Raw genomic sequence first — 55,180 nt, forward strand, 5'->3', positions numbered from 1 at the left:
ATGGCCGCCGTCGACGCCGCCGCCGTCGGGTCGGTCGGGGCCGCGGGGTCCGCCGAGTCGGGTGGCGGTGCCGGGCTGCCGCGGTTCGACGTGGTGCTGCTCGGCGTCGGCGAGGACGGCCACGTGGCGTCGGTGTTCCCCGGCCACCCGGTCGCCGACGAGACCGGCACGACCGCCTCGGTGCACGACAGCCCGAAGCCGCCACCGGTACGCGTGACGCTGACCCTCCCGGCCATCAACACCGCCGCCGAGGTCTGGCTGATCGCCGCCGGCGACGGCAAGGCCGACGCGGTCCGCGAGGCCCACACGGCCACGCCGGCCGCCCTCCCGGCCGCCCGCGTCCGCGGCGAGCACCGGACCCTCTGGCTCCTGGACCGCGCCGCCGCCGCTTCCCTCCCCGTCTGACGCCCAGCCCTCCCTCATGATCCGGAGGACTTCGGGTCGCTTCGGCAGCACAACCTCTTCCGGATCACGGCACACATCACCGCGACTGGGGTGTCCTGCTCATGATCCGGAAGGATTCTTGTCGCCATAGGCACAACAAGTCTTCCGGATCATGGCGTACGCCATCGGCACGGCGGCAGCGTGGCTCGGGGTGGGGCTGAGGTCTGTCAGGCGCGGCGCTGGCGGAGGCGGGCCAGGGCCTCGGCCAGGATGGCCTCGCCGTCCTCGTCGGAGCGACGCTCCTTCACGTAGGCCAGGTGGGTCTTGTACGGCTCGGCGCGGGGTCGCTCCGGCGGCGCCTGCTCGTCCTGGCCGGCGGGGAGCCCGCACCGGGGGCAGTCCCAGGTGACGGGGGGCGTGATCTCGGCGGCGAAGGCGGGCTCGGTCATGTGACCGTTGGCGCACCAATAGGTCACGCTGCGACGGGCCGCCTGCTCACCGCGCTCGGCCCAACGCATGGGGCCGGAACCGACTCGGGTCCCGCGGATGGCGTTACCAGCTGCCACGGCTGCTCGCTCCTGTTCGTCGGGGGGGTGCGACGTCGTGCGGAGGCAGGAGTGTGGGCGAAAAACACCTGCGCGCGGCCCGTCAAACGGACCGCGCGCATGAGTCTAGAACGCGGAGCGTGCTCAGGCACCACCGTTTTGAACAATTTTCAGCCAGAGGCCAAGACCAACGATGCAGGCGAACCAGATGATGCCGACCAGCAGCGTGTAGCGGTCGAGGTTCTTCTCGGCGACCGACGAGCCGGCGAGGCTGGACGAGACGCCGCCGCCGAACATGCTCGACAGGCCACCGCCCTTGCCGCGGTGCAGCAGCACGAGCATGGTGAGCAGCACGCTCGTGATGATGAGCAGCACGATCAGGGTGTAGGCGAACGCCGTCATGGCGCGGTCGTCCTCTCGGTGGGCGGACAAGCGGTGCAGAGCAGAAGCCAGCTTACTGGACTATGCGAGTCCGAGGGCACACAGGTCCGGCTGCCCGAACTGCGGGTGGATGAAGCCGCCCCGGACGTTCGTGCCGGACATGCGCAGCGCCTTCATGTAGATGATCGGGATCGCGGCGGCCCTGCTCGCGATCTTCTCGTCGAGCTCGCCCCAGAGGAGGTACTGGCGCTCCGGCACCGACTCCTCCAGCGCCGCCGTGATGTCGTTGTTGATCTCGGCGTCGTTGAGCAGGGCGTAGTTCTGGTTGTTGGTCGCGTTGGCCTTGGTGGGGATGAGGCGGCCGTCGAACAGGGGCGGGATGACCGCGGAGCCGTTGGCCCAGTCGGGGATCCAGCCGGCCCAGAGCAGGTCGTTGGTGTTGGCCGGGTTGCCGATGACGTCGAAGTACGTCTCCGGGTCGATGCCGTTGACCTTGAGCTGGATGCCGATCTGCTGGTACGTCTCGACCATCGTCGTGGCCAGCCGACGGATGTCCTTCTGCTCCGGGATCGCCAGGGTGAGCGTCGTGGCGCACGGCTTGCCCTTGTTGCGCTGGTCGTCCATCAGCTTCATCGCCACGTCCGGCTTGCCCTCGACGTTGGCGGTGCTGTCGTACAGGTCGAAGTCCTTGTGGGCCTTCAGCTGCGGGGCGATCATCGTGTTGGCGTAGTCGCCGAAGACGGAGCCGCCCATCGCGGCGCGAAACTTCCGCTTGTTGAAGGCGAAGACCAGCGCCCGCCGGCAGTCCAGCTCGGGGATGCGCTTGGTGTTGACCGACAGGTACCGGATGCCGCCGTAGCTGCCCTGCACGGCCCGTGCGGACAGGCCGGAGTCGTTGACGACCTGCTGGACGAAGTTCGGCGCGACGTTCTTGTCCAGGTCGATCGTCTCGGCCCAGTCGCCCTCGCTCTGGATCAGGTTCGACGTGACGGTCGGCAGGTCACCGTTCGCCTGGATGATGATCTTGTCTGGGTACGCCTTGCGCACGCTGTCGGTCTTGCGGTCCCAGTACTGGTTGCGGACGTACACGAGCTGCTGGTCGGTGTTCTCCTGCAGCTTGTACGGGCCGTTGGAGAACGGCTTCTTGTCGTACTCGCCCTTGGTGTCCTGCTTGGCCTGGACCGGCGCGAACACGGACATCGCGGCGGTGTAGCCGAAGTCGCCGACCGGCTGGGACAGCGTGAACTTGATGTTGCGGTTGTCGACGCACTGCACGGACTGCAGGCCCTTGCCGTTGTTGTTGCCGCCGACGAACGGGCCCGCGTAGTTCTCGGTGCCGGCGAGGTACGTCTTCGGGTACGGCTGGGCGACCGAGAACAGGCTCGAGAAGCTGCGCTCCACGCCGTACTTCACGTCGGCGCAGGTGATCGGGGTGCCGTCCTCCCAGCGGAGCTCGTCCCTGAGCTGGAAGTCCCACACGCGGTTGCCCTCACTGGGGCGGCCGGCGTCGGTGGCGAGGTCACCGACGATCTCGCTGGCGGCCTCGCCGGGCTCGGAGCGGAACGTGGTGAGGGTCCGGGTGGTGAGGCGGCTGACGTTGGCCTCGGTCGCGGTCGCGATGCGCTGCGGGTCCAGGTGGGCCGGCATGGCGCTGACGACGACGCGGAGCGTCCCGCCGGTCTTCGGCGGCTGTGGGCGGTTCTCGGCGCCGGCGTCGCTGCAGGCCGCCGTCGCGAGCAGCGACAGGCCGGCCAACGACGCGACGAAACGCTTAGCGAGCATGCTCGGTCCCCACTCGTCATGGTCGGCCCGTTCGTGGCGGGCGGCCCTGGCTGTCTGCTCCCGCGTCCGGCGCGGGGCTGTCCGCGCTGTGCGCGAGCGTGTCCGACAACCCGGTGTATGGGCTGCGGACCAGGCCACTTTAGGCGGCGTTCATGCCGGACGGAACCGGGGGTGGGATACAAAACAGCGTCGCGCGGCCCGGGTCCGGACCGCGCGACGCTGCGTTCTGAGCTGGTTACTTGCCGAGGCGGCAGATGCGGACAAAACCCTCCGCATCGATGCTGGCCCCACCGACGAGCGCGCCGTCGATGTCGGGCTGCTCGATGATCGACGCCACGTTGTCGTGCTTGACCGAGCCGCCGTAGAGGATGCGCACCCGGTCGGCGGTGCCGCCGGTGTACTTCTCCGCGAGGCGGGTCCGGATCGCGCCGATGACCTCCTGCGCGTCCTGCGGCGTCGCGACCTTGCCGGTCCCGATCGCCCACACCGGCTCGTACGCCACGACGGTCTTCTCGACCTCGTCGGTCTTGATCTTCTCGAGGCCGGCGTCGAGCTGGGCGAGCGTGTAGCCGACGTGCTCGCCGGCCTCACGGACCGCCAGGCCCTCGCCGACGCACAGGATCGGGGCGATGCCGTTCGCGAGGGCGGCCTTCACCTTGGCGTTGACGAGCGCGTCGTCCTCGCCGTGGTACTGGCGGCGCTCCGAGTGCCCGACGACGACGTACTGGCAGCCGAGCTTCGCCAGCATCGCGCCGGAGATCTCGCCCGTGTACGCACCCGACGAGTGCTGCGACAGGTCCTGAGCGCCGTAGCCGATGAGCAGCTTGTCGCCGTCGACCAGCGTCTGCACGCTGCGGATGTCGACGAACGGCGGCAGCACGACCACCTCGACGTCGTTGAGCTGCTGCTCGTTGAGGCTGAACGCCAGCTTCTGCACCAGGGCGATGGCCTCGAGGTGGTTGAGGTTCATCTTCCAGTTGCCGGCCATGAGCGGCCGGCGGCCGGTTGCTTCTGCCATCGCTCAGGCCTCCAGTGCCGTGATGCCGGGCAGCGCCTTGCCCTCGAGGTACTCCAGGGACGCGCCACCACCGGTCGAGATGTGGCTGAACCCGTCTTCCGGGATGCCGAGCGCGCGCACGGCCGCGGCCGAGTCACCGCCGCCGACGACGCTGAAGCCGTCGATCTTGGTGATCGCCTCGGCGACGCCCCGCGTGCCGGCCGCGAACGGCGCCAGCTCGAAGACGCCCATCGGCCCGTTCCAGAACACGGTCTTCGCGGACTCGACGGCCTGCGCGAACAGCGTCACCGACTCCGGTCCGATGTCCAGGCCGAGCTCCTCGGCCGGGATCGCGTCCGCGGCGACGATCTGGGTCTTCGCGTCGGCCGCGAACTTGTCCGCCGTCACCACGTCGACCGGCAGCACGATCTTGCCGGCGCCGCGGGCGAGCAGGTCGGCGCAGGTGGCGACCATCTCGTCCTGCAGCAGGCTCTTGCCGACCTCGTGGCCCTGGGCCTTGAGGAAGGTGAAGCACATGCCGCCGCCGATGAGCAGCTTGTCGACCTTCGGCAGCAGCGCCTCGATCACGGCGAGCTTGTCGGAGACCTTCGAGCCGCCGAGGATGACCACATACGGCCGCTCGGGGTCGCCGGTGAGCTTCGACAGCACGTCCAGCTCACGCTGCACGAGGCCGCCCGTGTACCGCGGAAGCAGCGCCGCCACGTCGAACACGCTCGCGTGCTTGCGGTGGACCGCACCGAAGGCGTCGTCGACGTACACGTCGGCGAACTCGGCGAGCTGCGCGGCGAAACCGCCCCGCTCCGCCTCGTCCTTGCTGGTCTCACCCTTGTTGAACCGCAGGTTCTCCAGCAGCGCCACGTCACCGTCGCCGAGCCCGCCGACCGCGGCCCGCGCCGAATCCCCCACCGTGTCGGTGGCGAACGCGACCGGCTTGCCCAGCAGCTCGCCGAGCCGGTTCGCGACCGGCTGCAGCGTGTACTTCGGGTCAGGCTCGCCCTTCGGACGGCCCAGGTGCGACACCACGGTGACCCGCGCGCCGGCCTCACGCAGCGCGTTGAGCGTCGGCAGGACCGCCCGGATGCGCCCGTCGTCGGTGATCTTGTCTCCGTCGAGCGGAACGTTCAGGTCGGCGCGCAGAAGCACGCGCCGACCCTTGACGCCCTCGCTCAGGAGGTCGTCGAGCGTCTTCACAGGCCGGTGCCCACCAGCGTGACGAGGTCGACGAGGCGGTTGCTGTAGCCCCACTCGTTGTCGTACCAGCCGACGACCTTGACCTGGTTGCCGATGACCTTGGTCAGGCCCGCGTCGAAGATGCACGACGCCGGGTCGGTCACGATGTCGCTGGAGACGATCGGGTCCTCGGTGTAGGTCAGGATGCCCTTGAGCGGACCGTCGGCGGCGGCCTTCATGGCGGCGTTGACCTCGTCGACCGTGGTCTCGCGACCCACGGTGACGGTCAGGTCGGTGGCCGAGCCGGTCGGGATCGGCACACGCAGCGCGTAGCCGTCCAGCTTGCCCTTGAGCTCGGGCAGGACCAGCGAGACCGCCTTGGCGGCACCGGTCGAGGTCGGCACGATGTTCAGGGCGGCGGCGCGGGCGCGACGCAGGTCCTTGTGCGGGGCGTCCTGCAGGTTCTGGTCCTGCGTGTACGCGTGGATCGTGGTCATGAGGCCACGCTCGATGCCGAACGTGTCGTTGATGACCTTGGCCATCGGCGCGAGGCAGTTCGTGGTGCACGACGCGTTGGAGATGATCGTGTGGTTCGCGGCGTCGTACTTGTCCTCGTTGACGCCCAGGACGACCGTGACGTCCTCGCCCTTGGCCGGCGCCGAGATGATGACCTTCTTCGCGCCCGCGGCGACGTGGACCTTGGCCTTCTCGGCGTCGGTGAAGATGCCGGTCGACTCGATCACGACGTCGGCGCCCAGGTCGGCCCACGGCAGCTTCGACGGGTCGCGCTCGGCGAGCGCCTTGAACGTCTTGCCGTTGACGGTGATCTCGTCGGAGGTCGCCTTCACCTCGTAGGGCAGGCGGCCCAGGATGCTGTCGTACTTGAGCAGGTGCGCCAGCGTCGCGTTGTCAGTGAGGTCATTGACGCCCACAATTTCGATGTCAGCGCCCTTGGCCAGCGCCGCACGGAAGAAGTTGCGGCCGATGCGGCCGAAGCCGTTGATGCCAACCCGGATGGTCACTTCGACACATCTCCTCGCCTCGTCGCGGCCGGCCGTTGCCGATGCCGGTCGCCCGTGAGTGATCATGGCTCGCCCGGTCGTGGTCCTAATCGGTGAGGCCCATGAGCGGGGAGCGGCCGCGTGGAGCGGCATACGGACGGCTTCGTCGCCGAACAGGAAAACCCTATCGCCTGCACGGCATCGAACTCCCGCGGGGGTGTCTGAGCACACAGCCCGATCACGGTTTTCACCCTCCCTCGGCGGGGTGCGGGATTCGCCCGTGCCCCCGTGCTTCGACGTTGGGGACATTGTCTCGCCGGGGTACGACAAAAATGGGCGCGATCGAGGCGGCCTACAGCCGGTCGTCCACGCGGCGCGCCCCTCGCTCATGATCCGGAAGACTTTGAGTAGCCCCCGGTGCACAACCACTTCCGGATCACGGGAACCACCCGCCCCTCGTGATCCGGAAGGGTTACCCGCGGCCCCGGCCGCACAATGTCTTCCGGATCACGGGAACCGCTCACATTCCGACCGGTCGGCCCGCTTTACATGATCCGGAAGAGTTCGTGTGGCGCTGGGGCACACGGGACTCCGGACAATGTGCACCGCTCAGCCCGCGACACGTCCCGCCCCCCGAGGCGGTCGCGGCCGTCCGCGACGGACCGGAGTCCGCCTGGATGAGCTAACTGACCAGCATTTCCGGAGTGACAGCGGACTCGGTGTCGGGGATTCCGAGGTCGCGGGCGCGCTTGTCGGCGAGGGCGAGCAGACGCCTTATGCGCCCGGCGATCGCGTCCTTCGTGAGCGGCGGGTCAGCGAGCGCGCCGAGCTCCTCCAGGGACGCCTGCCGGTGCTCGAGGCGCAGGGTGCCGGCGCTGAAGAGGTGCTCGGGGGCGTTGTCGGCGAGGATCTCCATCGCGCGCGCGACCCGGGCGGCGGCGGCCACGGCGGCGCGGGCGGAGCGGCGCAGGTTGGCGTCGTCGAAGTTGGCGAGGCGGTTGGCGGTGGCCCTGACCTCGCGGCGGACCCGGCGCTCCTCCCAGGTGAGGACGCTCTGGTGCGCGCCGATGCGGGTGAGCAGCGCGGCGATCGCGTCGCCGTCCTTGACCACGACGCGGTCGACGCCGCGGACCTCACGGGCCTTGGCGGTGATCCCGATCCGCCGGGCGGCGCCGACGAGCGCGAGCGCGGCCTCCGGGCCGGGGCAGGTGATCTCCAGGGCGCAGCTGCGGCCCGGCTCGGTCAGCGAGCCGTGCGCCAGGAACGCGCCCCGCCACGCCGCGACGGCGCAGCACATGTTGGCCGACACGACGTGCGGCGGCAGGCCACGGACCGGCCGCCCACGGACGTCGAGCAGGCCCGTCTGCCGCGCGAGCGCCTCGCCGTCCTTGACCACGCGCACGATGAAGTGGCTGGCCTTGCGCAGGCCACCGGACGCGAGGACGTGAATCTCGCTCTGGTACCCGTACACCTCCGAAACCTCCCGCCGGAGCCGGCGGGCGGCGGCGTTGGTGTCGAGCTCGGCCTCGACGACCACCCGGCCGGAGACGATGTGCAACCCGCCCGCGAAGCGGAGCAGCGCGGCCATCTCGGCGCGCCGGCAGCAGGGTTTCGCTACATCCACCCTGCTCAGCTCGTCCTTGACCGCAGCGGTCATCGCCATTCTGTCGTCACCTCGCGGGGCTCAATCGAACTGTCGGTGGTGCTGCTCAGCAGTGGTTTCAAGGCTGTGGCCAGCGCGTGCGGGTCGTGCAGCGGTGCTCCGTCAGCGACAGCCATCGGTGCGAGCACCAGACGTGCACCCAGCGATTCTGCCGCACGATGGACCGGTTCGGGGTCGCCTACGGCTTTCCCGTCGGCAAGAACTACATCGACATGTAACCCAGGTAGGTAACGACGCAGGGCGGCAAGGTGTTCCGGCAAGGTCAGGCCGGCCGTCTCGCTGTCGGGCGCCAGATTGAGTGTGACCAGGCGCTTCGCGGGACTCATGGAGATCGCTGCCGCCAGTTCAGGCACCAGCAGATGGGGAATCACGCTGGTGAACCACGATCCTGGTCCGAACAGCAACCAGTCCGCGTTCTTCGTCGCATGTACGGCCTCCGAGCAGGCCTCGGGTGCCACCGGCACGAGCCGGACCCGGTCGATCCGCTTCGGGGTGACCGCGACGGCATGCTGACCGCGCACCGTCACCACTTCACCACACTCGGACAGGTCGGCCTCGATGTGCAGCGGCTGCCGCGACATGGGCAGCACCCGCCCGTCGCAGCGCAGCATCTGCGCCGCCTGGTCCAGCGCGACGACGGGGTCGCCGGCGAGCTCCATCAGGGCGCACAGGACGAGGTTGCCGACCGGGTGTCCGGCGAGGTCGTCGTTGCCGGCGAACCTGTGCTGGAACACCTCCGCCATCGCCTCCTCGTCGGCGAGCGCGGCAAGCGCCTGGCGCAGGTCCCCGGGCGGCAGGATGTCGCGGGTCGCGCGCAGCCGCCCGCTGGACCCTCCGTCGTCGGCGACCGTGACCACGGCGGTGATATCCAGCGGCGTGTCCAGATGGATCCGCCGCAGCGCCCGCAGGGACGCGGACAGCCCGTGCCCACCACCGAACGCGACGACCCGAACACCGCTCACGCCATCACCTCCGCTGCGCTCATTCGCGCCCCAGGTCTCGGTGCTGCGGTGCGGCGGCGAGACGCATCTCCCGAAGCCGCCGGGCGAGCTCCTCGGCGATCGCGACGCTGCGGTGCTTGCCACCCGTGCACCCGACGGCGATCGTGAGGTACCGCTTGCCCTCCCGCTCGAAGCCGGGAGCGGTCGCGTTGATCAGCCGGGCGTACGTCTCCACGAACGTGACCGCGCCGCGCTGCCCGAGCACGTACCGGCTCACGTCGGTCTCGCGTCCCGTGTGCTCGCGCAGCTCCGGCACCCAGTACGGGTTCGGCAGGAACCTCGCGTCGAGGACGAAGTCGGCGTCGGGCGGCAGGCCGTACTTGAAGCCGAACGACAGCACCGTGACCCTGATCTGGGTCGTGTCCTCCTCGCCGAACATCTCCTCGATGCGCCCGCGGAGCTGGTTGACGTTGAGGTGGCTGGTGTCGATCAGCACGTCCGCCTGCTCGCGGGCCTCCTGGAGCAGCTTCCGCTCAGCGGCGATGCCGTCCGACAACCGCCCGCCGCCCTGCAACGGATGCGACCGGCGCACGCTCTCGAACCGCCGGATCAGCACCTCGTCGTCAGCGTCGACGAACACCATCCGCGGGTTGAACCCCCGCTCCCGCAACGACTTCACCGCGCCCGGCAGATCGGTGGAGAACGCGTGACTGCGCACGTCGAGCACCATCGCCGTGCGCCGCGCCGCCCCCCGCGCCGCGAACGCCAGCTCCGCCATGTCGAGCAGCAGCGCCTGCGGCAGGTTGTCCACGACGTAATACCCGACGTTCTCCAGCGCCCGGGCGACCGTGCTCCGCCCTCCGCCAGACACCCCCGTCACGATGACCAGGTCGGTCGCCGTGCGGTCAGGCACCCCCGACGCTTCTTCGCTCACCACGCCGACGAGTTTATGCCGTGCCGTCCGCCCACCCGGCGGCTCGGTCGGTTTGTACCTTTTCAGGGTCCCTCAGCCCAACCCTTCCCCACCGAACTCCCCCATTCCCACAACGATCGGCAAACCGGAACGCCGACAACCGGCCACCACCATGATCGAAGGACGCCCCTGACCGTCCAGCCGACCACCACGCGACTTCGATCACTCCGCGTACAAGCGAACGACGGCACGGAAGCACCGATTGATGCCATCGACGGCACCGGACCCTTCGAGAACGACACCCGACCCGCACGCGGATCCCTCAGCCGACAACCCAGCCACCACCATGATCGAAGGACGACCCTGGCCACTCGGACAGCCACCACGCGACTTCGATCACGACGCCCACAACCACGCCCACCCGCGAGCAACAAGAACTCCCGCGCGAGTGCGGCGAGAGGGCAGCCCTGGTTGCGAACCCACGGCGGCGGCGAGGGCAGCGTCGGCGGTCGGCGCCATATGCACTGGTCGTGAAAGCCAACGACCGCGAGGAAGCACCAAGCAACGCCGTCAACGGTGCTGGACCATGTGAGGACGACGGCCGGGGAACATCACCGCGACCACGCCACCTGGCGCCCGACCCCCAGCCGGGCGGGAAGAACCCCACCTCCGTGCTGGCCTGACCTGTGACCAGATGGATCGGTGAACCCGCACGCGGGCAGCAACACAACGTCAGCCGACCCGCACGCGAATCCCTCAACCGACGACCCAGCCACCACCATCATCGAAGAACGACTTCGGTCATGACGACTATGACCACGATCGATCCGTCGGGAGGAGGCCGGGAGCCGTGGGCGATGTCGGCGGGTCGGCTAGGAGTCGGACGACGAAGAGGTCGGGTCGATCACCGGTGGTAAGGAGGCAGGAGCCGGCGTCAACGACGCGGCCGGCAAAGAGGGCGCAGCTGGCGCGGGCGGGGGTGGGCCGTTCAGAGCGACCAAAATCGCCTCCGCCGTCCGCCGGCCGATGCCCGGCACCTCGGCGATCTCCTCGATGCTGGCCGCCTTGAGACGCTTCAATGAGCCGAAATGGCGAAGCAGCGCTTTGCGGCGGATCTCGCCCAGGCCGGGGACGTTGTCGAGGGTCGATTCGGTCATGCGCTTGGAGCGCTTCTGGCGGTGGTACGTGATGGCGAAGCGGTGGGCCTCGTCGCGGGCGCGCTGCAGGAGGTAGAGGCCCTCGGAGGCGCGGGGCAGGATGACGGGGAACTCGTCGTCGGGGAGCCAGACCTCTTCGAGCCGCTTGGCCAGGCCGCAGATGGTGATGTCGTCGATGCCGAGATCGAGCAGGACCTGGGCGGCGGCGTTGACCTGGGGCTGGCCGCCGTCCACGACGACGAGCTGGGGCGGGTAGGCGAACTTGCGGGGGCGGCCGGTCGTCGGGTCGATGCCGGGGCGGGACGGGTCGACGTCCTCCTCGGCCAGCGAGTCGAGCTCGACCTTGGCGTCCAGGTAGCGGGCGAAGCGCCGCCGCAGGACCTCGGAGATGGCGGAGACGTCGTCGGTGGCGCCGTTGATGGCGAAGCGCCGGTATTCGCTCTTGCGGGACAGGCCGTCCTCGAAGACGACCATGCTGGCGACGACGTCGGTGCCCTGGATCTGGGAGATGTCGTAGCACTCGATGCGCAGCGGGGCGGTCTGCATGCCGAGCGCCTCGGCGATCTCCTCCAGGGCCTTGCTGCGGGTGCTCAGGTCGCCGGCGCGGCGCAGCTTGTGCTGCTGGAGGGCCTGCTCCGCGTTGCGCGCGACGGTCTCGGCGAGGGCCTTCTTGTCGCCGCGCTGCGGCACGCGGATCGCGACCCGGCTGCCGCGCAGCTTGCTCAGCCAGTCGGCGAGCGCGTCGACGTCGGCGGGCAGCTCGGGGACGAGCAGCTCCTTGGGCAGGTCGGCGGGGTCGGTGCCGGCCTCGGCGCCGTAGATCTGGCTGCAGAAGTGGTGGACGAGGTCGCCGGCGCTGAGGTCCTCGGTCTTCTCCACGACCCAGCCGCGCTGGCCGCGGACCCGGCCGCCGCGCACGTGGAACACCTGGACGGCCGCTTCCAGGGGGTCGTCGGCGAACGCGACCACGTCGGCGTCGGTGCCGTCGCCGAGCACGACCGCCTGCTTCTCCACGGCCCGGCGCAGCGCGCCCAGGTCGTCGCGGATGCGGGCGGCGCGCTCGAAGTCGAGCTCGTCGGAGGCGGCGAACATCTCCCGCTCGAGCCGCTTGACCATCGTGTCGGTCTTGCCGGCCATGAAGTCGCAGAAGTCGTCGACGATGTGGCGGTGCTCCTCCTCGCTGACCCGGTCGACGCACGGCGCGGAGCACTTGCCGATATAGCCCAGCAGGCAGGGGCGGCCGATCTGGCCGGCGCGCTTGAACACGCCGGACGAGCAGGTCCGCGCCGGGAACACGCGCAGCAGCAGGTCGAGGGTCTCGCGGATCGCCCAGGCGTGCGCGTAGGGGCCGAAGTAGCGCACGCCCTTGCGCTTGGCGCCGCGCATCACCTGCAGGCGCGGATAGGCCTCGTCGAGCGTGACCGCCAGATACGGGTAGCTCTTGTCGTCCCGGTAGCGGACGTTGAACCTGGGGTCATACTCCTTGATCCAGTTGTATTCGAGCTGGAGCGCCTCGACCTCGGTGCCGACCGTGACCCAGTCGACCTTCGCCGCGGTGGTGACCATCTGCTGGGTGCGCGCGTGCAGGGTCCACACGTCGGCGAAGTAGGAGTTGAGCCGCTGCCGCAGGCTCTTGGCCTTGCCCACGTAGATGACGCGCCCCGATGGGTCGCGGAACCGGTAGACCCCTGGCGTGTCGGGAATGGTCCCGGGTGCGGGTCGATACGTGGACGGATCTGGCACTCTTCGAGACTATCCGGGGGGTACGACAAAACGCCGACCCCCCGGAAGCACGCTCACGCCAGGGAGATGTTGTCCCCGTCGATCTTCAGGGTCTTCTCGGCCAGTCCCTTGGTGGCCGGGCCGTTCTTCACGGAGCCGTCGGCCGCGGAGAAGACGCTGCCGTGGCACCGGCAGTTGATCGCGCCGGCCGAGACGTCGGAGACGACGCACGACTGGTGGGTGCAGATCGAGCTGAACGCCTTGTACTGCCCGGCCTCCGGCTGGGTGACGACAACGCCGCCGCCGTCCTTGAAGATCTTGCCGCCGCCGACAGGGATGTCGGCCTTGGTCGCCAGGACGCCCGAGGCGGCACCGCCGGTGCTGCTGTCGCCGGTCTTGCCGCTGTCGTCACTGTCGTCTCCACAGGCGGCGAGTGCCGTCACGGCCGTGATTCCGGCTGCTCCGGCGAGCACCGCGCGGCGAGTCGTGTCACTCATAGGCTCCTCCAAGGTCGTTGGCCTGCTGGCTACGCCAGGAAATACGTAGATCATGGAGCGTACGGTTCAATGCTCAACAAACTCTGGGAATCCGTTACCCGCCCGTGACATTCACAGCAATCACGCGGCAAAGCCGGTGCCTAGGCCTCGACCACGTACCCTGCCTGCACCTTTACCGGCACAGCGTTCAACCCACGCGTCGCCGGCCCCCGCGCGAGGCTGCCGTCCGCGATCTTGAACTGCGAGTTGTGCCCCGGGCACATGATCGTCGTCGCTCCGGGCGACGGAGGCTCCACGGTGACCCCCTGGTGGGGGCAGCTCGCCTGGTACGCCTTGAACGTCCCCTGCTTCGCCTGCACCACGAGAATCGTGTCCTTGGCGATCACACCGCCACCGACTGGCACGTCCTTCACGGCGACCAGCGCACCCGCCGGCGGCGCGGCGTCGCCGGCGCCCGTCGCGGGCGCGGTGTTGTCGAACGGGTTGGCCGCGGTCGTCGGCGCGGCGGAGGCGGGCGGCTGGCTGCCCGTGGCCGCCGGGGTCTCCTCGTCGCCGCCGCAGCCCGCCAGCACCGTCACGCCGAGCGCGCCCGCGCCCAGCAGCAGTGCCCGGCGAGCCGAGCAGGGGTTGAACACGTCCTGAACCGGCACGTCTTGTCCTCCTGGGGTGAGGGCCTTGCCAGCGGCCACCGTAGCAGCGCCAGATCCACACCGTCCCCCGGTCGCCACATCCGCCAGCAGGCGACTCCTCCTCACCGTTTCGGCATTTCCGCTGGTACGACCGCTGCCGGCCGGACCGGAGGACACCGCCGGAACGGATAGCAGCCAGACGCCGGTCGATCCTCCGCGTCCGACACGCACGCGGAGGATCGACCGGCGCAGGTGGTGACCCGGTCAGCCCTTCGCGGCCGCCTTCTTCGCCGGGGCGCGCTTCGCGGGTGCCGCCTTGGTCGCCTTCGCGCGGGTGGCGGTCGCCTTGGCCGGCCGCGCGGCCGCGGTCCGGGCCGGCTCCGCCGCCGGGAGGTCGTCGGGCTCCACGGTCGTGACCGCCGCCCGGGTCCGCGGCGCCGCGGCCTTCCGGCCGGCCCGGACCGGTGCGGACACCGCGCCGTTGGCCTTGACCGCCCGGTCGCGGGCCGCGGTGTCGCCGCTGACGTCGCCCTTCAGGCCCAGCACCGGCCGCAGGAACTTGCCCGTGTGGCTGTCGGCGATCTCCGCGACCTCCTCCGGCGTGCCCACCGCGACGACCGTGCCGCCCTTGTGACCGCCCTCGGGGCCCATGTCGATGAGCCAGTCCGCCGACTTGATGACGTCGAGGTTGTGCTCGATGACGATGACGGTGTTGCCCTTGTCGACGAGGCTCTGCAGCACGATGAGCAGCTTGCGGATGTCCTCGAAGTGCAGGCCTGTCGTCGGCTCGTCCAGCACGTACACGGTGCGGCCGGTGGACCGCTTCTGCAGCTCCGACGCGAGCTTGACCCGCTGCGCCTCGCCACCGGAGAGCGTCGGCGCGGGCTGGCCGAGGCGCACGTAGCCCAGGCCCACGTCGTTGAGGGTCTTCAGGTGCCGGTGGATGGCGGGGATGGCCTCGAAGAAGCCCGCGGCCTCCTCGATCGGCATGTCGAGGATCTCCGCGATCGTGCGGCCCTTGTAGTGCACCTCGAGGGTCTCGCGGTTGTACCGCGCACCCTTGCAGACCTCGCACGGCACGTACACGTCGGGCAGGAAGTTCATCTCGATCTTGATCGTGCCGTCGCCGGCGCACGCCTCGCAGCGCCCGCCCTTCACGTTGAACGAGAAGCGCCCCGGACCGTAGCCACGCACCTTCGCCTCGGTGGTCTCGGCGAAGAGCTTCCGGACGTTGTCGAACACGCCCGTGTACGTGGCCGGGTTGGACCTGGGGGTGCGGCCGATCGGTGACTGGTCGACGCCGACGACCTTGTCTACCTGCTCGAGCCCGGAGATGCGGGTGTGCCGGCCGGGCACCAGCCGGGCGCCGTTGACGACGTTGGCGAGGACCGCGTGGAGGATGTCGTTGACCAGGGTCGACTTGCCGGACCCGGACACGCCGGTCACCGCCACGAACTGCCCGAGCGGGAACGGGACGGTCAGGTTCTGCAGGTTGTGCTCGCGGGCGCCGACGACGACCAGCTCACGGCCGGGCGTGCGGGGCCGGCGGATCTCCGGCGTCGGGATGCTGCGCCGGCCCGCCAGGTAGGCGCCGGTCACCGACTCCTCGGCGGTGATCAGCTCCTCGTACGGCCCGCTGTGCACGACCCGGCCGCCGTGCTCGCCGGCGCCGGGGCCGATGTCGACGATCCAGTCGGCGGTGCGGATCGTGTCCTCGTCGTGCTCGACCACGATCAGCGTGTTGCCGAGCCGCTTGAGCCGCGTCAACGTCTCGATGAGCCGGTGGTTGTCCCGCTGGTGCAGGCCGATGCTGGGCTCGTCCAGCACGTACAGGACGCCGACGAGACCGGAGCCGATCTGGGTCGCGAGCCGGATGCGCTGCGCCTCGCCGCCGGACAGGGTGCCGGAGGCCCGGTCCAGGGACAGGTAGTCGAGGCCGACGTCGACGAGGAACCGCAGCCGGGCGTTGATCTCCTTCAGGACCCGCTCGGCGATGAGCTTCTGCCGGTCGGTGAGGGTCATCGCGCCGAGCAGCTCCGCGCAGTCACCGACGGACAGGTTGCAGATGTCGGCGATGCTGTGCCCGGCGATGGTGACCGCGAGGATCTCGGGCTTGAGCCGGGACCCGCCGCAGGTGCCGCAGGGCACGTCGCGCATGTATCCCTCGTACTTGTCGCGGGACCAGTCGCTCTCGGTGTCGGAGTGCCGGCGCTCGATCCACTGCACCACGCCCTCGAAGCCGGTGTAGTAGGAGCGCTCGCGCCCGTACTTGTTGCGGTACCGGACGTGGACCTGGTCCTCCGACCCGTACATGATCGCCTTCTGCGCCCGCGACGACAGCGCGCGCCAGGGCGTGTCCAGCGTGAAGCCGGCCTCCGCGCCCAGGGCCTCCAGCAGGCGGAGGAAGTATTCGAGGGTGTGGCCGGTGGCCCAGGGCGCGATCGCGCCGCCGCGGAGCGTCTGCTCCGGGTCGGGCACGATCAGCTCCGGGTCGACCTCCTTCTTGGTGCCGATGCCGGTGCAGTCGGGGCAGGCGCCGTAGGGCGCGTTGAACGAGAACGAGCGGGGCTCGAGGTCCTCGATCGACAGCGGGTGCTCGTTGGGGCAGGCGAGGTGCTCGGAGAAGAGCCGCTCGCGGTGCTCGTCGTCCTCGGGCACGTCGACGAACTCGAGGATGACGATGCCGGCGGCGAGCTTCAGCGCGGTCTCGACCGAGTCGGTGAGCCGCTGCTTGGACGACGCCTTCACCGAGAGCCGGTCGACGACGACCTCGATGGTGTGCTTCTCCTGCTTCTTGAGCTTCGGCGGCTCGGTCAGCGGGTGCACGACGCCGTCGATGCGGGCCCGCGCATACCCCTTCGACTGCAGCTCCTGGAACAGGTCGAGGTATTCGCCCTTGCGGCCGCGCACGACCGGGGCGAGCACCTGGAAGCGGGTGCCCTCCTCCATCGCGAGGACCCGGTCGACGATCTGCTGCGGCGTCTGCCGGGTGATCAGCTCACCGCAGACGGGGCAGTGCGGCTCGCCGATGCGCGCATACAGCAGCCGCAGGTAGTCATACACCTCGGTGATCGTGCCGACCGTCGAGCGCGGGTTGCGCGAGGTCGACTTCTGGTCGATGGAGACCGCCGGCGACAGACCCTCGATGAAGTCGACGTCGGGCTTGTCCATCTGGCCGAGGAACTGGCGTGCGTACGACGACAGCGACTCCACATACCGCCGCTGCCCCTCGGCGAAGATCGTGTCGAACGCGAGGCTCGACTTGCCGGAGCCCGAGAGCCCGGTGAACACGATCATCGCGTCGCGCGGCAGGTCGAGACTGACGTCACGGAGGTTGTGCTCCCGAGCGCCACGGATGATCAGACGATCCGACATGCTTCCCCTTGGCAGTGAATATGTCCGCCAGCAGCGGCAAAGAGTCCGGCAGCGGTGATTTTGTCCGGTTCGGACACCGTCACGGTGCCAGCCGACAACTCTAGCCAGGGGGTATGACAATTTTCCGCGCCCGAACGAGGGAACCCCCGCTACGGGCGTGCCAGCCGTCGCCGGTCGCGGCTCTCGCGCTTGAGCCGCCGTACCGATGCCAGCTTCTGCTCTTTCTGCAGTTTCTGCCAACTGGCGAAGCGGCGGGGGCTGAGCTCGCCGTCCTCGACCGCGGCCCGGACCGCGCAGCCGGGCTCCTCACCGTGCCTGCAGTCGTCGAACCTGCACAGCGTCGCGAGCTGCGTCACGTCGGCGAACGCCCGGTCCAGGCCCGCCGCGGTGTCGAACATGCCGACGAGCCGCACCCCGGGCGTGTCGAGGACCGCACCGCCACCAGGCATGGGAATTAATGCCCGATATGTGGTGGTGTGCCGTCCACGTCCGTCGCCGCGCAACGCCTGCGTCTGCATCACCGGCGCCCCGGCGAGGGCGTTGACGAGACTCGACTTCCCGGCACCGGACTGTCCCAGGAGGCCGAGCGTCCGCCCGTACGCCACGAGCGGCCGCAACGCGTCGAGCCCCATCCCCGTGCGGGAGCTGACCGCATGGACCTCGACCCCGTCCGGCATCTGCCCGGCGAGCGCCTCCGGATCCGCGGCCAGGTCGCACTTCGTCAGGACCAGCACCGGCCGCGCCCCCGACTCCCACGCCAGGGCGAGCAGCCGCTCGATGCGCCCGAGGTCCGGCGACGGGTCGACCGGCTCCACGACCGCCACCGCGTCCACGTTGGCGGCCAGGACCTGGCCGAACGACTCCTCACCGGCGACGGCCCTGATGATCGCGGTGCGCCTGGGCAGCACCGCCTCGGCCGTCAGCCGGCCGTCCGGCCACGTCCGCACGACGAGCCAGTCCCCCGCGCACGGCAGCGCCCCGGGATCGGCGGCGGCACGCGCCAGCAGGCCCCCCGACAGGCTCGCGCGGAGCGGGCCGTCGGACGCGATCGCCGTACACACGCCGCGGTCGACGCGGCTGACCCGCGCCGGTCGGAAACCGGGCAGGTCGAACCGGCCGGAGTACAGCGCGGCGTACGCGTCGTCCCAGCCCAGAGCTGACAGGTCAATAATCATGAACATCCTTTGCGAACCCGTGTTCGGAAATCCACGGTAGGTAGCGCGTCCACACCGCGAAACCGAATATCGGGGCTATCGTCGGGTGCGTGCTCCCCTCGCATGTGCTGGCCAGCGCCGTCGGACTGCGCCTGGACCGGGCCGATGTCCAGTGGCACGTCTCACCCGGCCAGGACGACTCGCTCATGCGCTTCTGGCTGACGTTCGCCGGCGTCTCGTACGGCTTCCACGTCGGCGCCGAGGACGAGATCCTCGACGTCATCGTCGAGGAGCGCGGCACCGACGCCGACATGGGCGTCTACGGCCGGCTCGAGGTCAGGGCCGCCGCACCCCGCGACCCCGCCGCCGCCGCGGTCGGGCAGCGCCTCGTGGCCGTGCACGACCTGTACGCCGGCTACCTGGGCAAACCCATCGGCGCCCGGCTCAGCTTCGAGCGCGTCGACCTCAGCGTCGCCGACTGGGAGGACGAGCTGCACTGGGCCGCCGGCGACCTGCCACCGGCCGTCGGCGTCCGCCAACGCTGATCTTTTCCGCGTTCGCAGGTGTTGTACGAGCGGAGCCCCGTCACCGTCCACGGTCGGCTCCGGCGGATCTTGCCGGTGGCTTTGTCGGTGGCTTGTCGGTGGCTTTTGTCGGTAAGTCTTGTCGGTGGGGGGCGGTAGGGTTGGGCGGTGACGGCTGATCCACTCGTGCTGAGCGCGGAGCTCGACCGCGCCACCGCCCGCCTCCTCGACACGGTCCGCACCCTGGACGGCAACGGTCTGGTCGCCCCCTCCCGCTGCGACGGCTGGACCCGCGGCCACGTCGTGACCCACCTCGCCCGCAACGCAGACGCCTACCGCAACCTGCTGCACTGGGCCCGCACCGGCGAGAAGACCCCCGCCTACGCCAGCCGCGAGGCCCGCGACACGGCCATCGCCGCCGGCGCCCCCCGCCCGCACGAAGAGCAGCTCGCCGACCTCATCACCGCCTGCGACCTGCTGCGCGAGTCGATGGACACGATGCCCGCCGAGGGCTGGACCGCGCTCGTCGAGTGGGGCAGCACCGGCCCCGCCCCCGCCGCCCGCGTCGTCTGGGCCCGCATCTGCGAGGTCGAGCTGCACCACGTCGACCTCGACGCCGGCTACGGCCCGGCCGACTGGCCCGCCTCCTTCGCCCTGCGCGTCCTGCACGACCCCGCCACCCCACGCGTGGCGACCCTCGTCTCCGACGACGGCACGAAGCTGCTGACCGTCGAGGACGCCCCCGTCGTCACCGGCCCGGCCCACCTCCTCGCCGCCTGGCTCACCGGCCGCGGCGACGGCACCGGCCTCACCGGCGACCTTCCTTCCCTGGAGGCCTGGAAATGAGCAGCCCGGAGCGCAGCGCAGGAGCTGCGAATCAGCATTGCAGGTTTGGCTCAGGCCGGCGCCGGAGCGCAGCGGAGGCGACGGCATGAGCGGATTGACCTTCACCAAGCTCTCCGTCGGCCCGATGGACAACAACGCCTACCTGCTCACCTGCACCGCCACCGGCGACAGCCTGCTCATCGACGCCGCCAACGACGCCGAACGCCTGCTCCAGCTGATCGCCACCGCCCCGTCCGGCATCTCCACCGTGGTGACCACCCACCGCCACCAGGACCACTGGTTCGCCCTCGAAGACGTCATCGAGGCCACCGGCGCCGCCTCCCTGGCCCACCCCGCCGACGCCCCCGAGATCCCAACGGCCACCGGCACCCTCAACGACGGCGACACCCTCCCCCTCGGCGACTGCAACCTGACCGTCATCCACCTCGTCGGCCACACCCCCGGCTCGATCGCCCTGTACCACGACGGCCACCTCTGGACCGGCGACTCCCTCTTCCCCGGCGGCGTCGGCAACACGAGGGGCGACAAGGCCAACTTCGAGTCCCTCATCAACGACGTGACCACGAAGCTCTTCGACCGCTACCCCGACGACACCGAGTTCCACCCCGGCCACGGCAAGGACTCCACCCTCGGCGCCGAGCGCCCCTCCCTGCCCGAGTGGCGCGCACGCGGCTGGTAAACCTACGTCCAGAGGGTGTCGATGGGCATGACGTGCGTGCCGTCATCGTGGGTGTAGGCGAGGGCACCCGTGTACAGCACGAGCCCTGCCATCAAGCGGTCGCCGAGCCGAGCCCGAAGCGCCCGCATTCCGCGTAGGTCCTCGCCATGGACCCGCGTTCCGGACTTGATCTCGAACGCGATGACGTCTCCGTCGTCTCGCTCAAGCACGAGATCTACTTCGTCGGCGGCCGGCGTCCGGAAGTGCCCGACCGAAACTGGCGCGTCCCACCAGCTGACCTGCTTGAGAATCTCGCCGACGACGAACGTCTCGAGCAGGTGTCCGTACTCGGTCAGCACCGCTGGATCAGACTTCGCAATCTTCTCGGGCGTCAGCCCGAGCAGCCACGCCATGACACCGGAGTCGACCAGGTGCACCTTCGGCTGACGGGCGACCCGCGAGCCCAGCGTCGTACCCCAGGCAGGAAGCCGATGGACCAGGAACACCGCTTCCAACAGCCGGAGGTAATTTTCGGCGCTGCTCTTCTCCATGCCGACTGCCTGCGCCATCGCCGCGATGTTGAGCACCTGCCCCGACCTCGCCGCAAGCTGATTCAGCAGGCGAGGAAGCATCTCCCGCTGCCGCACCCGACTCAGCTCGATCACGTCACGCTCGATCACCAAGTCCAGGTAGTTGCTGAACCAGCGCGAACGTGACCGGCCAGGTGGACGCCGCAGCGCGACGGGCATGCCACCCGAAGTCACCCGCCGCGCATACTCGTCACGGCTGGTTGCTGACGGCTCCGCCGACCTTCCCGGCGATGCACCACTGAGCAACCTGTGGACGAGCGGGTCACTCCGACGGTCATCGATCTCCATCTGAGCAAGGGGCAGAACATCGATGATGTCAACTCTCCCAGTCAACGATTGACCAGCCTGCGGCAGTGTCGAATACCTGGTCGAGCCAGCAAGCACGAACCGACCAGGGCGCAGGTCTTGGTTGAGCTCTGCCTTGATCGCGTCGAGAAGCTCGGGAACGTGCTGGAACTCGTCGATGAACACCGGCTCGGGCCCGGCGACGAAACGGCCCGGATCGTTACGAACAGCCCCGCGGGTCGCCGGGTCATCACAGTCAATGACCGGTACGCCGAACTGCTGCGCGAGCATGCTCAACAACGTGCTCTTACCCACCGTCCGCGGCCCGTTCAGCACAACAGTCGGCTCCTCACGCAGCCGATCGGCCAGGACCTGGATCAGCCTGCGGTCAGCAAGGCCAGTTAGCGCACCATCCACCCCTGGGATACTGCCCATTTTTCCGTTTCTGAGCAACCTTTCTTCCGCATCTGCACTACCCAGTTTCCGCATCTGCACCACGGAACTTCCGCCAACCCAGGTTGAGCACTGGAACTTTGTTTGACGTTTCTTTCTCTGATTTGCTACTCTTGCTGCTATCAGGTCTACCGGACAGGAGTGCGATGCCAACGATCAAGGATGTTCCCGACGACGCTCACACCAAGGTCCAGCTCCTGGCGAACGCGTGGAACGTCAGCGACGGCGAGGCGGTTGCCCGCCTGGTCGAGCACTTCGCGCGATCACCAGCGCGAGCGCAGCCCCCAGCGGAAACCCGAGACGACGACCGAATCCGCATTCATGCGATCTATGACGCCACCCGGATCGAGGCGGTCTACGACCCGACGACCAAGGCGGTCACCATCACCAGCGGCAAGCTGGTGGGCAAGACCTACTCGACCCCCAGTGGTGCCGCGGTGGCGGTCGTCACCACCTACAACCCCTCGGTGAACCCCAACCGAAACGGATGGTCCTTCTGGATCTTGACTGACAATGGCGAGCTGCTGCAGTCCATACGTTGACGCAGCGCCGCCACCAACCATTGACCATCGATGTTGGCCTCCCAGACCCGACGCCGTTCCACGGCGGCGTCGGCAACACGAGGGGCGACAAGGCCAACTTCGAGTCCCTCATCAACGACGTGACCACGAAGCTCTTCGACCGCTACCCCGACGACACCGAGTTCCACCCCGGCCACGGCAAGGACTCCACCCTCGGCGCCGAGCGCCCCTCCCTCCCGGAGTGGCGCGCCCGAGGCTGGTGACCCGGACCGGCCGGTATACCAGGCGGTAGACTGAATGGTATGAGCACCACGACGATCAAGGTCGACTCCGCGGTCCGCGACAGGCTGGCGGTGCTGGCGCGTGAGCGTGGAACCACCATGGGCGCACTCCTGGCCGACGCCACCGAGGTCCTTGAGCGGCAGACCTTCTTCGCGCGTGCGCAGGAGCAGCTCGAACGGCTCCGCCAGGAAGACCCGGCCGCATGGGCAGCTGATCGGGCCGAGTCGCGGTCGTGGCAGGCGGGCACGGATCGGGACACGCTGAGCAACGACGACCCCGACGGATGGTGGGAGTGACCACCGTCCGCACCGGGGATATCTGGCTCGCCGAACTCGATCCGACCGTGGGCCACGAGCAGGGCGGTCGTCGCCCGGTCGTCGTGGTGTCCTCGAACGGACTCCACGGACTGCCGATCAACATGATCGTGGTGGTGCCGTTGACCAGCCACGATCGGGGTCTGGTGACACAGCCCCGGATCTCCGGCGGACAGTCGGGGCTCCGGCAGGCCAGCTTCGCCCGACCTGAGGACATGCGTTCCGTGGACGCGGGTCGCCTCCAGCGCCGCTTGGGTCATGTGAGCACCGATGACCTGACCGAGATCCGCAAGGTGATGCGCTACTTCCTCGACCTCTGACGGCTGTTCCCCGTCAAGCGCCGTCACTGGCTGAGTTGGTGGCTGCGGTCTCGCTGGTAGAGGGCGCCGAGGTCCTCGAAGGACGCCGCGAGCGCGGCCACCTCCTCGTGGTCGCCTCGGGCGAGGGCGCCGGCGCGGCGGACGAGGGCCGCGGCCACGGGGTTGCCGCGGGTGGCGGCGGTGGCCGACGCCAGGCACTGCTCCAGGTTCGGGGCCGCGGTGAGTGCTGCCGCTTCCGCCCACGCGGCGGCGTACCACGGACGCCACACGAGGAAGGTGGGGCTCGAGCTCCACGCCGCGTCGTGCAGGTCGGCGGACAGCTGTGCCAGCGCCTCGTGTGGTTGGTTGCGGTGCAGCAGCAGCCAGGCGTCGAAGGTCGGAGCCCATCCGATGGCTGGGCCGTCCGCTGGCGTCATCGGACGGTCGCGGAGGTGTTCGGTGACGTTCCGCCAGACCTCACGCCGGTGGTCGTCGCCCAGGAGCCCGTGGATCAGGGCGAGCGCGTAGGCACCGACGGCGAGGGTCGAGGCACGGTGGCTGCCGGCCCGCTCCCAGGAGACCAGGAAGCGCTCGCCTCGTTCGACCGCTCCGGTCAGATCGCCGGTGAGCGCGTCGACCTGGAGCCGGCGGGCCAGCGCGGGGTGGACGTACTCGCGGTAGCACGGGAGCACGGCCAGGCGCTCGGCGTAGTCCTTCGCGCCACGGAGATCGCCGGCGGCCAGTGAGACCTCGCAGCCCATCAGCAGGTAGTCGTTGAAGGCGTAGGCGGTGGCGGCGCGCAACGCCTGCGGATCCATGAGGACGCCGCGGGCCCGCACCGCGGCGAGCGCGCCGGCGTAGTCGCCACGGTGCAGCCGGCTGGCGCAGACGCGGTCGAGGGCGGCGGAGGCGACGACGGGCAGCCCGGCCGCGATCGCCTGGTCGGCGGCAAGACGGCCCGCTGTCGCCGACCCGGGATGGTCGTGGGGCAGGCACGTGGCGCTCGCTACGGCGACGGTCGCCGCGGCCGCCGACCCCGCCGGTGCCAGGCGCCGCGCCTCGGCGAGACGACGCTCGATGTCGGTCCGCTCGGGCGGGTCGGCCATGATCCCCGGGTGGAACGCCGCGTAGATCACGGACCAGCCGAGCGCGTCCGCGGCCGCACCCGGGTCGGCTGCCACCGTGGCGGCTTCGGCGGCCTCGTCGAGCAGCCGGAGCGCGTCGTCTCCCACCAGCCGGGCCGCCGCCGCGGCGGCGCCCTGGCGGAGCAGGTGTATCCGGTCGTAGGCGTCCGTGGCCGCGGTGGCCGCGAGGGTTTCGAAGCGGTGCTGCGCCTCCTCCAGGCGGCCGCGCCGCACGAGCTCCTCGGCGAAGCACTCGCCCAGTTCCCTGCCGTCGACCGGACGGGCGAGCGCCGCGCGCACCTCGACCGCGAGCAGGTCGAACCTGGCGCACCAGGTGTCGTCGTGCTCGGCGGATGCCAGTGACGTCAGCTCGGCGGCCGTCCACCGCGCGTGCCGCCGTTGCACCTCACCGGCGGCATCGGCCAGCAGTTCCGCGGCGAACTGGCGCACGACTTCCTGGAAGTGGTACGTCGTCGGGTTGCCGATCTCGACGTACAGCAGGTGCTGGTCGGCCAGCGTCGCGAGCACGTGCGCCGCGGCGGCGGCCGAGTGCTGCGGGCCGGCGACCGCGTGCGCGGCAGCGACCGTGAACGGCGCGGCGAAGACGCACAGGGCAGCGAACATCGCGCGGGCCTGGTCGTCGAGCAGGTCGACACTCCAGCCGATGGTGGCTCGCAGCGAACGCTGGCGGGCCCCGTCCGAGGAGCCCAGCAGCCGCAGCGGGTCTCCGAGCGCCGCCGCCAGACCGTCCAGGCCGAGCAGTGGGTACCGGGCTGCCGCCAGCTCGATCGCCAGGGCCATCCCCCCGAGCCGGTGGCACAGCTCGGCCACCCGGGGGTCGTCGGGCACGACGCCGCCCGCGGCCTCGGCGCGGCTGCGGAAGAGCCGGACCGCGTCGTCCGCCGACAGGCCGGGCAGCTCGTAGACCCACTCGTACGGTGCGCGGAGCGGCGCGCGACTGGTCGCGACGATGGTGAGCCGGGGGCAGCCGCCGACGAGCCGGGCCACGCTGGTCTCCAGCTCGGGCAGGAGATGCTCGCAGTTGTCGAGCACCAGGACGCCGTCGGCCCGGCTCAACGCCTCCGACAGCGTGTCGTCGAGGAACTGCCCGGGCTGCTCGGCCACCCCCACGGCCGTGGCGATGGCGGGCACCGCCGCCTGCGGGGTCGCCACCTGGCTCAGATCGACGAACCAGGCGCCGTCGGGACGATCCCGCGCGACCTGCCGCACCGTATGGGTCGTCAACCGGGTCTTGCCGACCCCGCCGGGCCCGGTGACCGTCACCAGACGGTGGTCCTTCAGGCGGACGTGCAGCGCGGCGGTCTCGCGGTCACGACCCACGAACGGGTCGGCCGGGCTGGGCCATGCGTGGCGACGCTTCGGGCGCAGCAGGTCGAGCTCATCAGCCCGCCGGGCCAGGCCGCGTCGATCAGACACCCCGAGCTTGCGGATGAGGGAGGAGACATGGGACTCGACGGTGCGCACCGACAACGTGAGCCGCTCAGCGATCTCGAGGTTCGTCAGGTGCCCGGCGACCAGGCCGAGGACGTCGCGTTCCCGGTCGGTCACCGCCGATCCCGGCGCCCTCGAGGTCGTCACCCGTCACAGTGTCGCGTGCCCGTCCGCCCTTGACCAGCACGGTGCCGCACCACCGGGACCGGATCCGTGGTGGCCACGGATGTGGTGGGGCGGTGCCCGGAACCACACTGACGTCACTGCAGCCCGGCGCTGCCGAACCAAGGAGGAGCGATGACGTTCGACGCGGTTGCGTACAAGGCGACGACGAGGCAGCAGTGGCAGGACGCCGCGGAAGCCTGGCATCGGTGGGGGCCGACCCTGGAGCAGTGGCTGGGCGCGGCGACGGTGGCGATGCTCGACGCTGCCGGTGTCGGGCGCGGGTCGCGGGTGCTGGATGTGGCGGGTGGTGCCGGTGGGCAGGCAATGGTCGCGGCGCGGCGGACCGGGCCGGAGGGCAGCGTGGTGGTCACCGACGTCTCACCGGCGATCCTGACGTACGCGCAGCGCACCGCCGACGAGAGCGGCCTGCGTCAGGTCTCTACCCACGAGGTCGACGGGGAGGAGATCGGCGGCCGGTGGTCCGGGGAGTTCGACGCGGCGATCTCGCGGTTGGGGGTCATCTACTTTCCTGACCGGGCGAAGGCACTGCGCGGTATCCGGTCCAGCCTGCGTGAGGGCGGCCGGTTCGCCGCCGTCGTCTATTCGACCGCCGAACGCAACGCGTTCTTCTCGGTGCCGGTCGCCTTGATCCGCAGCCGGGCCGGGCTTCCCGCGCCACTGCCCGGGCAGCCGGGCCCGTTCAGCCTGGCCGACCCGGCGTCGGCGCGGGATGCACTGCGCGACGCCGGGTTCCGGGACGTGCAGGTCGAGACGATGGACGCGCCGCTGTTACTGCCCTCCGCCGCCGACTGCCTGCGCTTCGAACGTGAGTCGTTCGGGGCCCTGCACCAGATGCTGTCGGGGGTCGAGGATGGCGAGCGCGAGCGGGTCTGGGCCGACATCGAGGCGGCGCTGCGGGAGTACGAGACCGAGGATGGGTTCGTCGGCCCCTGCGAGCTGCACGTCATCTCGGGGTCACGATGAACTCCTTCACCGTGGCCGCCGTCCAAGCCGCCTACGTGCTGCTCGACCGGGACGCGACCGTGACGCGCGTCGCCGAGCTGGTTGCCGAAGCCGCGGAGCTGGGCGCCGAGCTGGTGGTGCTTCCGGAGGCCTTCATCCCCGGAACTCCGCTGTGGATCGACAGCGGACCGATCTGGGACGGCGATGGCCCGTGGTACTCGAGACTCGTCGAGCAAGCCGTCATCGTGCCCGGCCCGGTGACCGCGACGCTCGGCACGATCGCGCGACGCCACCGGGTTCACCTGGTCGTCGGCGTACAGGAGCGCGAGCCGTACGGCGCCACCATCTACAACACCGTTCTCTACTTCGGCGCTGACGGCCGGCTGCTGCACAAGCACCGCAAGCTCATGCCCACCGGATCCGAACGCACCGTATGGGGCCAAGGGGACGGCTCGACGCTGGACGTCGTGCCGACGCCGCTCGGCCGCCTGGGCGGACTCATCTGCTGGGAGAACTACATGCCCCTGGCCCGGTTCCACCAGTACGCGCAGGGCGTGGACGTCTGGCTGGCCCCGACACTCGCCCGCGGCGACGGCTGGGTGGCGACCATGCGGCACATCGCCCGCGAGGGCCGGGTCTGGGTCGTGGGCGTGAACCCTTGTCTGCGAGTCGACCAGATCCCGCCCGGTCTGCCCGACCGGGAACGGATCGCACCCGCTCCCCAGCCCGGCGACGGCGACTGGATCGAGCCCGGCAACAGCGTGATCTGCGACCCCAACGGGCAGGTGGTCGCCGGGCCGCTACGGCACCGGGAGGGGATCCTCACCGCGACGATCGACCTGTCCCAGGTGACCGAGTCCCGCCGCCTCTTCGACCCGACCGGCCACTACCACCGACCCGACATCTTCAGTCTCATCGTCGACACCCGGCCGAAGCCGGCAGTCAGCACGGTCAGCTGAGCCCGATCGAGGTCTGGTGACACAGCCCCGGATCTCCGGCGGACAACCGGGGTTCCGCACGAAGCTCTCCGACCGCTACCCCGACGACGCCGCCCAGGCGATCGCGATCAGTTCGACATGGAAGCAGTGCAATTGACGTAAGCGCCGGACGATGTCGACTGCTTTACCACCGCACGTCACGGTGCCGCTGTCGCCCTTATTCTGGGCTGAGATGTAGAGAAAGTCCGAACCATCGCCGATCGAAAGACTCCAAGGCACACGCACACCACTCCTCTGCGAGGTGCCGCCGTCCGCATTCTGGTAGGTCACATCCACAATTGCGGCAGACCCCGAGACGACGTAGGTGAACGCGTCGGGCGGCGCCGGCGGTCCGGCTGACCCCTCCGGTCCGGCTTCTCCTCGCGGCCCGGGTGGCCCAACGTCTCCAACTGGACCTCTCGAGCCGACCGGCCCGGCACCTAGGGGCCCCGCTGGACCACTGGGGCCTTGAGCCCCGTCCACGCCTCGGGCACCCTGCCGGGCGAAGGCACTGCGCGGGATCCGGTCCAGCCTGCGTGACGGGGGCCGGTTCGCGGCCGTCGTCTACTCGACCGCCGAGCGGAACCGGTTCTTCTCGGTGCCGGCGGCGTTGATCCGTGCCCGGGCTGGGCTTGCCGCGCCGTTGCCTGGGCAGCCGGGGCCGTTCAGTCTGGCCGACCCAGCGTCGGCGCGGGATGCGTTGGTCGACGCCGGGTTCCGGGACGTGCAGGTCGAGACGATGGACGCGCCGCTGTTACTGCCCTCCGCCGCTGACTGTCTGCGTTTCGAACGCGAGTCGTTCGGGGCGCTGCATCAGATGCTGTCGGGGGTCGAGGAGGGCGAACGCGAGCGGGTCTGGGCCGACATCGAGGCGGTGCTGCGGGAGTACGAGACCGAGGACGGGTTCGTCGGCCCCTGCGAGCTGCATGTGATCTCGGGAGCGCGATAAACGTCAGCCGACTCCGACGCCGCCTTCCTTGTGCGTGGCCAGGGTCTTGCCGGTCGGGTCGAAGGCGGTCAGGTCGCGGACCTGGGCCTGCTGGTAGGGCGCGCCGGGGACCTCGGGGGCCCGGACCCACCAGACGTGGACCGTGGGGTTGCCGGCCCAGGCGGCGGTCTTCGCCTCGCGGGGTGTCCCGTCGACGGTGAGGGTGACCTTGGCGGCGTCGCCGACGACGTACCCGGTGAGGAACCGGTCCTGGCCGCTGCCGAACTCCCAACCGGCGTGGAAACCGGGGTCGCCCGGGACGGTGCCGGTGTCCGGGTCGTTGGTGACGCCGTACAGGCTGAGCTTCCCGTCCGGCGTGCGCCGCCCGACCGCCTGGAGGAACTGGTTCTGGCGCACCGCGAACCAGAACGTCAGCGTGCCGCCGTCGAAGGACTCGCCGGTGTCGATCGTCGCCGTCGGCTGGATCGCCGGGTCGCCTGCCTCGTCGCCCTGGACCGGCTCGGGGGACGGGGAAGCCGTCGGCGGGGCGCCGACCGTGGTCAGGCCGTCGTCGCCGGCGCTGCCTGTACCGACGCCGGAAACTCCGACAAGGGCGCCGGCGGTGACGACGAGGACGGCCGCCGCCGTGACCGCGATCCGGGTCCGCTGCCGCCGCGTGCCCCGGCGGCGCAGCTCCTCGACGCTGACCCCCAGCTGGTCCGGTGCGGCCGCGGCGGCGTCGGTGAGCCGCTCGCCGAGCTCCAACTCTGTGTTCATGCGTGCTCTCCCTGAGCCGTTCGGACGAAGGGGCGTTCCCCGCGCAGCGCCGGGCTGGTGCGCAGCTTGGCGAGGGCGCGCGAGCAGACCGACTTGACCGTGCCGACGCTGACGCCGAGGGTCTGCGCCGTCTGCTGCTCCGACAGGTCGACGTAGTAGCGGAGCACGATCGCGGCCCGCTCCCGCCGGGTCAGCGACTGCAGCGCCGCGACGAGCGCGGCCCGGTCCTCGACGGCGCCGTGCCCGCCGTCGTGCGCGCCGGTGTCGGGCACCTCGGCGCGCGCCTGCTCCCGCCACGGCCGCCGGCGCAGCCAGTCCGTGTGCAGGTTGACCATGACCCGCCGCGCGTAGCTGAGCGCGTCGTCGTGCCTGACCCGGTGCCAGGCGCCGTACGTGCGGATCAGCGTCTGCTGGGCGAGGTCCTGCGCCTGTTCGGCGTCGCCGGTCAGCAGCCAGCCGAGCCGGAGCAGCGGCTGGGTCGCCGCCGTGGCGAAGTCGTCGAAGTCGCGCATACCCCTTAGTACGAGCCCTGGACGTCGAAGGTTGAGAGCTTCGCGGGATTGGCGACCCGGAACAGGTCGTGGATCTTGCCGTCGACGACGCAGAGGCACATGGTGTACCGGTAGTTGGCCTCGACCAGCAGCGCCGCGCCGCCGTTGACCCCCGTCCTCGTGGTGCTCGGGTCGTGCCTGCGCATCACGGCGGTGAAGAAGCGCACCACCTTGGCCCGGCCGCGGATCGGGTTGGGTCCGGTGCGGACCTTGCCGCCGCCGTCGTTCCACGCCACGACGTCCTCGTGGAGGAGCGCTTCGAGGCGTTCGACGTCGCCGGTACGGGCGGCGGCCACGAACCCTTCGAGGAGCCTGGCGTGCTCGGCCGGGTCGGTGCTGAACCTGGCCCGCCCGGCGAGCGCGGCGGCGGCCCGGTGGTGCAGCTGGCGGCAGTCGTCCTCGGTGCGGTCGAGGATGCCGGCGATCTCGGCGTACGGCAGCTCGAACGCGTTGCGCAGCACGTAGACGGCCCGCTGCGGCGGGGTCAGGCGCTCCATCAGGTGCAGCATCGCCATCGACAGGTCCTCGGTGTCGATCAGGCTCTGCTGGTGGTCCCCGGTCCTGAGCGGCTCCGGCAGCCACGTGCCGACGTAGTCCTCCCGGCGCGCCTGCCGGGCCCGGAGCGCGTCGACGGCGAGCCGCGCCACCACCCTGGTCAGGTAGCGGCGCGGCTCGGCGACCTCGGACCTGTCCGCGCGTGTCCAGCGCAGGTACGCCTCCTGGAGGACGTCCTCGGCGTCGTACAGCGTCCCGAGCAGCCGGTAGGCCATCCCGAGCAGCATCCGCCGGTGCGCGAGGAACTCCTCGCTCACGTCGTCGGCGGCTGGGTCCTGGTCGACACGGCGAGTCGGTTCCACACGTTGATCGTCGCAATGACCATGAGGAGGTCGGCAACCCCCTGGGTGCCGTAGTGCTCCACGGCCGTGTCCCACACCTCGTCCGGGACGCCGTGCTCACCCAGCCGGGTGACGTGGTCGGTGAGGTCGAGCGCGGCCCGCTCCTTCTCGTCGAAGAACGGGCCCTCCCGCCACGCCGAGACGGCGAACAGCTTCCGGCTGTCCTCGCCCTCGGCGAGCGCCTCCGTGGTGTGCATGTCCACGCAGAAGGAGCAGCCGTTCAGGATCGACGCGCGGAGCTTGAGCAGGTGGAGCAGTGCCGGGTCGACGTGTGCCCTGATGTACTTCTCGAGTCCGAGGACGGCCTGGTACGCGTCGGGGTTGATCTCGCTGAGCGACATTCGTTGCTTCATGGTGAGATGACGGCTCCGCCCGGCGGTTCGTGACAGTTGCGGCTGTGTCCTGTTTCACTGCCGGCTCCGCACCCGGGCGGCGTCCGCCGGCTGGCGGCCTTCACGGGCGGCGGCGTCTACGGCGGGGGCCTGTTGGGCAGGGACTAGGGTCGGACGGTGTGGACACCACCCGCACCCCGTCGGGCTGGCGGCACCTGCCGCCACCGGCCCGGGCCATCGCGACCGCCGCCACCGCCGCCGTCGAGGCCGCCCAGGCGCGTGACAAGGAGGCGTTCGACGCGGCGGTCGAGCAGCTCGCCGGCCTCGATCCGGAGCAGTCCGGGCTCGTCCTCGGCGTCGTCGTCCGGGCGCTGCTGGAGGACCTGCACCCCGACGGGCTCGACGGCGACGACGTGCGCGCCGCGCTGGAGCAGGCGGTGCGGTCCGCGGCCGAGTGGCAGGAGGTCGATCCGCAGGTGATGGTGGTGCTGCTCGTCGGCGCGCTCGGCGTCCAGGACGACAACGACGGCGAGGGCCGCCCGTCACCGCAGGCCCTGGCGCGGCACGCCCCGCTGCTGCTCGCCGACCTGCTCCAGCGGCGGTCGTTTCCGCGGTACCTGCAGGCCGCGTTCACCGAGATCGAGCGGTCCCAGACCCACGATCTGTAGCCCTGCGGCCTGCTCTACGGCTTTGCCGCTTTACGGCCTTGTCGCTGTACGGCCTTGTCGCTCCACGGCTTTGTCGCTCCACGGCTTTGTCGCTCCACGGCTTTGTCGCTCCACAGCGCTGGAGCCGGCGGTCGCCGGCTCCAGTCGCGGGGCTTGCCTACTTCGAGGGTTCGGGCAGGTCGCAGTTGATCTTGGGGTTGACGCCGATGTAGTTGAGCGGGCCGGCGACGATCGTCACGAGGATCGTGCCGGTCTTCGCGCAGTTCGTGTCCTCGCTGTCGAAGTAGCCGCGCTGACCGGCCGCGATGACACCGATGATCAGCCAGATGACGAGGATGACCCCGCCGATTCCGGATCCTCTGCCCACGGGAGTGCCTCCATCTATCCGACGTACTCGTCTACTTCGAATCGACGGTTGGATACCCCGTGCCCCCTGTGACGCAAACCCGTCTCAGGTGATCTTCACTGCTGTCCGGTTGGCAGCAATAGGGGAGTCAAGGTCCCCGGCCTGCTCGTACGGTTCCTCTCGTTGCACTGATCGTTTGAACAGCAATTGAAGGAGCCACCAGATATGAGCGACGACTACACCCCGTTCAGCGCCGACCTCGACGGCGACGGCGTCGAGGACCAGGCGGTCATCTACACGACCGAGGACGGCGCCAACGTCATCGTCGGCGACATCGACGGCGACGGGCAGGCCGACTTCGCCGCCCTCGACGAGGACGGCAACGGCGTCTACGAGAAGTCCTACAACGCCCTGACCGACGAGTACACCGACCTGACCGCCGGCGACGCGGCCGACACCGCCGACTACGACGGCTCGGGCGGCAACCTGGACGGCGACATCGCCCAGTACGACAACGCCGACTACGACGGCTCGGGCGGCAACCTCGACGGCGACGTCAGCGGCGGCATGACCACCGCCGAGGGCACCGTCTCCGGCAGCGCGGACGACACCGACGACACCGCCGCCGACACCGGTTCGAGCACCGGCGGCTACTACGACGCCGCGGCCGTCTCCGACATGATGGCCATGCAGCACGAGACCAGCATGGCGATCATCAACAACATCTGAACCCGCTGTGCCGTATACAGGACGGGCGCGGTGCCGACCGGCATCCGCGCCCGTTCTTGTTTGCCTGTACCGCTGGAGCACAACCGTGTCGGAGCTCAGTCCGCTGCTCGTCGTCGACCTCGCCGGCATCGCCGTGTTCGCCGCCTCGGGCGCGACCGCCGGCGTCGCGAAACGGCTGGACCTGTTCGGCGTCGTGTTCGTCGGCTTCGTGGCGGCCCTCGGCGGTGGCATCATGCGCGACGTCTTCGTCAACGTGCAGCCGTTCGCCTTCGTCGACTGGCGCTACGCGGCCGTCGCCGCCGTCACCTCCGCGGCCACGTTCTGGCTGCACCCGGCCGTCAGCCGCCTGCACTGGACCGTCCTCGTCCTCGACGCCGCCGGCCTGGGCCTCTTCACCGTCACCGGCACCCTCAAGGCCCTCGACGCCGGCATCCCACCCCTCGGCGCCTGCATCATCGGCATGATCACCGGCATCGGCGGCGGCCTCATCCGCGACCTGCTCACCGGCGAGATCCCCACCGTCCTGCGCCGCGAGATCTACGCCGTCGCCGGCCTGCTCGGCTGCGTCTCGGTCGCCGCCCTGGACGCCCTGCACGCGCAGCGCCCGGCGAGCATCGCCCTCGCCGCGGTCCTCGTCTTCGTCCTGCGCATGGTCGCCCTCCGCCGCAACTGGTCCGCCCCGACCGCCTCCTGACGCGGCCTGGCGATTAGATTGCCGGCCATGAACGCATCGGCGAAGCCTGTGTACATGCTGGACTTCATGCCCGACGACTGGCGCGAGGCGGTCACGCCGTACGTCGACCCCACCACCGTCGCGGCGCTGTCGTCGTTCGTCGTCGAGGAGTACAAGGCAGGCCCGGTGTACCCCCGCAAGCAGGACATCTACGCCGCGTACCGGCTGAGCCCGCTCGCGTCGACCCGGGTGCTCATCCTCGGCCAGGACCCGTACATCAAGCCGGGCCAGGCGCACGGCCTGAGCTTCAGCGTGCCGCAGGGCGTCCGGGTCCCGCCGTCGCTGGAGAACGTGTACCGCGAGATGCGCGACGACCTGGGCGTCACCCCACCCCCTTCCGGCGACCTCACCCCCTGGTGCCGCCAGGGCGTCATGCTCCTCAACGCCGTCCTGACCGTCCGCGCCGGCACCTCCAACTCCCACAAGGGCCGCGGCTGGGAGAACGTCACCGACGCCACGATCCAGGCCCTGAACGCCAAGACCGACCGCGTCGTCTTCGTCCTCTGGGGCGCGGCGGCCAAGGCCAAGGCCCACCTGGTGACGAACGACCGCCACGTCGTCCTCCGGGCAGGCCACCCCAGCCCGATGAACCCGACCGGCTTCCTGGGCAGCCGCCCGTTCAGCCGGATCAACGCCGCCCTCACCGCAACCGGCACCCAACCCATCCGCTGGTCCCCGTCAATGCCCCGCCCTTCATGACCTAGGTCCTCAGGTCCATACGCAGCGTGATCAGGAGATTAGCGGAACGTAAGATTCTTCGATAGAGTCCCGCGTCATGCCGACACATCTTCACGAGACCCTCATCGAGATGTTCCGGGTCAGACCCGTGCTGGCCGCCGAAATTCTCGACGGCCAGCTGCACGTCCCGGTGCCCGAATTCACCGAGGCACGACTGTCCCCGAGTGATCTCACCGACGTGATCCCGACCGAATACCGGCCGGACGCGGTGGTGACCCTCAACAACGAGCGCAAGACGGTTCTCGCCGTCGTGATCGAGGTCCAGCTCCGTAAGGACGACCGAAAACTGCACAGTTGGCCGGCGTATGTCGCGACGCTGTATGCGCGGCTGCATTGTCCGGTCGCATTGCTGGTGCTGTGTCCCGTTCAATCTGTCGCCGATTGGTCCGCGGCGCCGATCGCGATGGGACCACCGGGCTCCGTGGTGACACCGGTTTCACTCGGCCCCGCCCAGGTGCCCGTCGTCACCGACGCCGATTCCGCCCGGCGCCACCCCGAGCTGACGATCCTGTCGGCTCTCGCGCACGGCACCCGGCCAGACCCGCAACCCATCTTCGGCGCCATGCTGCACGCCTTCGACACAATCGATCTTGACCACGCCAGGCTGTACTATGAACTCGTACTTTCAGGGCTGCCGGCGGCGGCCCGGCGCCTCTTGGAGGATTTCATGACCACCACGGGCCATCAGTACAGAAGTGACTTTGCCAAAGGTTTCTACAACTCGGGCAGAGTGGAAGGAGTGGCCGCAGGAAAGGCTGCAGGAAAGGCCGAGGCTCTGCTGACGGTGCTGTACACCCGAGGCCTGGTGGTCAGTGACGAGCACCGTGCGCTCATCGCCGGCTGTACTGAGGACGCGCAACTGGACACATGGCTCCGGCGCGCCGTCGGTGCCGAAAAGATCCACGAGCTGGGCGACGAGTTCGCCGGCTGAGTTCGTCATAGTGGCGCCGGCACCTCCCTGCCGGCGGCGGCTCGCAGCCAAAGTTGATGGATTCGTTGTCGCCCGCCGTCGGCGTTTGACGGAATGTACAGGAGTGCGACCTCACGGTGATGGTGGCGGACGGGGTCGGGATGCGCCACTAAGCTGGTGGGCATGCGGATCCTGATCGTCGGGGGCACCAGGTTCGTGGGGCGGCACATCACCGAGGCCGCGCTCGCGGCGGGTCATGACGTCACGCTCCTGCACCGGGGGCAGACCGGCGCCGACCTGTTCCCGGCGGCCACCCATCTGCACGCCGACCGCAACGCGCTGCCCGACGGGCTCTTCGCGGGGCACGAGGACTGGGACGCGACGATCGACGTCAGTGCGTACCTGCCGCGGCAGGTGCACGGGCTCGCCGACGCGATCGGGGAGCGCGGCGGGCGCTACGTGTACATCTCCAGCGTGTCGGTCTACGACGTGCCCGCGGGGCCCGGGTTCGCCGAGGACTCGCCGCTGCTCAAGCTCGACGACCCGACCGTCGAGGAGATCACCAACGAGACCTACGGGCCGCTGAAGGCCGCGTGCGAGCGCGTCGCCGAGGAGCGGTTCGGCACCTCGACGGTGATCATCCGGCCGACGTACGTGGTGGGCCCGCACGACCACCTGTCGCGGTTCACGTGGTGGGTCGAGCGGGTCGCCCGCGGCGGCGAGGTCCTCGCGCCCGGCCCGCGGGACGCGGCGATCCAGGTCATCGACGCCCGCGACATGGCCGACTGGACGATCCGCCTGCTGGACCGCCCCGGCGGCGGCGTGTTCCACGCGGTGAGCCCCGCCCCGCCGTTCTCGTTCGAGCAGCTGCTGGAGGCGATGCTCGCCGAGGTCGGGCCGCCCGGGACGACGCTGACCTGGGTCGACGCCGACTTCCTCCGTACGCGCGGCATCGACGAGGAGCGACTGCCGCTGTGGCACCCGTTCGACGCCGAGGCGGCCCTGGACGCCGCGGACCCGTCGGCGGCGTTCGCGGCGGGCCTGTCCCCCCGCCCGCTGCGCCAGACGATCCGCGAGACCTACGAGTCGGCCCTGCTCGACCCGCTCCCACCCCCGTCCGAGCGCCTCACCGCCGACCAGGAGACCACGCTCCTGACCGAATGGCGCTTACACACGTCCTGACCGGCCCTCGGTCTGGCGTTGGCGGCGGCGGTACGAGCTGCCGCGGGCGTGAGCGGCGTTCGCCGTGTCGGTGGAGGCGCCTGTCAGACGGTGGCAGCGTGGGCGGCGCACGCGTCGGGTGCGGCGGTGGCTGTCTGCGCCCGTGCTGGTGAGGCTGACGGGGCGAGGGTGGCGGGGCGAGGGTGCGGGGCGAGGGTGCGGGGCGAGGGTGGCGGGCGCCTGCGCCGGTGCTGATGAGGCTGCCGGGCCGAGGGTGGCGGGCGCCTGCGCCGGTGCTGATGAGGCTGCCGGGCCAGGGGTGGCGGGTGCCTACGCCAGTGCTGGTGAGGCTGCCGGGCCAGGAGCGTCAGCGGGTGGTGCCGCGGATGGCCAGGGCGCGGGCCAGGAGGGGGATCGAACCGTCGGCGGTGTGTGGGAGGCGGGTGCGGAGCAGGTCGCGCAGGGCGTCGCGGTGGTCGGTGGGGAGGGAGGCGACGTAGCTGGGTGCTGGGCCGGTGCCGCCGAGGAACGGGGTCCAGTAGTCGTCGAAGTCGGCGAAGACCGCGGTGGTGTCGATCGGGCGGGTCGTGACGGCGGTCAGACCGGCGGCGGACCACAGGGCGCTGAGGGCGGCTGGGGAGCAGATGGACATGCGGCGGCCCTCGTCGAGCTCGGCGGCGGCCGGGTCGAGGGTCGCGGCGGCTTCCCAGAAGTAGCGCATCATGGCCATGCCGTCGGCGTAGTCCCAGACGTACGCCGCGACGGTCCCGCCAGGCGCCGTTACCCTGGCGAACTCGGCGACGGCCGCCGCGGGTGACGGCACGAAGTTGAGGGCGAGGCCGCTGACGACGACGTCGACGGCCGCGTCCGCCAGCGGCAGCGCCTGAGCGTCCCCCGCGACGAACCGCGCACCTGAGGCGACCCCCGCGCCGGCGACCCAGGCAGCCCCCGCGCCGGCAGGGCCCCGGGCAGCGTCCGAACCTGCGCCGGCACCCGAACCTGCCTCTGAGCCGGCGGAGTTCAAGGCAGCGCCCGAACCGGCACGGCCCAAGGCAGCGCCCGGAACCGTGCCCGTGTCCAAACCGACGCCCGGACTCGCCCCCGAGGCGGCGCTCGAACCCGCACCCGAAACTGCCGCCGGGCCGCCACGGCCCAGGGCAGCGCCCGAAACTGCATCCGCGCCCAAACCGGCGCCCGGACCCGCCCCCGAGGCGGCGTTCGAACCCGCGCCCGGAACCGCCTCCGAGCTGCCACGGTCCAGGGGCGCGCTTGTCGGCGAGGTGACGGGAGGGGGTGTGAGGCGGGACGAGGCTGTTGTGAGGAAGGCGGTCGACGGGTCGAGGCCGGTGAGCTGGGCGGGGGTGGCGGTGGTGAGGATGGTGCCGGTGAGGGCGCCGGTGCCGCAGCCGGCGTCGAGCCAGCGGCGGCCGGGTGGGACGGCCAGCCAGGTCAGGAAGTGAGCGGCGACGGGGCGGCTCCAGCGGCCCACGTACGCCTCGTAGGCGTCGCCCTTCGCCCACAGTTCGTGCGCCATGAGCGTCACGGTAGGCGGCGGCGGCAACAGTGTGCGAGTCGGCGGCGGAAGGCTGCCATAATCCAGCGATGAGTAGCCGGCCGAGCCTCGCACAGGTGGCGGCGTTGTCGGGTGTATCGGTCAAGACGGCGTCGCGGGCGTTGAGCGGCGAGGGGTATGTCGCGGTCGAGACCAAGGCGCGGGTGCAGAACGCGGCGGACGAGCTGGGGTACCGGCTGAATCGCACGGCCCGGGAGCTGCGGCGCGGCGGGAACACCTCGACGCTGGTGGGGCTGCTGAGCGGGGACCTGGCGAACCCGTTCTACTCGCGGCTCGCCAGCGGGCTGGAGCGGGAGCTGCGCATGCACGGGCTGCAGCTGATCACCGCCAGCACCGACGAGAACCCGGAGTGGGAGCGGCGGCTGACGGACTCGCTGCTGGAGCGCAGGGTCAGGGGGCTCGTCGTCGTCTCGACGATGGCGGAGCACGGGCATCTGGCGGCTGAGCGGCGGCACGGGAGCCCGTTCGTGTTCGTGGACCGGCCGCCGGTGGACCTGACCGCGGACGCGGTGCTGCTCGACAACCGGGGCGGGGCGAAGAGCGCCGCCGAGCACCTCCTGGAGCGCGGGCACCGGCGGATCGGCATCGTCGGGGACCTGTCGCGGCTCACCACGCACCAGGACCGGGTCGAGGGGTTCGCGGAGGCGATGGAGGCCGCCGGGATCACCGGCTGGCGCGACTACCTCTTGGAGGACGCGCACGACGTCGACAAGGCCGAGCGCGCCGTGCACGCGCTGCTCGCCCGCGACCCGGCGCCGACGGCCGTGTTCACCACCAACAACCGGATCACGACGGGTGCGCTGCGGGCGTTGCGGGCGAGCGGCAACCGGGACAAGGCGCTGATCGGGTTCGACGAGCTGGACCTCGGTGACGTGCTCGGGGTGACGGTGGTCGCGCACGACCCGGAGGAGATGGGCCGGCACGCGGCGCGCCTGCTGCTCGCCCGCCTGGAGGGCGACGACGGCCCCGCCCGGCGCGTGATCCTCCCGACCCGCCTGATCGAACGGTCCACGACGGCCGTCCACTGAGCGGCGGCTATGAAGCTGAGAAGCTGAACGGTGGCTACAAAGCCGCCTGATAGCGGGCGGCGAGGTCGCGCAGCAGGTCGCGCAGCTCCGGCGGGTCCAGCACGGTGAAAGGGAAGCCGATCGTGCCCAGGAACCCCGCCAGGTCCATGAGCTTGTCGGCGCCCGTCTCCAGCTCACACGTGGCGTCGCCGGTCGGGGTCAGCACCCCGGCCGGCGACGCCAGGCGCGCCGTCACCGCCGCGATCGGCGCGTGCACCCGCACCCGGGCCGGCACCCGCCACGCCGCCGACGACACCCCTCGCATCACGTGGGCGACGGCGTCGCCGCCGGGCGGGTCGCGGGGCTCGAACCGGACGCCCGTCGGCGGGTGCAGCACCACGAGGTCGGTCCGGAACGTGCGCCAGTCCGCCCGGTCGAGGTCCCACGCGAGCAGGTACCAGCGCCGGCCGGTGTAGACGAGCCGGTGCGGCTCCGCGCGGCGGCGCCGGTCCTTGTAGTCGAAGCTGATCCGCTCGTGGTCCCGGGTCGCCGCGGCGAGCGCGGTGAGCAGCGACGCGTCGACCGTCGGCCCGCCGCCGGCCGCGGAGACCGTCGCGGACCGCAGCGCGTCGACCCGGCGGCGCAGCCGCGGCGGCAGCGTCTGCTCGAGCTTGATCAGCGCCCGCAGCGCCGGGTCCTCCAGCCCGGTGACGGACCCGGCGGCCGCCGCGCGCAGCCCCACGGCGACCGCGACGGCCTCCTCGTCGTCGAGCAGCAGCGGCGGCGTCGCGGCGCCGGCCCCGAGCCGGTAGCCGCCGGTGATCCCGGTGCTGGAGTCGATGTGGTACCCGAGGCTGCGCAGCCGCTCGATGTCGTTGCGCACGGTGCGGGTGGTGACGGCGAGCCGCTCGGCGAGGGCCGCGCCCGACCAGTCCCGCCGGCTCTGCAGCAGCGACAGCAGCCGCAGCAGCCGCGCCGAGGTCTCCAGCATCGGCCAAGTCTGTCAGACATTGCGGAACGTACCTTTCCGCAATGCCCGATAGCGTGGTCCGCATGACGACATTCCGGGGTTTCGCGACGCTGAACGTGTTCGCCGAGGACCATGACGCCGCCAAGCGCTGGTACGCGGAGCTGTTCGGCGTCGAGCCGTACTTCGAGCGGCCCGGCTACGCCGAGTTCCGCATCGGCGACCGGCAGGCCGAGTTCGGCATCGTCGACAGCCGGTACGCGCCGCACGACACCGGCACGCCCGCGGGCGCGTTCATGTACTGGCACGTCGACGACCTCGACGGAACCCTGCAACGGCTGCTCGCGCTGGGGGCGGCGCCGCTGCAGCCGGTCACCGAGCGCGGGCCGGGCTTCGTCACCGCCGCGGTCACCGACCCGTTCGGCAACATCGTCGCGATCATGCACAACCGGCACTACCTGGAGATGGCCTGATGGAACCGGTCCTGTTCGCCGGCACGGCGGCGTTCGAGCGGTGGCTCGAGTCGCACCACGGCCAGGAGGGCGAGATCTGGATCCTCGTCGGCAAGAAGGGCAGCGGGGTCACCAGCATCTCCGTGCAGGAGGCCCTGGACGTCGCGCTGTGCTTCGGGTGGATCGACGGGCAGCGCAAGAGCTTCGACGATCGGCATTTCCTGCAGCGGTACGTGCCGCGTCGCCCCCGCAGCACCTGGTCGCAGGTCAACGTGGCGAAGGTCGAGGCGTTGACGGCGGCCGGCAGGATGCGGCCCGCCGGGCTGGCCGAGGTCGAGAGGGCGCGGGCCGACGGGCGGTGGGCCGCGGCGTACCCGTCGCAGCGCAACGCCACCGTGCCGCCCGACCTCGCCGAGGCGCTGGGTGGCGACGAACGGGCGAAGGCGCGGTTCGACGCGTTGCCGGCGACCGAGCGGTACGGGCTGATCCTCAACCTGGTGAAGCTGCGCACCGCCGCCGGTCGGGCCGCCAGGGTGCGGGCGATCCTGGCAGCATTGTCCGCATGACGACGCTGGGTGCCGTGTTCGTGCCGCAGCTTCCGCCGGAGCGGCTGCGGTCCGTGGTCCGTGCCGCCGACGAGAGCGGCCTGGAAGAGCTGTGGTTGTGGGAGGACTGTTTCCTGGAGAGCGGGGTCGCGACCGCCGCGGCGGCGCTCGCCTGGTCGGAGCGGGTGCGGGTCGCGGTGGGGCTGCTGCCCGTGCCGTTCCGCAACGTGGCGGTGACCGCGATGGAGCTGGCGACGCTGTACCGGCTGTTCCCGGGCCGGGCCATCATCGGCGTCGGGCACGGCGTGCAGGACTGGATGGCGCAGGTCGGCGCGCGGGCCGAGTCGCCGATCACGCTGCTGCGCGAGTACGTGACGGCACTGCGCGCCCTGCTCGCCGGTGAGCGGATCACCGTCGACGGCCGGTACGTCCACCTCGACGGCGTCGCGCTCGACTGGCCGCCGTCCGTCGCGCCCGTCTTCGTGGGTGCCACCGGGCAGCGCACGCTGCGGCTCGCCGGGGAGGTCGCCGACGGCACGATCCTCACCGGCGGCACCGGCGTCGAAGCGGTCCGGGCGGCGCGGCAGCGCATCGACGAGGGGCGGCAGGCGGCGGGCCGCACGGATCCGCACCCCGTCGTCGTCTACCTGCACGCCGCGACCGGCGACGACGCCGAGGCGCGGATGGCGGCGGAGCGGGTGCGCTGGGGCTACCACGACGGGCAGGACGTGACCGTCGCCGGGGACGCGCACGCCGTCGCCGACGCCGTCGCGCGGTGGGCGGACGCCGGCGCCGACACCGTGGTCCTCCAGCCGACGCCCGACGACCCCGATCCGGAGGGGTTCATGCGGTTCGTGGCGGAGCGGGTGCGGCCGCTGGTGGCGTAGCTCCGGCGGTACCGTGGCGACCATGGCAGAGAGTCCAGCCGTCGCGGCGGCAGAGGCGAGCGGGATCGCGTTCCGGATCGTCGAGCACGGTCCGGTGCGCAGCCTCGCCGAGGCCGCCGCGGCGCGCGGGGTCGAGGTGCCGGACGTCGTCAAGACGATCGTGGTGCGGGTCGGCGACGGGGACTACCGGTTCGTGCTGGTGCCCGGCGACCGGGTCATCTCGTGGCCGAAGCTGCGCGCCCTCCTCGGCGTCAACCGGCTGTCGATGCCGGACGCCGCGACCGCCCGCGACGCGACCGGTTACGAGCGCGGGACGATCACACCGTTCGGCTCGTCGACGGCCTGGCCGGTGGTCGCCGACGAGCGGATCCTCGGGCGGGAGATCACGCTCGGCGCCGGCCGGCACGGCGTCGCGCTCGCCGTCGACGCCGATGCCGCGATCGAGGCGTTGGGCGCGGCGGTCGCCGACGTCTCCGAGCCGGAAGCCTGATCGATTCGCGCTATTCCCCGTCGGTACGAGCGGAAAAGCGCGCGCCAATGGCAATTTGCGCAAAATGCCAGACTTCTTCGTGATCTGTGGGAATGTGGCACAGGCAACCATCATTGCCCGGGTTTCCGGCACACGCGTCCCAGTGGTTCCGACCGCGGGGAGGCACCGCCCGGCCGTGACGAGTCCGTGACGGCTGGGCAGCCGGAGAGCGCAGGAGAGCCCCGGGCCGAGCGGGGAGTCGCACTGTCCACACATCCGTTACGCCGTCCCCGCAGGACGGCACGCACGTTGCGCATCAACCTCGGCACCGCACTCTGCATGGTGCTGTGCGGGGTGGCCGGGAGCGCGCCGGCCCACGGCGCCCCAGCCGACACGTCGCCGGCCACACTGATCAGCACGACGATGCCACCGGTCGGCGTCAGGTCCATCTGGTACTACGAGGGCGGCACGACCGACGCCCGCGCCGAGCTCCGCGAGGTGCGCGCCGCGAGCCGGGACGCCCAGCGGGCGCGGCTCGCCCAGCAGGCCGCCGCTGACGCCGCCGCGGGGGCCGAGGCGACGGCGCGGGCCGAGGCGGTGACCGTCGCGGGGGCGGTCACCCGGCAGCGGCCGGCCAGCCGGAGCCGGCCGGCGCCGCGGACCCGGGCTTCGGCCGTGCCGCGCACCGGACCGGGCCGGCAGCGCCCGCCGGTGACCCGCGCCCCGAGGGCCGCTGCCGCCTCCACATGGGCGCCCCCGGCCCCCACCTGGGTGCCGGGGGCCGGCGGCGGGGTGGTCGGGTTCGCGCTCGCCCAGGTCGGCAAGGGCTACGGGTTCGGGTCGGCCGGCCCCGACCGGTTCGACTGCTCGGGCCTCGTCGCCGCCGCGTTCCAGCGGATCGGCATCTCGCTGCCGCACCAGACCGGGGGGCTGGCCAGGGTCGGCCGGCCGGTCGGGCGCGGCGAGCTGCGCCCCGGCGACCTGGTGTTCCCGGCCTCCGGGCACGTCGGCATCTACGTCGGCGGCGGCCGGATGGTGCACGCCTCCACCGAACGCGGCGGCGTGAAGCTCTCGCCGATCTACGCGTTCAGCTTCGCCCGCCGGGTCGCCTGACGCCCAGACGGTCCACATCGGACACCATCACAGTCCGATGTGGACCGTCAGGCCTTGTCGTGCAGGCGGAAGTCGGCGAAGTCGAAGCCCGGGGCGACGACGCAGCTGACCAGGACCGGCTCGGTGCCGGTCGGGGCGGCGGCCTGCCAGACGCCGGCGGGGATCAGCACCTGCGGGCGCTGCCCCGCCGCGACGTCCCCGCCCAGGAGCGTGGTCGGGCCCTCGCCGGGCGCTTCGCCGGAGCCGCCGAGGCGCAGCGCGAGGGGGCCGCCCGAGTGCCAGAACCACAGCTCGTCGGAGCGGACCACGTGCCACGCCGACTCCTCGCCCGGGTGCAGCAGGAAGTAGATCGCGGTCGCCGCGTTGCGCGGCCCGTCGTACCCCTCCGGCGAGAACGCCACCGGCGAGCGCCAGGTCTCCCGGAACCAGCCGCCCTCCGGGTGCGGCGCCATGTCCAGCAGCTCCGCCAGTCGTGGTCGCGTCGTCATTTCGCCACCGTAGCGGGCCTGCGGTCCGCCCGAACGTCCGGTGCGCCGGCGCGCCCCGCTTTGCGATGCTGATCGCATGCTGCTGGAAGGACCCGGCGGTGTCGCCGTCGCGCTCAGCGTGACGGACCGCACCGGCGAGCTGCTCATCGTCGAGGGGGTCGTCGACGCCGGCGACGGGCGGGCGTGGACCTTCCGCGACGCCTGCCTGACCGAGGCGGAGGCGGCGGCGCTCGGGCAGTGGCTCCTGCGGGCCGCGAAGGGGCGGCTGGAGCTGCCGGACCGGCTGGCGTTCGCGGCGCCGGGCCTGACCTTCACGCTCGAGGAGCACGACCACCTCCAGCCGCGGGTCACGGTCGGGTTCTCCCTGGCCGCGGCGCCGCCCTGGCTCGGCGAGGAGCGGATGCGCACGTACGACTACCCGATCACGCTCGACCTCGACCCGCAGGCCCTGGAGGCCGCCGCCGTGGACTGGGAGCGGGGGCTCGGCTGAGTAGGATCGCCGGATGCGACGACGCGCCCTGGCAGCGGCACTGACGACGGTCGTTCTCGCGCTCGCCGGGTGCGGCGGGTCGCCCCGCGGGGTCGCCGCTCCCGCATCGCCCGCGCCTTCCTCCCCGGTCGCGGCGGCGTCGTCGGTACCGGCGACGTCAAGCGCACCCAGCAGCACCTCCGCCGCGCCGCCGCCCCCGCAGGCGAACGGCAACCCGAGCGGCCGGGCCACGGTCCCGGCCGAGGCCCGCGCCGCCGACACGTCGAAACCCACCCGCGTCATCGGCAACGGCACCGCCGCGAGCTGCACGTCCGAGGCGGTCGTGTCGGCGGTCGGCGCCGGCGGGGTCATCACGTTCAACTGCGGCCCGCAGCCCGTCACGATCACGATGAAGGCCACCGCGAAGATCAAGAACGTGCAGGGCGCGAAGATCGTGCTCGACGGCGGCGGCAAGGTCACCCTCAGCGGCGAGGGCAAGCGGCGCATCCTCTACATGAACACGTGCGACAAGGCCCAGGGCTGGACCACCTCGCACTGCCAGGACCAGGACCACCCGTCGCTGACCGTGCAGAACCTGACCTTCGCCGACGGCAACTCCACCGGCGACACCACGGAGGGCGGCGGAGGCGGCGCGATCTTCGTCCGCGGCGGCCGGTTCAAGGTCGTCAACGCCCGCTTCGTCCGCAACCGCTGCGACCAGACCGGCCCGGACCTCGGCGGCGCCGCGATCCGGGTGCTCAGCCAGTACCACAACCAGCCCGTCTACATCGTGAGCAGCACCTTCGGCGGCGCCGCCGGCCAGGGCGGCGTCTGCGCGAACGGCGGCGCCCTGAGCAGCATCGGCGTGTCCTGGGTCGTCCTCAACAGCGTCCTGTCCTACAACTCCGCCGTCGGCAAGGGCGCCAACCCCTCCCGCCCCGGCACCCCCGGCGGCGGCAGCGGCGGCGCCATCTACTGCGACGGCAACCAGTTCACCGTCCGCCTCGCCGGCACCCTCGTCGAGCAGAACAAGGCCAACGAGGGCGGCGGCGCCGTCTTCTTCGTCAGCAACGACCGCTCCGGCACCATGTCCATCGAGAGCTCCACGCTGCGCAAGAACCCGAGCGCCGGCTTCGAGACGCAGGGCTTCCCCGGCATCTACTTCCTCGGCGCCCGCCCCCCGTCGGTCTCGTCCTCGACCCTGACCCGCTGACCGTCGCGCGCTACGACCGCAGGCAGGCGCAGAACGGGTGCCCCGCCGGGTCGACGAGCACCAGGTACCGCTCCGGCGCCGGCTGGAACTCGGCCCTGGTGGCCCCGAGCTTCACCGCCCGCTCCTCGGCATCCGCCAGATCGTCGACGTAGAAGTCCAGGTGGAACTGCTTCGGCACCGGCCCCTCGGGCCAGGTCGGCTTCTCGTAGCTCCCGATCTGCCCGAACCCGATCGACGTCTTCCCGTCGCTGACCATCGCGTACTCCGCCTGCGTGTGCGTCACCTCCCACCCGAGCATCTCGCTGTAGAACTCCGCCAGCACCGGCGGCTCGGCACAATCGATGCTCACCATGATGAGCGTGGCAAATCCAGTCATGCCCCCATCCTGACCCCCATTCCTGCCACCCCATGTCAGGTTCCCCGAAACGAACCCGTACGACCCTGAAGCCGGCCACGTTGCCGAATTCAGCGGGAAGCAGGACATCGTCTCGTGGGTCGGCTTGACGCGAGGCGCTGAAGGCGTCGGCGGTACTCCCCTGGGGCGGGGAGGGGGCGTATGGTCGATGGCCAAGGAGGCCCGCCATGCCTGCTGGGAGTGAGACTGCGTTCGACTTCGTGATCGTGGGTGCGGGGCCGGCCGGGTGTGTGCTGGCCAACCGGCTCTCCGCGGACCCTGGCACGAGCGTGCTGTTGCTGGAGGCCGGTGGGCCGGACAAGGCGCGTGAGATTCGGATTCCGGCGGCGTTCAGCAAGCTGTTCGGCACGCCGTACGACTGGAGCTACCGGACCGTCCAGCAGCGGGGGCTGGACGGGCGGGAGCTGTTCTGGCCGCGGGGGCGGACGCTCGGTGGGTCGACGTCGATCAACGCGCAGATGTGGATCCGTGGCTGCGCCGCCGACTACGACGGGTGGGGGGTCGACGGCTGGTCCTATGCCGAGGTGCTGCCGTACTTCCGGAAGGTCGAGCGGCGCGTCGGTGAGCGCGGCTCGCTCGGCACGGACGGTCCACTGTGGATCCGGGAGCTGCGCAGCCCGAGCCGGATCACCGCCGCGTTCCTGGAGGCGTGCGTCGCCGAGGGGATCCCCGCGACGGCCGACCTCAACGGGGCCGACAACAGCGGGTGCTCCCCCACGCCCGTCACCCAGCACCGCGGCGCCCGGTTCAGCGCCGCCGACGCGTACCTGCGGCCCGCCCTGAAGCGGCCCAACCTGACCGTGCGCACCGGCGCTACGGTCGACCGGCTGCGACTGAGCGGGGCGGCGGCCAGGCAACAGCAGCAGCAGCAGCAGCGCCGGGTCGTCGGGGTCGCGTACAAGGACGCGGCCGGGGCCGTCCGCGAGGTGACGGCCAAGAAGGAGGTGCTGCTCTGCGCGGGCGCGGTGAACACGCCGCAGATCCTGCAGCTGTCGGGCATCGGCGAACCCGGTGCGCTGCGGGCGGCCGGGGTCGAGCCGGTGCACGAGCTGCCCGGCGTCGGCGCCAACCTGCAGGACCACCTGTCGGCGGGGGTGGTCGTGCACTGTCCCGAGCCGATCACGATGTTCGCCGCCGAGTCGCTCGGCAGCGTCGCCAGATACCTGCTCGGCCGCACCGGGATGCTGTCGTCGAACGTCGCGGAGGCGGTCGCGTTCGTCGCGCCCGACCGCGGCGTCCCGCCGGAGATCGAGCTGATCTTCGCGCCGGTGCCGTTCGTCGAGCACGGGATGGTGCCGCCGCCGGCGCACGGGCTGACGATCGGGGTGGTGCTCCTGCAGCCGCGCAGCCGCGGCACCGTCGGGATCAGCGGGCCGACGGCCGCCGAGCCGCCGGTGATCGAGCCCGGCTACCTCAGCGAGGAGGCCGACCTGCGGCGGATGGTGTGGGGTGTACGGGTCGCCGAACGCCTCGCGAGGTCCGCGGCGCTCAAGCCATACGTCGGCGAGCCGATGGAGCCGTACGCGGGCGTCCTGGACGACGACGGCGTCGCCGACTCGATCCGCCGGCACTCCGAGACCCTGTACCACCCGGTCGGCACCTGCCGGATGGGCACCGGCGACGACGCGGTCGTCGACCCGTCGCTGCGGGTGCGCGGGCTGACCGGCCTGCGGGTGGTGGACGCCTCGGTGATGCCCGTCATCAACCGCGGCCACACCATGGCACCGGTCTACATGATCGCGGAGAAGGCCGCCGACCTGATCACACAGGCCCGCTGACCGTCACACGCCGGCGGCGCAGGAGGAGGACCGCCGCGAGCGGCCAGAGCGCCTGAGCACCCGCGGCCAACCGTTCGGCGAGCCCTACCAGTACACCCGTGGCGAGGGCGATCGAGAACAGCACGACGAGCGGGACCAGCACGCCGGTGGCCACCCGCGCGAGCGGGACGCGGCTCAGGGCCGGCCAGATGGCCAGGCAGGCGAACGCGATGGTCGCCGCCGCCTGGTGGGCGCCGGACGAGCCGGTGCTGGGCAGCGGGAACGCGGCGACCAGGACCGTGGCGGCCCCGCCCGCGGCGAGCATGACCCGGGCCTGCGTGGCGACGCAGCGCAGGCCGTGGGCGGTGACGACGTGGCAGATCCCGACGCCGAGCAGGGCCACCGTCATCACCCACCGGTGCGTGGCGCCGAGCCCGGCGAGCGCGCTGATCGTGCCGCGGAACGGGTCGAAGGAAGGCTGGAGCGCCGCGGCGACGGTCCAGCCGCCGATGAGCAGGACCGGCGCGGTGGCCGAGGAGACCACCGCGGACCACCGCACCGGATCGCGCATCTTCGAAGTATGGCGGGTCAGGAGCCGAATGCCTCCAGCTCCCACAGCGAGTAGCCCCACTGCGTGGCGCGCTGGGTGCCGTTGACCCGCAGGTAGCGGCCGGAGCCGTTGACGGTCACGTCGTCGATGCCGCCGTCGCCGGTCGTCGTGGTGTAGATGTTCGTCCAGGTGTTGCCGTCGGGCGAGGTCTGGATCTGGTACGCCTTGCCGTAGGCCGTCTCCCAGTTGAGCCGCACCCGCGTGATCGTGCGGGTGGCGCCGAGGTCGAGCCGGATCCACTGCGGGTCGCTGTAGGCGCTGCCCCAGCGGGTCGCGGTGTTGCCGTCGACGGCGTTGGCGCCGGCGTGCGGGCTGCCGGACTCGACGGACGACACCGTCACCGGGCAGTTGCGGCACAGCGACTGCGGACCGGTGCCGGCCGGCGTGCCGTACACGCTGAGATCCCAGATCGAGTAGCCCCACTGCGTGCCGCGCTGGGTCTGGTTCACGCGGACGTAGCGGCCGGTGCCGGTGAGGGTGACGTCGTCCACGCCGCCGTCGCCGGTGGTCGTGGTGTAGACGTTGGTCCAGGTGGACCCGTCCGGCGAGGTCTGGATCTGGTACGCCTTCGCGTAGGCGGCCTCCCAGTTGATCCGGACGCGGTTGAGGTTGTACGAGGCGCCGAGGTCGACCTGCAGCCACTGCGGGTCGGCGTGGACGCTGCCCCAGCGGGTCGTGCTGTTGCCGTCGACCGCGTTCGCCGCGACGAGCGTGCTGTTGGGCTCGACCGACGACGCGGTCGCGGTCTTGCCGCGGGCGATGTCGGTGGCGGGCTGGCTGCCGTCGGTCTTGACGCGGATGTTGCGGTAGAAGATGTCGGCGCCGGCGCCGTCGTTCTGCACGCCGATGTAGCCGGACTGGATCGCCCGGGTGCTCGTGTAGTCGTTGATCTCCACGCCGTTGAGCCAGATCTCGACCCGCTGGCCGTGCACGCCGACCTCGTAGGTGTTCCACTGCCCGGGCGGGTTGAGGGCGGCGGCGCGCAGGGCGGCGTCGGGGGCCTTGAAGCTGTAGACGCTGCCGGTGGTGCGGGACGGGTCGGCGTCGGTCGCGTCGATCTGGATCTCGTGGCCGGCGTTGACCGGGCCCCACGGGTCACCGTTGGGGTCGGGGAAGCCGATGAAGACGCCGCCGTTGTCGTCGCCGGGCATCTGCCAGTCGACCTTCAGCGAGTAGTTGGAGAACTGGCTCACCGGGTACCAGAGCAGCCCCATGCCGCCGAACGAGGTGAGCGTGCCGTCGGCGAGCGTGAACCCGCCGGGGCCGGCCTGCCGCCACTGGTTGAGGCTCGCCTGGCTGCCGTCGAACAGCGCCTGGTAGCCGGTCTCGGGGCGGCAGTCCGCCTGGGCCTGCCCCGCGGCCCACTTGATGCCGCCGAGGAGGTGGGCGGTGAAGTTCGCCTCGGTGTAGGACGCCTCGGTGTGGCCGAGTCCGGTGTACCAGCTGCGGCCGCCGTCGAACTGCTTGCACCACGAGATCGGGTGGTCTCCGGCCATCGACCCGCCGCTGTAGCTACCCTCGTCGAGGCTCATGAGGACCTTGGCGGTGCTGCGGGGGTTGGTCTGGTAGTTGTACCACTCGTCGGTGCGGGTCCAGGTCTGCGGCAGGTGCGCGGTGGCCGGGTTCGCGCGGTCCTCGACCCTGATCGTCGCCTGCTGCTGCGCCGGGTGCGAGGCGAACCAGGCGCCGACGAGGTTGCCGTACCAGGGCCAGGCGTACTCGGTGTCGGCCGCGGCGTGCACGCCGACGTAGCCGCCGCCGGCGCGGATGTAGGACTCGAACGCGGCCTGCTGGGTGGCGTCGAGCACGTCACCGGTGGTCGACAGCCACACGACCGCCTTGTACTGGGCCAGGTTCGCGGCCGTGAACGCGGCGGCGTCCTCGGTCGCGTCGACGGCGAAGTTGTTCGCGGTGGCGAGGGCCTGGACTGCGGCGATGCCGTTGGGGATCGAGCTGTGCCGGAAGCCCGCGGTCTTGGAGAAGACGAGGACCTTGAACGCCGGGGCGGCGGACGCGGGGGTGGCCGCACCACCCGCGGCGAGGAGGGCGGCGACGGCGGCCGCCGCGATCAGTTTCCGAACAGGTATACGCACAGGACGTGCTCCTTCCGGATGGATCGCGGGCCTGTGCGGGACCGTCGCGATCGCGGGGAGGGAGGAGCGCGCCGAACGCACCTTCCGTTGCTTCTGTCAGAACTTTGCCCCGGACAAACAAAAGTGTCAATGGGTCACTTAAGTCGTGCACGACTTAATCGCGTGCTACCGTTCTGGACGTGAGGGATGTTCTGGCACTCGACCAGCAGGTCTGCTTCGCGCTGTACACGGCCTCGCGGGTCGTCACCGCGCGATACCGGCCACTGCTCGACGAGCTGGGCATCACGTACCCGCAGTACCTGGTCCTACTCGTGCTCTGGGAGCAGGACCAGCGGACCGTCAAGGAGATCGGCGCCGCGCTGCGGCTCGACTCCAGCACCCTGTCGCCGCTGCTCAAGCGCCTGGAGGCGGCCGGCCTCGTCACGCGGGCGCGCCGCGCCGACGACGAGCGGTCCGTCACCATCCAGCTCACCGCGGCCGGCGCCGCGCTGCGCGAGCGGGCCCGGGACGTCCCGGGCAGGCTCGTCTGCGAGGGCGGGCTCGGCATCGACGAGCTCGACGAGCTCCGCGAAACCCTGGTGCGCCTCACCGGCGCGCTCACCGACCTGCAAGGAGGCCTTCCTGATGGCAGTCCTGTACACCGCTGAGGTCACCGCCACCGGCGACGGCCGCGACGGCCACGTCACCAGCACCGACGGCATCATCGACGTGGACGTCGCGGTGCCGAAGGAGATGGGCGGCGCCGGCGGCGCGACCAACCCCGAGCAGCTGTTCGCGGCCGGCTATGCGGCCTGCTTCCACAGCGCGCTGCGGGTCGTCGCCCGCCGCGCCAAGGCGTCCGTCGACGGCAGCGAGGTCAACGCCCGGGTCGGCATCGGACCCAACAACAACGGCGGCTTCGGGCTCGACGTCACCCTGACCGTCACCCTGCCCGGCGTCGAGCGGGACGCCGCGTGGCAGCTGGTCGAGGCGGCGCACCAGGTCTGCCCGTATTCCAACGCGACCCGCGGCAACGTCGACGTCAAGCTGGAGCTCGCATGACGACCAGCAGCAAGGTGTGGCAGCTCGCCGCCCGGCCGACCGGCTTCCCGACGCCCGAGGACTTCCGCCTCGTCACCGAGGAGCTGCCCGCGCCCGGGCCCGGCCAGGTGCTCGTGCGCAACGACGTCATGTCGGTCGACCCCGCGATGCGCGGCCGGATGAACGACGTGCCGTCCTACGTGGCGCCGTTCCAGGTCGACGCGGCCCTCGACGGCGGCGCGGTCGGCACCGTCATCGCCTCGGAGAGCCCCGACGTCGCCGTCGGCGACAGCGTGCTGCACGGACTCGGCTGGCGCGAGCACGCGCTGCTCGACGCGAAGCACACGCGGGTCGTGGACACCGCGATCGCGCCCGCCTCGGCGTACCTGGGCGTGCTCGGCATGCCGGGGCTCACGGCGTACGCCGGACTCCTCGACGTCGCGAGGATGCGGCCCGACGAGACGGTCTTCGTCTCCGGCGCCGCGGGAGCCGTCGGCACCCTGGTCGGGCAGATCGCGCGGCTGCGGGGCGCGCGGCTGGTGATCGGGTCCGCGGGGTCGGCGGAGAAGGTGCGCTACCTCGTCGACGACCTCGGCTTCGACGCCGCGTTCAACTACAAGGACGGCTCGATCCGCACCCAGCTGAAGCAGCTGACGCCCGACGGCATCGACGTCTTCTTCGACAACGTCGGCGGCGAGCAGCTGGAGGCGGCGCTCTTCCGGATGAACCTGCACGGCCGGGTCGCGATCTGCGGCGCGATCTCGCAGTACAACAACCCCGACGCGACCGGCATCCGCAACCTGACGCTGCTGATCAGCAAGCGGATCACCATGCAGGGGTTCCTGGTGCTGGACCACTGGGGGCGGCGGCAGGAGTTCGTCGACGAGATGTCCGGCTGGCTGCGCGAGGGCAAGGTGAAGGTCGCGGAGACGTTCGTCGACGGGATCGACCACGCCGTCGACGGGTTCCTCGGCATGCTCCGCGGCGAGAACCTCGGCAAGATGATCGTCCGGCTCACGTGAGCCGGACCTCGGCCGCGGCGCGCAGGTCCGCGTACGCGCTGGCCGGGCTCCTGGCCGCGGCCGGGGTCACGCACCTGGTGAATCCGGGGCCCTACGACCGGATCGTGCCGCGGTCGCTGCCCGGGTCGGCGCGGACCTACACGTACGTGAGCGGGGTCGCGGAGCTCGCGCTCGCGGCCGGGCTCGCCCACCCGCGCACCCGCCGGGCGGCCGGGCTCGCCGCCGCCGGCTTCTTCGCGGCGGTGTTCCCGGCCAACGTGAAGATGGCGGTCGACTGGCGCAAGGCGCCGCCGGCCCGCCGCGCGATCGCCTACGGCCGGCTGCCGCTGCAGGTGCCGCTGGTCCTGTGGGGGTTGAAGGTGGCCCGGGAATCGCGTACTCAGTAGCAGGGTGATGACAACCGCACGGCTGGTGCTGCGCCGCTGGCGTGACGAGGACCGGGAGCCGTTCGCGGCGCTCAACGCCGACCCCGAGGTCATGCGGTTCTTCCCGCGGCCGCTGACCCGGGCCGAGAGCGACGGGTTCGCCGACCGGATCGAGGCCGCGTTCGACGAGCACGGCTACGGGCTGTGGGCCGTCGACGCGGCCGAGGCCGGCGGCTTCGTCGGGTTCGTCGGGCTGGCGTGGCAGCGGTTTCCGGCGCACTTCACGCCGGCCCTGGAGATCGGCTGGCGGCTGGCCCGGCACGCGTGGGGGCACGGCTACGCGACGGAGGCGGCGGTGGCGGCGCGGGACTTCGCGTTCCGCCCCGTCACCGACCCGGCCGGCGGCGCCGGCATGGACGGGATCGTCTCCATCACCACGCGGACCAACGAGCCCTCGCAGGCGGTGATGCGGCGGATCGGGATGACCCGCGACCCGGCGGACGACTTCCTGCACCCGAGCCTGGCACCGGACCACCCGCTGGCCCCGCACGTGCTGCACCGGCTGCGGCGGCCTTAGCCGTACAGGCGAAGGTGCAGCTGGAAGGCGACCTCGGTGAACCGGATCGTCGGCGGGCGCAGCGCCAGCAGCTGGCGCTCCAGGACCACCTGCAGCTCGCGCGGCGGCGCCTCCGGCCGGGCCATGATCCGCACGCCGACCGGCCGCGACGGGCCCAGGCGGAACTCGACCATGAGCTCCTCGGTGCCGTGCCGGACCCCGGTGAACGCGCGGTCGACGATGCCCCTCGCCCGGTCGATGAAGTCGCCGAGCTCCGCCGCCGTCGTCGCCTGCCGCAGCTGCTCCTCCGGCGTGAGCAGCACGATCTTGCCCCGGTCGACGTGCCGCAGCGTCCGGCCGTCGGTGGCGGCCGGAGCCGCCTCCTCGGCGTGCGGCGGGTGGTAGATGGTGAGCTCGCCGGTGCGGTACCGCTCACCGGCGTTGTGGTCGCCGCCGCCGTCGTCGTCCGGCCAGTGGCCGCCGGGGCCGGGCCGCACCCCCGCCACCTGACGCGTCGCGGGGCCGGGGCGGGGCGCCAGCCGCAACGCGAGGGTGCTGACCGCGCCGGCGGGCAGGCCGATCTCGATCGAGCGGCCCGCCTCGACCGCCTGCCGCAGCCGGGCGTACATCGCGCCGGTCAGCAGCACCGCGAAGCCGTCCTCGACCTGGCGGGCGGTCGGCTCGGCGGTGCCGCGGACCAGGAGCAGGAAGTTGCAGCCGATGCGGGTCGAGCGCTCGCCGCCGGGCGCCACGATCGCGGCCGGGCCACGCTGGCCGGGGGTCCACACGTAGGTCTGCGGGGCGTCGGCGAGGCCGGGCAGGAACGCGCACACGTCGTCGGCCTCGCGCAGCGCCTCCTCGAACGCCTCCAGCTCCTCGTCGGCGCCGCCGATGTAGGAGGTCGGGTCGCCCGCGGTGATCGTCAGCTCGAGCCGGTCGCCGATGTGCGCGACCCGCAGGAACGGCAGGTTGTAGGCGGGCGCCTTCGACAGCATCGTCGCGGCCCGGAACTCGGCGTCGTCGACGACCGGGGCCCGGCCGGGGCGGAACCACCAGGGGTGCGGGTAGTACCGCTCCTGCGCGCCGAGCAGCGACAGGACCCGTGCATGGCCGAAGCGCTGCACGACCGCGGTCTCGCCGGCCAGCAGCGGCAGCGCGACCAGCGGGGGGCGCTCGAAGCGCACGGTCGACGGGATGTCCTCGGGGGCGGCGGCGTACACGAACCCGGTGACCCGGCCGTCGATGTCGATGCCGGGCTGGTTGAAGACGCTGACGTCGCCGGCCTCCACGAGTCTGCCCTCGGCGGCGAGCCGGTGGACGGTGCGCGCCATCGACAGCGGGTAGCCGGGGGCGGGCGCCCCGGTGCGGACCACGGCGAACACCATCTCCCGCTGGCCGTGCCGCTCCAGGCCCTCGGTCGTGTAGAGCAGTGCGGGCAGCATGCCGGAAGCCGTGCGGATGCCACCCTCGTCGATGGCGACCGACAGCTGCCGGGGGATGAGGACCTCCCGGCCGACGGGTAACGCGGAGCCCACGGGGCCGATCATCGCATCCGCGCGCAACAGTTGACCTTGCGCGAACGACGGGCGGCGCCCGGCGCCCCAG

58 protein-coding genes and 2 pseudogenes are annotated in these 55,180 nt (G+C 71.3%); 31 read left to right on the plus strand and 29 right to left on the minus strand.

All coding sequences use genetic code 11. The features are described 5' to 3' along the window. The coding region (locus AB0J72_RS33220; RefSeq protein ID WP_363405497.1) for a 6-phosphogluconolactonase at positions 1-405 on the plus strand (405 nt) is incomplete at its 5' end. Positions 406-611: 206 nt separating this feature from the next. Here the strand turns inward: AB0J72_RS33220 and AB0J72_RS33225 are convergent. The 14 genes and pseudogenes from AB0J72_RS33225 to rsgA all read right to left on the minus strand — a co-directional run bounded on the left by AB0J72_RS33225 (position 612) and on the right by rsgA (position 18,353). Then, a complete protein-coding gene (locus AB0J72_RS33225) occupies positions 612-950 on the minus strand; it encodes an RNA polymerase-binding protein RbpA (RefSeq protein ID WP_363405499.1) in 339 nt (112 codons plus the stop codon). A gap of 123 nt (positions 951-1,073) precedes the next feature. Then, a complete protein-coding gene (secG, locus tag AB0J72_RS33230) occupies positions 1,074-1,331 on the minus strand; it encodes a preprotein translocase subunit SecG (protein ID WP_344503009.1) in 258 nt (85 codons plus the stop codon). 60 nt (positions 1,332-1,391) lie between these two features. Further along, positions 1,392-3,092, minus strand: coding sequence for an ABC transporter substrate-binding protein (locus AB0J72_RS33235; RefSeq protein ID WP_363405501.1), 1,701 nt, complete (start codon positions 3,090-3,092; stop codon positions 1,392-1,394). A gap of 235 nt (positions 3,093-3,327) precedes the next feature. Beyond that, a complete protein-coding gene (gene tpiA / locus AB0J72_RS33240) occupies positions 3,328-4,110 on the minus strand; it encodes a triose-phosphate isomerase (protein WP_363405503.1) in 783 nt (260 codons plus the stop codon). A 3-nt stretch (positions 4,111-4,113) separates the two neighbouring features. Continuing rightward, positions 4,114-5,301 (minus strand): phosphoglycerate kinase, encoded by a 1,188-nt coding sequence (locus AB0J72_RS33245; RefSeq protein WP_363405505.1) that lies wholly within the window; start codon positions 5,299-5,301, stop codon positions 4,114-4,116. Then, a complete protein-coding gene (gene gap, locus AB0J72_RS33250; protein WP_344503013.1) occupies positions 5,298-6,302 on the minus strand; it encodes a type I glyceraldehyde-3-phosphate dehydrogenase in 1,005 nt (334 codons plus the stop codon). The genes AB0J72_RS33245 and gap overlap by 4 nt, the downstream gene beginning before the upstream one ends. A 661-nt stretch (positions 6,303-6,963) precedes the next feature. After that, positions 6,964-7,944, minus strand: coding sequence for a DNA-binding protein WhiA (gene whiA, locus AB0J72_RS33255; RefSeq protein WP_033359740.1), 981 nt, complete (start codon positions 7,942-7,944; stop codon positions 6,964-6,966). Further along, entirely contained in the window at positions 7,935-8,906 is a 972-nt protein-coding gene (gene yvcK, locus AB0J72_RS33260; protein ID WP_363405508.1) for a uridine diphosphate-N-acetylglucosamine-binding protein YvcK, read from the minus strand. The genes whiA and yvcK overlap by 10 nt, the downstream gene beginning before the upstream one ends. Positions 8,907-8,925: 19 nt before the next feature. After that, positions 8,926-9,798, minus strand: coding sequence for an RNase adapter RapZ (gene rapZ, locus AB0J72_RS33265; protein ID WP_344503015.1), 873 nt, complete (start codon positions 9,796-9,798; stop codon positions 8,926-8,928). A gap of 872 nt (positions 9,799-10,670) precedes the next feature. Beyond that, positions 10,671-12,698, minus strand: coding sequence for an excinuclease ABC subunit UvrC (gene uvrC / locus AB0J72_RS33270; protein WP_363405510.1), 2,028 nt, complete (start codon positions 12,696-12,698; stop codon positions 10,671-10,673). Positions 12,699-12,751: 53 nt separating this feature from the next. Further along, a complete protein-coding gene (locus AB0J72_RS33275) occupies positions 12,752-13,174 on the minus strand; it encodes a Rieske (2Fe-2S) protein (protein WP_363405512.1) in 423 nt (140 codons plus the stop codon). A 140-nt stretch (positions 13,175-13,314) separates the two neighbouring features. Further along, positions 13,315-13,824 carry a Rieske (2Fe-2S) protein gene (locus tag AB0J72_RS33280; RefSeq protein WP_363405514.1) on the minus strand — a complete coding sequence of 170 codons (510 nt, stop codon included), beginning with the start codon at positions 13,822-13,824 and terminating at the stop codon, positions 13,315-13,317. A gap of 456 nt (positions 13,825-14,280) precedes the next feature. Next, positions 14,281-17,178, minus strand: a pseudogene (gene uvrA / locus AB0J72_RS33285) (excinuclease ABC subunit UvrA); the annotation flags it as partial. A 149-nt stretch (positions 17,179-17,327) separates the two neighbouring features. After that, positions 17,328-18,353 carry a ribosome small subunit-dependent GTPase A gene (gene rsgA / locus AB0J72_RS33290; RefSeq protein WP_363405516.1) on the minus strand — a complete coding sequence of 342 codons (1,026 nt, stop codon included), beginning with the start codon at positions 18,351-18,353 and terminating at the stop codon, positions 17,328-17,330. A gap of 89 nt (positions 18,354-18,442) precedes the next feature. On the opposite strand from rsgA, the gene AB0J72_RS33295 reads away from it, so the two are divergent. The 3 genes from AB0J72_RS33295 to AB0J72_RS33305 all read left to right on the plus strand — a co-directional run bounded on the left by AB0J72_RS33295 (position 18,443) and on the right by AB0J72_RS33305 (position 20,381). Next, positions 18,443-18,877: a hypothetical protein gene (locus AB0J72_RS33295; protein WP_363405518.1), complete on the plus strand. Its 435-nt coding sequence runs from the start codon at positions 18,443-18,445 to the stop codon at positions 18,875-18,877. 147 nt (positions 18,878-19,024) lie between these two features. Next, positions 19,025-19,702, plus strand: a complete 678-nt coding sequence (locus AB0J72_RS33300; RefSeq protein ID WP_363405520.1) for a maleylpyruvate isomerase family mycothiol-dependent enzyme — start codon at positions 19,025-19,027, stop codon at positions 19,700-19,702. 85 nt (positions 19,703-19,787) lie between these two features. Continuing rightward, on the plus strand, positions 19,788-20,381 hold the full coding sequence (locus tag AB0J72_RS33305; RefSeq protein WP_363405522.1) for an MBL fold metallo-hydrolase: 594 nt from the start codon (positions 19,788-19,790) through the stop codon (positions 20,379-20,381). Positions 20,382-20,383: 2 nt separating this feature from the next. Here AB0J72_RS33305 and AB0J72_RS33310 read toward each other — a convergent pair whose 3' ends face one another. Continuing rightward, positions 20,384-21,724, minus strand: coding sequence for an ATP-binding protein (locus AB0J72_RS33310; RefSeq protein ID WP_363405524.1), 1,341 nt, complete (start codon positions 21,722-21,724; stop codon positions 20,384-20,386). A 110-nt stretch (positions 21,725-21,834) separates the two neighbouring features. Between AB0J72_RS33310 and AB0J72_RS33315 the strand changes: the two genes are divergently transcribed. The 4 genes and pseudogenes from AB0J72_RS33315 (at position 21,835) to AB0J72_RS33330 (ending at position 23,125) form a co-directional block, all read left to right on the plus strand. Beyond that, positions 21,835-22,230, plus strand: a complete 396-nt coding sequence (locus tag AB0J72_RS33315) for a hypothetical protein (RefSeq protein ID WP_363405526.1) — start codon at positions 21,835-21,837, stop codon at positions 22,228-22,230. A gap of 50 nt (positions 22,231-22,280) precedes the next feature. After that, positions 22,281-22,472, plus strand: a pseudogene (locus AB0J72_RS33320) (MBL fold metallo-hydrolase); the annotation flags it as partial. A 39-nt stretch (positions 22,473-22,511) separates the two neighbouring features. Further along, on the plus strand, positions 22,512-22,787 hold the full coding sequence (locus AB0J72_RS33325; protein ID WP_363405528.1) for a hypothetical protein: 276 nt from the start codon (positions 22,512-22,514) through the stop codon (positions 22,785-22,787). Beyond that, complete coding sequence (locus AB0J72_RS33330) at positions 22,784-23,125, plus strand: type II toxin-antitoxin system PemK/MazF family toxin (RefSeq protein WP_363405529.1); 342 nt, start codon at positions 22,784-22,786, stop codon at positions 23,123-23,125. Before AB0J72_RS33325 ends, AB0J72_RS33330 begins: the two co-directional genes overlap by 4 nt. A 23-nt stretch (positions 23,126-23,148) precedes the next feature. Here AB0J72_RS33330 and AB0J72_RS33335 read toward each other — a convergent pair whose 3' ends face one another. After that, the gene (locus tag AB0J72_RS33335; protein ID WP_363405531.1) at positions 23,149-25,827 is read right to left on the minus strand and encodes a LuxR C-terminal-related transcriptional regulator; all 2,679 of its coding nucleotides are present in this window, start codon (positions 25,825-25,827) and stop codon (positions 23,149-23,151) included. A gap of 150 nt (positions 25,828-25,977) precedes the next feature. Between AB0J72_RS33335 and AB0J72_RS33340 the strand changes: the two genes are divergently transcribed. Beyond that, complete coding sequence (locus tag AB0J72_RS33340) at positions 25,978-26,829, plus strand: class I SAM-dependent methyltransferase (RefSeq protein WP_363405533.1); 852 nt, start codon at positions 25,978-25,980, stop codon at positions 26,827-26,829. Next, positions 26,826-27,767 carry a carbon-nitrogen hydrolase family protein gene (locus tag AB0J72_RS33345; RefSeq protein ID WP_363405535.1) on the plus strand — a complete coding sequence of 314 codons (942 nt, stop codon included), beginning with the start codon at positions 26,826-26,828 and terminating at the stop codon, positions 27,765-27,767. The genes AB0J72_RS33340 and AB0J72_RS33345 overlap by 4 nt, the downstream gene beginning before the upstream one ends. 75 nt (positions 27,768-27,842) lie before the next feature. Here the strand turns inward: AB0J72_RS33345 and AB0J72_RS33350 are convergent, their stop codons facing one another. Then, positions 27,843-28,268 (minus strand): MmpS family transport accessory protein, encoded by a 426-nt coding sequence (locus AB0J72_RS33350; RefSeq protein WP_363405537.1) that lies wholly within the window; start codon positions 28,266-28,268, stop codon positions 27,843-27,845. A gap of 241 nt (positions 28,269-28,509) precedes the next feature. On the opposite strand from AB0J72_RS33350, the gene AB0J72_RS33355 reads away from it, so the two are divergent. Further along, positions 28,510-28,734, plus strand: coding sequence for a hypothetical protein (locus AB0J72_RS33355; protein ID WP_363405538.1), 225 nt, complete (start codon positions 28,510-28,512; stop codon positions 28,732-28,734). Positions 28,735-28,737: 3 nt separating this feature from the next. Here AB0J72_RS33355 and AB0J72_RS33360 read toward each other — a convergent pair whose 3' ends face one another. Genes AB0J72_RS33360 through AB0J72_RS33375 form a run of 4 tightly spaced genes read right to left on the minus strand, consistent with a single transcriptional unit; the run spans position 28,738 to position 31,290 of the window. After that, the gene (locus AB0J72_RS33360) at positions 28,738-29,490 is read right to left on the minus strand and encodes a hypothetical protein (protein WP_363405540.1); all 753 of its coding nucleotides are present in this window, start codon (positions 29,488-29,490) and stop codon (positions 28,738-28,740) included. Next, positions 29,487-30,002, minus strand: a complete 516-nt coding sequence (locus AB0J72_RS33365) for a SigE family RNA polymerase sigma factor (protein ID WP_363405542.1) — start codon at positions 30,000-30,002, stop codon at positions 29,487-29,489. The genes AB0J72_RS33360 and AB0J72_RS33365 overlap by 4 nt, the downstream gene beginning before the upstream one ends. Before the next feature lie 5 nt (positions 30,003-30,007). Continuing rightward, positions 30,008-30,898: an RNA polymerase sigma factor SigJ gene (sigJ, locus tag AB0J72_RS33370; protein ID WP_363405544.1), complete on the minus strand. Its 891-nt coding sequence runs from the start codon at positions 30,896-30,898 to the stop codon at positions 30,008-30,010. Beyond that, positions 30,850-31,290 carry a carboxymuconolactone decarboxylase family protein gene (locus tag AB0J72_RS33375; RefSeq protein ID WP_344503030.1) on the minus strand — a complete coding sequence of 147 codons (441 nt, stop codon included), beginning with the start codon at positions 31,288-31,290 and terminating at the stop codon, positions 30,850-30,852. The genes sigJ and AB0J72_RS33375 overlap by 49 nt, the downstream gene beginning before the upstream one ends. Before the next feature lie 158 nt (positions 31,291-31,448). Here AB0J72_RS33375 and AB0J72_RS33380 point away from each other — a divergent pair, with 158 nt between their 5' ends. Next, complete coding sequence (locus AB0J72_RS33380) at positions 31,449-31,937, plus strand: hypothetical protein (protein WP_363405546.1); 489 nt, start codon at positions 31,449-31,451, stop codon at positions 31,935-31,937. Positions 31,938-32,094: 157 nt separating this feature from the next. Here AB0J72_RS33380 and AB0J72_RS33385 read toward each other — a convergent pair whose 3' ends face one another. Continuing rightward, complete coding sequence (locus tag AB0J72_RS33385; RefSeq protein WP_360558163.1) at positions 32,095-32,304, minus strand: hypothetical protein; 210 nt, start codon at positions 32,302-32,304, stop codon at positions 32,095-32,097. A gap of 204 nt (positions 32,305-32,508) precedes the next feature. On the opposite strand from AB0J72_RS33385, the gene AB0J72_RS33390 reads away from it, so the two are divergent. The 5 genes from AB0J72_RS33390 to AB0J72_RS33410 all read left to right on the plus strand — a co-directional run bounded on the left by AB0J72_RS33390 (position 32,509) and on the right by AB0J72_RS33410 (position 36,575). Continuing rightward, a complete protein-coding gene (locus AB0J72_RS33390) occupies positions 32,509-33,012 on the plus strand; it encodes a hypothetical protein (RefSeq protein ID WP_363405548.1) in 504 nt (167 codons plus the stop codon). A gap of 85 nt (positions 33,013-33,097) precedes the next feature. Continuing rightward, a complete protein-coding gene (locus AB0J72_RS33395) occupies positions 33,098-33,706 on the plus strand; it encodes a trimeric intracellular cation channel family protein (protein WP_363405550.1) in 609 nt (202 codons plus the stop codon). A gap of 27 nt (positions 33,707-33,733) precedes the next feature. Beyond that, the gene (locus AB0J72_RS33400; protein WP_363405552.1) at positions 33,734-34,444 is read left to right on the plus strand and encodes a uracil-DNA glycosylase; all 711 of its coding nucleotides are present in this window, start codon (positions 33,734-33,736) and stop codon (positions 34,442-34,444) included. A 76-nt stretch (positions 34,445-34,520) separates the two neighbouring features. Then, positions 34,521-35,414 (plus strand): hypothetical protein, encoded by an 894-nt coding sequence (locus AB0J72_RS33405; protein ID WP_363405554.1) that lies wholly within the window; start codon positions 34,521-34,523, stop codon positions 35,412-35,414. A gap of 162 nt (positions 35,415-35,576) precedes the next feature. Then, positions 35,577-36,575 carry an NAD-dependent epimerase/dehydratase family protein gene (locus AB0J72_RS33410; RefSeq protein ID WP_363405556.1) on the plus strand — a complete coding sequence of 333 codons (999 nt, stop codon included), beginning with the start codon at positions 35,577-35,579 and terminating at the stop codon, positions 36,573-36,575. A 346-nt stretch (positions 36,576-36,921) separates the two neighbouring features. Here AB0J72_RS33410 and AB0J72_RS33415 read toward each other — a convergent pair whose 3' ends face one another. Next, entirely contained in the window at positions 36,922-38,088 is a 1,167-nt protein-coding gene (locus tag AB0J72_RS33415; protein ID WP_363405558.1) for a methyltransferase domain-containing protein, read from the minus strand. Between the two features lie 68 nt (positions 38,089-38,156). On the opposite strand from AB0J72_RS33415, the gene AB0J72_RS33420 reads away from it, so the two are divergent. Next, complete coding sequence (locus AB0J72_RS33420; protein WP_363405560.1) at positions 38,157-39,155, plus strand: LacI family DNA-binding transcriptional regulator; 999 nt, start codon at positions 38,157-38,159, stop codon at positions 39,153-39,155. 34 nt (positions 39,156-39,189) lie between these two features. On the opposite strand, the gene AB0J72_RS33425 is transcribed toward AB0J72_RS33420, so the two are convergent. Beyond that, positions 39,190-40,125 carry a WYL domain-containing protein gene (locus AB0J72_RS33425; protein ID WP_363405562.1) on the minus strand — a complete coding sequence of 312 codons (936 nt, stop codon included), beginning with the start codon at positions 40,123-40,125 and terminating at the stop codon, positions 39,190-39,192. 62 nt (positions 40,126-40,187) lie between these two features. Between AB0J72_RS33425 and AB0J72_RS33430 the strand changes: the two genes are divergently transcribed. The 5 genes from AB0J72_RS33430 to AB0J72_RS33450 all read left to right on the plus strand — a co-directional run bounded on the left by AB0J72_RS33430 (position 40,188) and on the right by AB0J72_RS33450 (position 43,567). Continuing rightward, on the plus strand, positions 40,188-40,574 hold the full coding sequence (locus AB0J72_RS33430) for a VOC family protein (RefSeq protein WP_363405564.1): 387 nt from the start codon (positions 40,188-40,190) through the stop codon (positions 40,572-40,574). Continuing rightward, positions 40,574-41,119: a YdeI/OmpD-associated family protein gene (locus tag AB0J72_RS33435; RefSeq protein WP_363405566.1), complete on the plus strand. Its 546-nt coding sequence runs from the start codon at positions 40,574-40,576 to the stop codon at positions 41,117-41,119. The genes AB0J72_RS33430 and AB0J72_RS33435 overlap by 1 nt, the downstream gene beginning before the upstream one ends. After that, positions 41,116-41,985 (plus strand): LLM class flavin-dependent oxidoreductase, encoded by an 870-nt coding sequence (locus AB0J72_RS33440; RefSeq protein ID WP_363405568.1) that lies wholly within the window; start codon positions 41,116-41,118, stop codon positions 41,983-41,985. The genes AB0J72_RS33435 and AB0J72_RS33440 overlap by 4 nt, the downstream gene beginning before the upstream one ends. A 22-nt stretch (positions 41,986-42,007) precedes the next feature. Continuing rightward, the gene (locus tag AB0J72_RS33445; protein ID WP_363405570.1) at positions 42,008-42,475 is read left to right on the plus strand and encodes a YbaK/EbsC family protein; all 468 of its coding nucleotides are present in this window, start codon (positions 42,008-42,010) and stop codon (positions 42,473-42,475) included. Between the two features lie 288 nt (positions 42,476-42,763). Beyond that, positions 42,764-43,567 carry a C40 family peptidase gene (locus tag AB0J72_RS33450; protein WP_363405572.1) on the plus strand — a complete coding sequence of 268 codons (804 nt, stop codon included), beginning with the start codon at positions 42,764-42,766 and terminating at the stop codon, positions 43,565-43,567. Positions 43,568-43,614: 47 nt separating this feature from the next. On the opposite strand, the gene AB0J72_RS33455 is transcribed toward AB0J72_RS33450, so the two are convergent. Next, positions 43,615-44,055, minus strand: coding sequence for a cupin domain-containing protein (locus AB0J72_RS33455; protein WP_344503046.1), 441 nt, complete (start codon positions 44,053-44,055; stop codon positions 43,615-43,617). Positions 44,056-44,131: 76 nt separating this feature from the next. On the opposite strand from AB0J72_RS33455, the gene AB0J72_RS33460 reads away from it, so the two are divergent. Both AB0J72_RS33460 and AB0J72_RS33465 read left to right on the plus strand, forming a co-directional pair. Then, positions 44,132-44,545 carry a hypothetical protein gene (locus AB0J72_RS33460; protein ID WP_363405574.1) on the plus strand — a complete coding sequence of 138 codons (414 nt, stop codon included), beginning with the start codon at positions 44,132-44,134 and terminating at the stop codon, positions 44,543-44,545. Positions 44,546-44,558: 13 nt separating this feature from the next. After that, on the plus strand, positions 44,559-45,737 hold the full coding sequence (locus tag AB0J72_RS33465) for a hypothetical protein (RefSeq protein WP_363405576.1): 1,179 nt from the start codon (positions 44,559-44,561) through the stop codon (positions 45,735-45,737). A 10-nt stretch (positions 45,738-45,747) separates the two neighbouring features. On the opposite strand, the gene AB0J72_RS33470 is transcribed toward AB0J72_RS33465, so the two are convergent. Then, positions 45,748-46,113: a VOC family protein gene (locus tag AB0J72_RS33470; RefSeq protein WP_363405578.1), complete on the minus strand. Its 366-nt coding sequence runs from the start codon at positions 46,111-46,113 to the stop codon at positions 45,748-45,750. 206 nt (positions 46,114-46,319) lie between these two features. Here AB0J72_RS33470 and AB0J72_RS33475 point away from each other — a divergent pair, with 206 nt between their 5' ends. Continuing rightward, a complete protein-coding gene (locus AB0J72_RS33475) occupies positions 46,320-47,930 on the plus strand; it encodes a GMC family oxidoreductase N-terminal domain-containing protein (protein ID WP_363405580.1) in 1,611 nt (536 codons plus the stop codon). Here AB0J72_RS33475 and AB0J72_RS33480 read toward each other — a convergent pair. Both AB0J72_RS33480 and AB0J72_RS33485 read right to left on the minus strand, forming a co-directional pair. Continuing rightward, complete coding sequence (locus tag AB0J72_RS33480; RefSeq protein ID WP_363405582.1) at positions 47,914-48,480, minus strand: DUF998 domain-containing protein; 567 nt, start codon at positions 48,478-48,480, stop codon at positions 47,914-47,916. The two genes, AB0J72_RS33475 and AB0J72_RS33480, sit on opposite strands and share 17 nt — an antisense overlap. 17 nt (positions 48,481-48,497) lie before the next feature. Then, positions 48,498-50,612: a ThuA domain-containing protein gene (locus AB0J72_RS33485; protein ID WP_363405584.1), complete on the minus strand. Its 2,115-nt coding sequence runs from the start codon at positions 50,610-50,612 to the stop codon at positions 48,498-48,500. Between the two features lie 179 nt (positions 50,613-50,791). Here AB0J72_RS33485 and AB0J72_RS33490 point away from each other — a divergent pair, with 179 nt between their 5' ends. From AB0J72_RS33490 to AB0J72_RS33510, 5 genes are read left to right on the plus strand one after another with little or no spacing between them, the layout of a single operon-like run. After that, a complete protein-coding gene (locus AB0J72_RS33490; protein ID WP_363405586.1) occupies positions 50,792-51,259 on the plus strand; it encodes a MarR family transcriptional regulator in 468 nt (155 codons plus the stop codon). Continuing rightward, a complete protein-coding gene (locus AB0J72_RS33495; protein ID WP_363405588.1) occupies positions 51,237-51,653 on the plus strand; it encodes an organic hydroperoxide resistance protein in 417 nt (138 codons plus the stop codon). Before AB0J72_RS33490 ends, AB0J72_RS33495 begins: the two co-directional genes overlap by 23 nt. Further along, positions 51,650-52,654: an NADP-dependent oxidoreductase gene (locus tag AB0J72_RS33500; RefSeq protein ID WP_344503057.1), complete on the plus strand. Its 1,005-nt coding sequence runs from the start codon at positions 51,650-51,652 to the stop codon at positions 52,652-52,654. The genes AB0J72_RS33495 and AB0J72_RS33500 overlap by 4 nt, the downstream gene beginning before the upstream one ends. Next, the gene (locus AB0J72_RS33505) at positions 52,651-53,040 is read left to right on the plus strand and encodes a hypothetical protein (protein ID WP_363405591.1); all 390 of its coding nucleotides are present in this window, start codon (positions 52,651-52,653) and stop codon (positions 53,038-53,040) included. Before AB0J72_RS33500 ends, AB0J72_RS33505 begins: the two co-directional genes overlap by 4 nt. Positions 53,041-53,047: 7 nt before the next feature. Beyond that, the gene (locus AB0J72_RS33510) at positions 53,048-53,596 is read left to right on the plus strand and encodes a GNAT family N-acetyltransferase (RefSeq protein ID WP_363405593.1); all 549 of its coding nucleotides are present in this window, start codon (positions 53,048-53,050) and stop codon (positions 53,594-53,596) included. On the opposite strand, the gene AB0J72_RS33515 is transcribed toward AB0J72_RS33510, so the two are convergent. Further along, positions 53,593-55,110 (minus strand): hypothetical protein, encoded by a 1,518-nt coding sequence (locus tag AB0J72_RS33515; RefSeq protein ID WP_363405595.1) that lies wholly within the window; start codon positions 55,108-55,110, stop codon positions 53,593-53,595. The two genes, AB0J72_RS33510 and AB0J72_RS33515, sit on opposite strands and share 4 nt — an antisense overlap. Positions 55,111-55,180 lie beyond the last annotated feature (70 nt).

It is taken from the genome of Dactylosporangium sp. NPDC049742 (assembly GCF_040674675.1).
GTDB classification, from domain to species: domain Bacteria; phylum Actinomycetota; class Actinomycetes; order Mycobacteriales; family Micromonosporaceae; genus Dactylosporangium; species Dactylosporangium maewongense.

Bases quoted from the DNA above. Each gene is read 5' to 3' on its own strand.
- secG (WP_344503009.1), bottom strand. From the start codon at position 1,331: ATGACGGCGTTCGCCTACACCCTGATCGTGCTGCTCATCATCACGAGC.
- AB0J72_RS33235 (WP_363405501.1), bottom strand. From the start codon at position 3,092: ATGCTCGCTAAGCGTTTCGTCGCGTCGTTGGCCGGCCTGTCGCTGCTC.
- tpiA (WP_363405503.1), bottom strand. From the start codon at position 4,110: ATGGCAGAAGCAACCGGCCGCCGGCCGCTCATGGCCGGCAACTGGAAG.
- whiA (WP_033359740.1), bottom strand. From the start codon at position 7,944: ATGGCGATGACCGCTGCGGTCAAGGACGAGCTGAGCAGGGTGGATGTA.
- AB0J72_RS33275 (WP_363405512.1), bottom strand. From the start codon at position 13,174: ATGAGTGACACGACTCGCCGCGCGGTGCTCGCCGGAGCAGCCGGAATC.
- rsgA (WP_363405516.1), bottom strand. From the start codon at position 18,353: ATGATTATTGACCTGTCAGCTCTGGGCTGGGACGACGCGTACGCCGCG.
- AB0J72_RS33305 (WP_363405522.1), top strand. From the start codon at position 19,788: ATGAGCGGATTGACCTTCACCAAGCTCTCCGTCGGCCCGATGGACAAC.
- AB0J72_RS33310 (WP_363405524.1), bottom strand. From the start codon at position 21,724: ATGCGGAAACTGGGTAGTGCAGATGCGGAAGAAAGGTTGCTCAGAAAC.
- AB0J72_RS33315 (WP_363405526.1), top strand. From the start codon at position 21,835: ATGCCAACGATCAAGGATGTTCCCGACGACGCTCACACCAAGGTCCAG.
- AB0J72_RS33325 (WP_363405528.1), top strand. From the start codon at position 22,512: ATGAGCACCACGACGATCAAGGTCGACTCCGCGGTCCGCGACAGGCTG.
- AB0J72_RS33340 (WP_363405533.1), top strand. From the start codon at position 25,978: ATGACGTTCGACGCGGTTGCGTACAAGGCGACGACGAGGCAGCAGTGG.
- AB0J72_RS33345 (WP_363405535.1), top strand. From the start codon at position 26,826: ATGAACTCCTTCACCGTGGCCGCCGTCCAAGCCGCCTACGTGCTGCTC.
- AB0J72_RS33360 (WP_363405540.1), bottom strand. From the start codon at position 29,490: ATGAACACAGAGTTGGAGCTCGGCGAGCGGCTCACCGACGCCGCCGCG.
- AB0J72_RS33365 (WP_363405542.1), bottom strand. From the start codon at position 30,002: ATGCGCGACTTCGACGACTTCGCCACGGCGGCGACCCAGCCGCTGCTC.
- AB0J72_RS33375 (WP_344503030.1), bottom strand. From the start codon at position 31,290: ATGAAGCAACGAATGTCGCTCAGCGAGATCAACCCCGACGCGTACCAG.
- AB0J72_RS33390 (WP_363405548.1), top strand. From the start codon at position 32,509: ATGAGCGACGACTACACCCCGTTCAGCGCCGACCTCGACGGCGACGGC.
- AB0J72_RS33400 (WP_363405552.1), top strand. From the start codon at position 33,734: ATGAACGCATCGGCGAAGCCTGTGTACATGCTGGACTTCATGCCCGAC.
- AB0J72_RS33405 (WP_363405554.1), top strand. From the start codon at position 34,521: ATGCCGACACATCTTCACGAGACCCTCATCGAGATGTTCCGGGTCAGA.
- AB0J72_RS33410 (WP_363405556.1), top strand. From the start codon at position 35,577: ATGCGGATCCTGATCGTCGGGGGCACCAGGTTCGTGGGGCGGCACATC.
- AB0J72_RS33415 (WP_363405558.1), bottom strand. From the start codon at position 38,088: ATGGCGCACGAACTGTGGGCGAAGGGCGACGCCTACGAGGCGTACGTG.
- AB0J72_RS33420 (WP_363405560.1), top strand. From the start codon at position 38,157: ATGAGTAGCCGGCCGAGCCTCGCACAGGTGGCGGCGTTGTCGGGTGTA.
- AB0J72_RS33425 (WP_363405562.1), bottom strand. From the start codon at position 40,125: ATGCTGGAGACCTCGGCGCGGCTGCTGCGGCTGCTGTCGCTGCTGCAG.
- AB0J72_RS33430 (WP_363405564.1), top strand. From the start codon at position 40,188: ATGACGACATTCCGGGGTTTCGCGACGCTGAACGTGTTCGCCGAGGAC.
- AB0J72_RS33435 (WP_363405566.1), top strand. From the start codon at position 40,574: ATGGAACCGGTCCTGTTCGCCGGCACGGCGGCGTTCGAGCGGTGGCTC.
- AB0J72_RS33440 (WP_363405568.1), top strand. From the start codon at position 41,116: ATGACGACGCTGGGTGCCGTGTTCGTGCCGCAGCTTCCGCCGGAGCGG.
- AB0J72_RS33445 (WP_363405570.1), top strand. From the start codon at position 42,008: ATGGCAGAGAGTCCAGCCGTCGCGGCGGCAGAGGCGAGCGGGATCGCG.
- AB0J72_RS33455 (WP_344503046.1), bottom strand. From the start codon at position 44,055: ATGACGACGCGACCACGACTGGCGGAGCTGCTGGACATGGCGCCGCAC.
- AB0J72_RS33460 (WP_363405574.1), top strand. From the start codon at position 44,132: ATGCTGCTGGAAGGACCCGGCGGTGTCGCCGTCGCGCTCAGCGTGACG.
- AB0J72_RS33465 (WP_363405576.1), top strand. From the start codon at position 44,559: ATGCGACGACGCGCCCTGGCAGCGGCACTGACGACGGTCGTTCTCGCG.
- AB0J72_RS33470 (WP_363405578.1), bottom strand. From the start codon at position 46,113: ATGACTGGATTTGCCACGCTCATCATGGTGAGCATCGATTGTGCCGAG.
- AB0J72_RS33475 (WP_363405580.1), top strand. From the start codon at position 46,320: ATGCCTGCTGGGAGTGAGACTGCGTTCGACTTCGTGATCGTGGGTGCG.
- AB0J72_RS33480 (WP_363405582.1), bottom strand. From the start codon at position 48,480: ATGCGCGATCCGGTGCGGTGGTCCGCGGTGGTCTCCTCGGCCACCGCG.
- AB0J72_RS33495 (WP_363405588.1), top strand. From the start codon at position 51,237: ATGGCAGTCCTGTACACCGCTGAGGTCACCGCCACCGGCGACGGCCGC.
- AB0J72_RS33500 (WP_344503057.1), top strand. From the start codon at position 51,650: ATGACGACCAGCAGCAAGGTGTGGCAGCTCGCCGCCCGGCCGACCGGC.
- AB0J72_RS33510 (WP_363405593.1), top strand. From the start codon at position 53,048: ATGACAACCGCACGGCTGGTGCTGCGCCGCTGGCGTGACGAGGACCGG.